General features: G+C 70.1%; 48 protein-coding genes and 2 pseudogenes (1 of these 50 running past the window's edge). 33 read left to right on the top strand and 17 right to left on the bottom strand.

The genetic code is table 11. From position 1 onward, the window contains the following. Positions 1-436, bottom strand: partial view of a hypothetical protein gene (locus BM109_RS39025; protein WP_093355470.1) — the beginning only. Its footprint begins 695 nt before the window's first position; 436 of the gene's 1,131 nt are visible here — the first part of the coding sequence; its start codon is at positions 434-436; its stop codon lies beyond the left edge, outside the window. A 70-nt stretch (positions 437-506) separates the two neighbouring features. Between BM109_RS39025 and ilvA the strand changes: the two genes are divergently transcribed. Continuing rightward, the gene (gene ilvA / locus BM109_RS39020; protein WP_093355467.1) at positions 507-2,099 is read left to right on the top strand and encodes a threonine ammonia-lyase, biosynthetic; all 1,593 of its coding nucleotides are present in this window, start codon (positions 507-509) and stop codon (positions 2,097-2,099) included. 101 nt (positions 2,100-2,200) lie between these two features. Here the strand turns inward: ilvA and BM109_RS39015 are convergent, their stop codons facing one another. Continuing rightward, positions 2,201-2,824, bottom strand: a complete 624-nt coding sequence (locus tag BM109_RS39015; RefSeq protein WP_093355464.1) for a type II secretion system protein N — start codon at positions 2,822-2,824, stop codon at positions 2,201-2,203. Between the two features lie 50 nt (positions 2,825-2,874). Here BM109_RS39015 and gspG point away from each other — a divergent pair, with 50 nt between their 5' ends. The 22 genes and pseudogenes from gspG to BM109_RS38905 all read left to right on the top strand — a co-directional run bounded on the left by gspG (position 2,875) and on the right by BM109_RS38905 (position 29,429). Continuing rightward, positions 2,875-3,315, top strand: a complete 441-nt coding sequence (gene gspG / locus BM109_RS39010; protein ID WP_093355462.1) for a type II secretion system major pseudopilin GspG — start codon at positions 2,875-2,877, stop codon at positions 3,313-3,315. Beyond that, the gene (locus BM109_RS39005) at positions 3,290-3,766 is read left to right on the top strand and encodes a prepilin-type N-terminal cleavage/methylation domain-containing protein (protein ID WP_093355460.1); all 477 of its coding nucleotides are present in this window, start codon (positions 3,290-3,292) and stop codon (positions 3,764-3,766) included. Before gspG ends, BM109_RS39005 begins: the two co-directional genes overlap by 26 nt. Next, positions 3,763-4,155 carry a type II secretion system minor pseudopilin GspI gene (gene gspI / locus BM109_RS39000; RefSeq protein ID WP_093355458.1) on the top strand — a complete coding sequence of 131 codons (393 nt, stop codon included), beginning with the start codon at positions 3,763-3,765 and terminating at the stop codon, positions 4,153-4,155. Before BM109_RS39005 ends, gspI begins: the two co-directional genes overlap by 4 nt. Continuing rightward, entirely contained in the window at positions 4,155-4,865 is a 711-nt protein-coding gene (locus BM109_RS38995) for a PulJ/GspJ family protein (protein ID WP_093355455.1), read from the top strand. The genes gspI and BM109_RS38995 overlap by 1 nt, the downstream gene beginning before the upstream one ends. Then, entirely contained in the window at positions 4,862-5,857 is a 996-nt protein-coding gene (gene gspK / locus BM109_RS38990) for a type II secretion system minor pseudopilin GspK (protein WP_093355453.1), read from the top strand. The genes BM109_RS38995 and gspK overlap by 4 nt, the downstream gene beginning before the upstream one ends. A gap of 128 nt (positions 5,858-5,985) precedes the next feature. Next, entirely contained in the window at positions 5,986-7,197 is a 1,212-nt protein-coding gene (gene gspL / locus BM109_RS38985) for a type II secretion system protein GspL (protein WP_093355451.1), read from the top strand. Next, positions 7,194-7,766 (top strand): type II secretion system protein GspM, encoded by a 573-nt coding sequence (gspM, locus tag BM109_RS38980; protein WP_093355449.1) that lies wholly within the window; start codon positions 7,194-7,196, stop codon positions 7,764-7,766. Before gspL ends, gspM begins: the two co-directional genes overlap by 4 nt. Before the next feature lie 28 nt (positions 7,767-7,794). Next, entirely contained in the window at positions 7,795-8,595 is an 801-nt protein-coding gene (gene gspN, locus BM109_RS38975; protein ID WP_093355447.1) for a type II secretion system protein N, read from the top strand. Between the two features lie 7 nt (positions 8,596-8,602). Next, entirely contained in the window at positions 8,603-10,936 is a 2,334-nt protein-coding gene (gene gspD, locus BM109_RS38970) for a type II secretion system secretin GspD (protein WP_093355445.1), read from the top strand. 65 nt (positions 10,937-11,001) lie between these two features. After that, positions 11,002-12,393 carry a GspE/PulE family protein gene (locus BM109_RS38965; RefSeq protein WP_093355442.1) on the top strand — a complete coding sequence of 464 codons (1,392 nt, stop codon included), beginning with the start codon at positions 11,002-11,004 and terminating at the stop codon, positions 12,391-12,393. 18 nt (positions 12,394-12,411) lie between these two features. Beyond that, the gene (gene gspF, locus BM109_RS38960) at positions 12,412-13,650 is read left to right on the top strand and encodes a type II secretion system inner membrane protein GspF (RefSeq protein WP_093355440.1); all 1,239 of its coding nucleotides are present in this window, start codon (positions 12,412-12,414) and stop codon (positions 13,648-13,650) included. Between the two features lie 35 nt (positions 13,651-13,685). Further along, the gene (locus BM109_RS38955; RefSeq protein ID WP_093355437.1) at positions 13,686-14,270 is read left to right on the top strand and encodes a DUF7822 domain-containing protein; all 585 of its coding nucleotides are present in this window, start codon (positions 13,686-13,688) and stop codon (positions 14,268-14,270) included. A 17-nt stretch (positions 14,271-14,287) separates the two neighbouring features. After that, positions 14,288-15,286, top strand: coding sequence for a 5'-nucleotidase (locus BM109_RS38950; RefSeq protein ID WP_256223081.1), 999 nt, complete (start codon positions 14,288-14,290; stop codon positions 15,284-15,286). A gap of 374 nt (positions 15,287-15,660) precedes the next feature. Continuing rightward, the gene (locus BM109_RS38945) at positions 15,661-15,843 is read left to right on the top strand and encodes a hypothetical protein (protein ID WP_093355435.1); all 183 of its coding nucleotides are present in this window, start codon (positions 15,661-15,663) and stop codon (positions 15,841-15,843) included. 37 nt (positions 15,844-15,880) lie between these two features. Beyond that, positions 15,881-18,115, top strand: a complete 2,235-nt coding sequence (locus BM109_RS38940; protein WP_093355433.1) for a phosphocholine-specific phospholipase C — start codon at positions 15,881-15,883, stop codon at positions 18,113-18,115. A gap of 14 nt (positions 18,116-18,129) precedes the next feature. After that, positions 18,130-20,196 (top strand): annotated as a pseudogene (locus tag BM109_RS38935) (phosphocholine-specific phospholipase C); the annotation flags it as partial. Positions 20,197-20,813: 617 nt separating this feature from the next. Next, complete coding sequence (locus BM109_RS38930) at positions 20,814-20,996, top strand: hypothetical protein (protein ID WP_093355428.1); 183 nt, start codon at positions 20,814-20,816, stop codon at positions 20,994-20,996. 32 nt (positions 20,997-21,028) lie between these two features. Further along, complete coding sequence (locus BM109_RS38925) at positions 21,029-23,290, top strand: phosphocholine-specific phospholipase C (RefSeq protein WP_093355425.1); 2,262 nt, start codon at positions 21,029-21,031, stop codon at positions 23,288-23,290. A 47-nt stretch (positions 23,291-23,337) separates the two neighbouring features. Then, entirely contained in the window at positions 23,338-24,240 is a 903-nt protein-coding gene (locus tag BM109_RS38920) for a LysR substrate-binding domain-containing protein (RefSeq protein ID WP_057593776.1), read from the top strand. A 119-nt stretch (positions 24,241-24,359) separates the two neighbouring features. Then, positions 24,360-25,775, top strand: a complete 1,416-nt coding sequence (locus BM109_RS38915; RefSeq protein WP_093355423.1) for a nucleobase:cation symporter-2 family protein — start codon at positions 24,360-24,362, stop codon at positions 25,773-25,775. Position 25,776: 1 nt separating this feature from the next. Further along, positions 25,777-27,201: an 8-oxoguanine deaminase gene (locus BM109_RS38910; protein ID WP_093355420.1), complete on the top strand. Its 1,425-nt coding sequence runs from the start codon at positions 25,777-25,779 to the stop codon at positions 27,199-27,201. A 203-nt stretch (positions 27,202-27,404) separates the two neighbouring features. Further along, a complete protein-coding gene (locus tag BM109_RS38905) occupies positions 27,405-29,429 on the top strand; it encodes a lipoxygenase family protein (protein WP_093355418.1) in 2,025 nt (674 codons plus the stop codon). 12 nt (positions 29,430-29,441) lie between these two features. Here BM109_RS38905 and BM109_RS38900 read toward each other — a convergent pair whose 3' ends face one another. The 12 genes from BM109_RS38900 to BM109_RS38850 form a co-directional block, all read right to left on the bottom strand. Beyond that, positions 29,442-30,683 carry a pyridoxal phosphate-dependent decarboxylase family protein gene (locus tag BM109_RS38900; protein WP_218159455.1) on the bottom strand — a complete coding sequence of 414 codons (1,242 nt, stop codon included), beginning with the start codon at positions 30,681-30,683 and terminating at the stop codon, positions 29,442-29,444. Between the two features lie 7 nt (positions 30,684-30,690). Further along, the gene (locus tag BM109_RS38895) at positions 30,691-31,506 is read right to left on the bottom strand and encodes an ABC transporter permease (protein ID WP_093355413.1); all 816 of its coding nucleotides are present in this window, start codon (positions 31,504-31,506) and stop codon (positions 30,691-30,693) included. Continuing rightward, the gene (locus BM109_RS38890; RefSeq protein WP_093355411.1) at positions 31,503-32,318 is read right to left on the bottom strand and encodes an ABC transporter ATP-binding protein; all 816 of its coding nucleotides are present in this window, start codon (positions 32,316-32,318) and stop codon (positions 31,503-31,505) included. The genes BM109_RS38895 and BM109_RS38890 overlap by 4 nt, the downstream gene beginning before the upstream one ends. A 4-nt stretch (positions 32,319-32,322) precedes the next feature. Beyond that, complete coding sequence (locus BM109_RS38885; RefSeq protein WP_093355408.1) at positions 32,323-33,366, bottom strand: taurine ABC transporter substrate-binding protein; 1,044 nt, start codon at positions 33,364-33,366, stop codon at positions 32,323-32,325. A 117-nt stretch (positions 33,367-33,483) separates the two neighbouring features. Further along, entirely contained in the window at positions 33,484-34,224 is a 741-nt protein-coding gene (locus BM109_RS38880) for a GntR family transcriptional regulator (protein ID WP_093355406.1), read from the bottom strand. A 67-nt stretch (positions 34,225-34,291) separates the two neighbouring features. After that, on the bottom strand, positions 34,292-35,554 hold the full coding sequence (locus BM109_RS38875; RefSeq protein WP_093355403.1) for an MFS transporter: 1,263 nt from the start codon (positions 35,552-35,554) through the stop codon (positions 34,292-34,294). Between the two features lie 126 nt (positions 35,555-35,680). After that, positions 35,681-35,815: a hypothetical protein gene (locus BM109_RS41740; protein ID WP_256223075.1), complete on the bottom strand. Its 135-nt coding sequence runs from the start codon at positions 35,813-35,815 to the stop codon at positions 35,681-35,683. A gap of 75 nt (positions 35,816-35,890) precedes the next feature. Next, on the bottom strand, positions 35,891-36,715 hold the full coding sequence (gene phnX / locus BM109_RS38870) for a phosphonoacetaldehyde hydrolase (protein ID WP_093355401.1): 825 nt from the start codon (positions 36,713-36,715) through the stop codon (positions 35,891-35,893). A 29-nt stretch (positions 36,716-36,744) separates the two neighbouring features. Further along, on the bottom strand, positions 36,745-37,878 hold the full coding sequence (locus BM109_RS38865; RefSeq protein WP_093355398.1) for a TIGR03364 family FAD-dependent oxidoreductase: 1,134 nt from the start codon (positions 37,876-37,878) through the stop codon (positions 36,745-36,747). Beyond that, positions 37,875-39,590, bottom strand: coding sequence for a putative 2-aminoethylphosphonate ABC transporter permease subunit (locus BM109_RS38860; protein ID WP_093355396.1), 1,716 nt, complete (start codon positions 39,588-39,590; stop codon positions 37,875-37,877). The genes BM109_RS38865 and BM109_RS38860 overlap by 4 nt, the downstream gene beginning before the upstream one ends. A gap of 296 nt (positions 39,591-39,886) precedes the next feature. After that, complete coding sequence (locus BM109_RS38855; protein WP_093355393.1) at positions 39,887-40,963, bottom strand: ABC transporter ATP-binding protein; 1,077 nt, start codon at positions 40,961-40,963, stop codon at positions 39,887-39,889. 65 nt (positions 40,964-41,028) lie between these two features. Beyond that, on the bottom strand, positions 41,029-42,060 hold the full coding sequence (locus BM109_RS38850; protein WP_093355391.1) for a putative 2-aminoethylphosphonate ABC transporter substrate-binding protein: 1,032 nt from the start codon (positions 42,058-42,060) through the stop codon (positions 41,029-41,031). Between the two features lie 243 nt (positions 42,061-42,303). Between BM109_RS38850 and BM109_RS38845 the strand changes: the two genes are divergently transcribed. Both BM109_RS38845 and BM109_RS38840 read left to right on the top strand, forming a co-directional pair. Continuing rightward, complete coding sequence (locus tag BM109_RS38845; RefSeq protein WP_093355388.1) at positions 42,304-42,870, top strand: phosphonate degradation HD-domain oxygenase; 567 nt, start codon at positions 42,304-42,306, stop codon at positions 42,868-42,870. 118 nt (positions 42,871-42,988) lie between these two features. Further along, positions 42,989-44,773, top strand: a complete 1,785-nt coding sequence (locus BM109_RS38840) for an ABC transporter ATP-binding protein/permease (RefSeq protein ID WP_093355386.1) — start codon at positions 42,989-42,991, stop codon at positions 44,771-44,773. Here the strand turns inward: BM109_RS38840 and queC are convergent. Continuing rightward, on the bottom strand, positions 44,731-45,459 hold the full coding sequence (queC, locus tag BM109_RS38835) for a 7-cyano-7-deazaguanine synthase QueC (protein WP_093355383.1): 729 nt from the start codon (positions 45,457-45,459) through the stop codon (positions 44,731-44,733). The two genes, BM109_RS38840 and queC, sit on opposite strands and share 43 nt — an antisense overlap. Positions 45,460-45,618: 159 nt before the next feature. Between queC and BM109_RS38830 the strand changes: the two genes are divergently transcribed. Beyond that, positions 45,619-46,029 carry a DUF2177 family protein gene (locus tag BM109_RS38830; protein WP_093355380.1) on the top strand — a complete coding sequence of 137 codons (411 nt, stop codon included), beginning with the start codon at positions 45,619-45,621 and terminating at the stop codon, positions 46,027-46,029. A gap of 1 nt (position 46,030) precedes the next feature. On the opposite strand, the gene BM109_RS38825 is transcribed toward BM109_RS38830, so the two are convergent. Further along, a complete protein-coding gene (locus tag BM109_RS38825; RefSeq protein ID WP_093355377.1) occupies positions 46,031-46,516 on the bottom strand; it encodes a cyanophycin metabolism-associated DUF1854 family protein in 486 nt (161 codons plus the stop codon). Further along, entirely contained in the window at positions 46,516-48,798 is a 2,283-nt protein-coding gene (locus tag BM109_RS38820) for a cyanophycin metabolism-associated ABC transporter (protein WP_093355374.1), read from the bottom strand. Before BM109_RS38820 ends, BM109_RS38825 begins: the two co-directional genes overlap by 1 nt. A gap of 139 nt (positions 48,799-48,937) precedes the next feature. Here BM109_RS38820 and cphA (BM109_RS38815) point away from each other — a divergent pair, with 139 nt between their 5' ends. The 7 genes and pseudogenes from cphA (BM109_RS38815) to BM109_RS38785 all read left to right on the top strand — a co-directional run. Further along, positions 48,938-51,175: a cyanophycin synthetase gene (cphA, locus tag BM109_RS38815; RefSeq protein WP_256223074.1), complete on the top strand. Its 2,238-nt coding sequence runs from the start codon at positions 48,938-48,940 to the stop codon at positions 51,173-51,175. A gap of 64 nt (positions 51,176-51,239) precedes the next feature. Then, positions 51,240-53,807, top strand: a complete 2,568-nt coding sequence (cphA, locus tag BM109_RS38810) for a cyanophycin synthetase (protein ID WP_093355368.1) — start codon at positions 51,240-51,242, stop codon at positions 53,805-53,807. Positions 53,808-54,025: 218 nt separating this feature from the next. After that, positions 54,026-54,424: a hypothetical protein gene (locus BM109_RS38805; RefSeq protein ID WP_093355364.1), complete on the top strand. Its 399-nt coding sequence runs from the start codon at positions 54,026-54,028 to the stop codon at positions 54,422-54,424. A gap of 40 nt (positions 54,425-54,464) precedes the next feature. Further along, positions 54,465-54,974, top strand: a complete 510-nt coding sequence (locus BM109_RS38800) for a hypothetical protein (protein WP_093355361.1) — start codon at positions 54,465-54,467, stop codon at positions 54,972-54,974. Between the two features lie 211 nt (positions 54,975-55,185). Then, positions 55,186-55,455, top strand: a complete 270-nt coding sequence (locus BM109_RS38795; protein ID WP_093355358.1) for a hypothetical protein — start codon at positions 55,186-55,188, stop codon at positions 55,453-55,455. A gap of 476 nt (positions 55,456-55,931) precedes the next feature. Beyond that, a complete protein-coding gene (locus BM109_RS38790; RefSeq protein ID WP_093355354.1) occupies positions 55,932-57,014 on the top strand; it encodes a tartrate dehydrogenase in 1,083 nt (360 codons plus the stop codon). Positions 57,015-57,360: 346 nt separating this feature from the next. After that, positions 57,361-57,671 (top strand): annotated as a pseudogene (locus BM109_RS38785) (ABC transporter permease); the annotation flags it as partial.

Below are 57,671 nucleotides of genomic sequence, written 5' to 3'. Positions count from 1 at the left end.
TCACCTTCGGAAACAGCGGCGCTTCGCGCAGCACGCCGATGTGCACGCCATGCATCACGACCTTGCGCAGCAGCACGAGGTACTGCGCGATGGTCGTGCTCGTGAAGCCCTCGTCGCCGAGCCGATCGATGAGCCGCTGCGCATCGCGCGTGGTGAAGGCCTGCGCGGGCAAATCCCCCAGCAATGGAAGGACATGCGCGCGCAATCTGTTGCCCATCACCTGCCAGGTGGGCCGTCCTATCTCCCCACGTTGAACGCGCGCCGCCTCGGCGCGCATCAACTTTTTGGAAAGATCACTGACAGAAATTGATAACAGATTCTGTCCGTCTTTGAACTTTTCGGCGGCCGGTTGGACTGCGGGATAGGTGCGTCCAAAAAAAACGGAATCATTGGCGGCAGGCGCGTTGGGAAAGAGAGTTATGACATTTGTGTCCATGTCGTCTCCCGTATGCAATCCCGATGCCTCTTATCATTCGTTGTTAACAAAATTCTCCCCAGGAACAATCGTGCGCCATGCACCCCCGTCGGCACTGACACCTGCTGACTATCTCCGAAAAATTCTCAACGCCCGCGTGTACGACGTGGCGGTCGAATCGGCCCTCGAAAAAGCGCGCGCACTCAGCGAGCGTCTGGGCAACACCGTGCTGCTCAAGCGCGAGGATCAGCAGCCCGTCTTCAGCTTCAAATTGCGCGGGGCGTACAACAAGATGGCGCACCTGAGCGCCGAGCAACTCGCGAACGGCGTGATCTGCGCATCGGCGGGCAACCATGCGCAAGGCGTGGCGCTCGGCGCGCGCAAGCTCGGCGCGCGTGCGGTGGTGGTGATGCCCGTGACCACGCCCAAGCTCAAGATCGATGCGGTGCGCGGCTTCGGCGGCGAGGTCGTGCTGCATGGCGACAGCTATTCCGATGCCTACACGCGTGCGCTCGAACTGCAGGCCGAACAGAAGCTGACCTTCGTCCATCCCTTCGACGATCCCGAAGTGATCGCGGGCCAGGGCACGATCGCGATGGAGATCCTGCGGCAGCACCAGGGCCGGCTCGATGCGGTCTTCGTCGCGATCGGCGGCGGCGGCCTCATCTCGGGCGTGGCCAACTACATCAAGGCCGTGCGTCCCGAGATCAAGGTGATCGGCGTGCAGATGAACGACTCCGACGCGATGATGCGATCGGTCGCGGCGCGCGAGCGCGTGACGCTCACCGACGTGGGCCTGTTCGCCGACGGCACCGCGGTCAAGCTGGTGGGCGAGGAAACCTTCCGCGTCGCGAGCGACCTCGTCGACGACTACGTCCTGGTCGACACCGACGCGGTCTGCGCCGCGATCAAGGACGTGTTCGTCGACACGCGCAGCATCGTCGAGCCCTCGGGCGCGCTGGCGGTGGCGGCGATCAAGCAGTACGTCGCGCAACATGGCCGCCACGGCGAAACCTACGCGGCCATTCTCAGCGGCGCGAACATGAACTTCGACCGCCTGCGCTTCGTGGCCGAACGCGCGGAAGTCGGCGAGGAACGCGAAGCGCTGTTCGCGGTCACGATCCCCGAGGAGCGCGGCAGCTTCCGCCGGCTGTGCGAGCTGGTCGGCCAGATGCCGATCGGCGACGCCGACACGAACGCGGCCTCACCGGGCGGCGGATTGCGCAACGTGACCGAGTTCAACTACCGCATCAGCGACGCGGCGCAGGCCCATGTCTTCGTCGGCCTCACGACCTCGACGCGCGGCGAATCGGCGGTCATCGCCAAGGCCTTCGGCGAGCACGGCTTCGACGCGCTCGACCTCACGCACGACGAGCTCGCCAAGGAGCATCTGCGCCACCTGGTGGGCGGGCGCACCGGCCTCGCGCACGACGAGCGACTGCTGCGCTTCATCTTCCCCGAGCGCCCCGGCGCGCTGCTCAAGTTCCTGAGCCTGATGCGGCCGAACTGGAACATCAGCCTGTTCCACTACCGCAACCAGGGTGCGGATTACGGCCGCATCCTGGTCGGCCTGCAGGTGCCCGCCGGCGACGGCGAGGCCTTCGATGCCTTCCTCGAGACGCTGGGCTATCCCTACGTGGAAGAAACCGCGAACCCCGCGTACCGCCTGTTCCTCCAGGCCTGATCCGAAGGCCCGAAGGCGCCACGGCGGCGCCTCACCCAAAAAAAGAAAACCGGCGCGATGCCGGTTTTTTTCTTCCTGCCGAACGCGCGACGGCGCGAAGGCTACTGCGCGGTCGCCCCGCCCTGCCCGGGCTGCGGCATCGGCGCCCCGCCATCCGGCTGCAGCGCGCTGGCGGCGGGCGCCATCGCAGGCATGGTCGCGGGCAGGCCCCCGACATTCGTCGGCGCCTGCATCACGGGCGCCGTGCCGATCGGCGGCGGCACGCTCACGTTGATCGGCGCCTTCACCGGCAGTTGCAAGGTGAAGGCGGCCGGCGCGTCCATCCGCGTGCCCAGCGTCGCCGAGCGCAGCCCGACCGACTGCAGCACATAGCCTTCGCCGACGCGCGCCCCCACGCGGAAGGGCCGGGGCGGCTTGCCGTCGACGGCGATCAGCGCCGCGCCCTGGCTCGAGGGGTCGGCCACCACGCCCGCGAGCGCGAAGCGGCTGGCCGCCTCGGGCGCCACCGGCGCATTGCTCGAGGCCGGCAGCACGCCGAAGATCCGCGCCACCGCGTCGGTGTCGGCGGCCGCGGCGGGCCGGCCGGCGGCGGCCGCGGCCGCCACGGTCTGCACCGGCGAAGCCAGCCGCAGCCCCCAGAACACGGCCGCGCCGGCCGCGAGCGCCCACAGGCCTGTGGTTGCGAGGGGCGCATGCCAGCGCGCGGCGGTATAGGGACTTGTCATGGCCGCGGATTATCATGCAGCGCGCTTTCCGAACCATGTCACCGAAATCCATGACCAAACTCCTTCGCGCCGCCACCCGTTCCGCCCAGCGCGGCTTCACGCTGATCGAGCTGATGGTGGTGCTCGTCATCATCGGCGTGCTGGCCGCGCTGATCGTGCCGAACGTGATCGAACGGGCCGATGACGCCCGTGTGACGGCGGCCAAGACCGACATCAACAACCTGATGCAGGCCCTCAAGCTCTACCGCCTCGACAACCAGCGCTATCCCACGGGCGAGCAGGGCCTGCAGGCGCTGCTGGTGCGCCCGACCACCGGCCCGGCCGCGCCCAACTGGAAGCCCTACGTCGAAAAGCTCCCGAACGACCCCTGGGGTCATCCCTACCAGTACATGAACCCGGGCATCAAGGGCGAAATCGACGTGCTCTCGCTCGGCGCCGATGGCCAGGCCGGCGGCGAGGGCAAGAATGCCGACATCGGCAGCTGGCAATAGCCGGGGCGGCCGCCAGGCTGCCGGCTTCACGCTGATCGAACTGATCGTGGTGATCGCGATCATCGCGATCGCGACGGCCGGCGTGAGCTTCGCGATGCGCGACAGCGGCCAGGCCCGGCTCGACCGCGAAGCCGACCGCCTCGCCGCGCTGCTCGAATCGGCCCGCGCCCAGTCGCGCGCCAGCGGCATCGCGGTGCGCTGGCGCCTGGTCGAGGGCGGCAGCTTCGTGTTCGACGGCCTGCCGCCCGGCACGCTGCCCAATGGCTGGGCCTCGCAGGGCATGACGGCGCAGGCCTTCTTCGCCAACGGCATTCCGGTCGCGACGCTGCTGCTCGGCCCCGATCCGATCATCGCGCCCCAGCAGGTGCTGCTGTCCTCCGACGGCCCGCCCGCGCGCACCCTGCGCATCGCGACCGACGGCCTGCGTCCCTTCTCGGTCAGCAATCCATGAGGCAGCGCGCCCCCCGCGCCGCGGCCGCCGCGCGGCGCCGTCGCGGCTTCACGCTGATCGAGGTGCTGATCGCACTCGGCATCGTCGCGCTCGCGCTGGCCGCGGGCTCCGAGGCGACGATGGCGCTCACGCGCAACGCGCAGCGCCAGTCCGACCTGCTGCTGGCCGACCTGTGCGCCGAGAACGAACTGGCCAAGGCCCGGCTCGCGCGCCAGATGCCGGGCGTGGGCATTTCGGGCTCCATCTGTGCCCAGGCCGGCACGAGCTTCAACGTGACGACCACTGTCTCCCCCACGCTGAACCCCAACTTCAACCGCATCGACGTGCAGGTGCGCGACACGGTCGATGCGCCGATCCTGCGCCTGTCGACGGTGGTGGGGCGCTACTGATGGACCGCACGCCTTTCCGCGCCCGGCCCGCGCGCGGCTTCACGCTGATCGAGCTGCTGGTCGCGCTCGCCGTGATGGCGCTGCTCGCGCTGGTCAGCTGGCGCGGGCTCGACGGCATGTCGCGCGCCACCACGCAGAACCAGCTGCGCGCCGACGCGGTGCTCACGCTGCAGACCACGCTGGCGCAATGGAGCGCCGACCTCGACGCGGTGGTCGCGCTCGCGCAGACCCGCCCGATCGACTGGGACGGCCGCGTGCTGCGCCTCACGCGCAGCGGCGGCGACGCCGCCAACCCCAGCGTGCTGGTGGTGGCCTGGACGCTGCGCGCCGGCCCCGACGGCGTGCGCTGGCGCCGCTGGCAATCGCCGCCCTTCAGCACGCGCGGCGCCTGGCAGCAGGCCTGGACCCAGGCCGCCTCGTGGGCGCAGGAGAACGGCGGTGCGCAGGGCAGCTACGGCGGCCCCAACGGCTTCAGCGACACGGTGCTGATCCCGGTGCAGAACTGGCAGCTCTACTACTTCCGCAACGACGTCTGGGTGCCCGCGGGCGAGCTGCAGGCCACGCCGGCCAATCCGCAGGCCCCGATCGGCTCGATCGTCAGCATGCCCGACGGCGTGCGGCTGGTGCTCACCCTGCCGCCGGGCGACGGCCTCTCGGGCACGCTCACGCGCGACTGGGTGCGGCCCACCGTGGGATCGCAACGCTCATGACGCCACGCCACCGCTATCGCCATCGACAGGCCGGCGCCGCGCTGCTGGCCGCGATGCTCACCGTGACGCTGGTCGCCACCTTCGCCGCCGCCGCGCTGTGGCAGCAGTGGCGCGCGTCCGAGGTCGAATCGGCCGAGCGCGCGCGCGTGCAGGCGGCCTGGGTGCTGGTCGGCGCGCTCGACTGGTCGCGCCTGATCCTGCGCGAGGACGGCCGCGCCGGCGGCTCCGACAACCTGGCCGAGCCCTGGGCCGTGCCGCTCGAGGAAGCGCGGCTCACCAGCTTCTTGGCGGCCGACAAGAACGTCTCGAGCGACCAGCTCGAGGGCCTGCCCGATGCCTTCCTCTCGGGCCGAATCGTCGATGCGCAGTCCAAGCTCAACGTGCTGACGCTGGTGAATGCGAACAAGCCGGTGCCGGCGGCGGTCGCCGCCTTCACCAAGCTGTTCGGGCTGCTGAACCTGCCGGGCGCGGAGCTCAATGCGATGACCGCCTCGCTGGCGCGCACGCTGGGCACCACCACCGATGCCTCCGCCGGCGCGCCGGCCGACGATGGCGCCAGCGCGCCGCTGATGCCGCAGGAGGTGTCGCAGCTCGTGTGGCTCGGCCTCTCGCCCTCGACCGCGGCGGCGCTCGAGCCCTACGTCACGGTGCTGCCGATCCGCACGCCGATCAACGTCAACACCGCCAGTGCCGAAGTCCTCGCCGCCAGCCTGCCCCGGCTCACCATCGCCGATGCGCGCCAGCTCGTGGAGCGGCGCACGCGCTCGTACTTCAAGGACATCGCGGCCGCCAATGCCGGCCTGCCCGACGGCATCCTGTTCAACGCCGAGCAGCACAGCGTCGGCACGCAATTCTTCGAGGTCTATGGCCGCCTGCGCATCGACCGCACCTGGGTCGACGAGCGTTCGCTGCTGCAGCGCGACGGCGTCACCGTCAAGACCATCTGGCGCACGCGTGGCACCGGCGCCACCTACACCTCGGTCAAACCCTGAGGTCCGTTACATTTTTCCGAGCATAAAAGCCTTCCAACGCCCGTCATATCTGTCAGGTACGCTATGAAAAACGTAGTGCGCCTTTGTAAGACGCCCACCTACAATCACCGGCTTTTCCCCACACCCCCATGACCCCGCTGCTGCTCATCGCTCCCCTGCCTCCGGCCGACGCCGCGGGCGAGTACGACTGGGCCCAGGCCGGCGACGACGGCATCGTGCTGCGCGACCATGGCCGCGCACTGCTCGCGCTGCTGCCCTCGGGCAGCGAGGTCACGCTCGGCGTGCCGTCGACCGCGCTCTCGTGGCACCGCGTCACGCTGCCCAAGGGCAGCATGGGCAGCGCCTCCAAGCTGCGCGCCGTGCTCGACGGCCTGCTCGAGGAACACCTGCTCGACGACCCCGAGGCGCTGCACTTCGCGCTCGAACCCGAGGCGCGCGCCGGCGATCCGGTGTGGGTCGCGGCCTGCAACCGCATCTGGCTGCGCTCGGTGGTGCAGGCGCTCGAGGCCAGCGGCCGGCGCGTCACCCGCATCGTTCCCGAGTTCGCGCCGCAGCCGGCCGACGGCCCGCCGCAGTTGCTGATCACCGGCGAGCCCGAGGCCCCGCAACTCACGGTCTGCGACGCCGACGGCGTGGTCTCGCTGCCGCTCGCGGGCGCCGGCCTGGCGCTCTCGGCCGGCCTGCCGGCCGACACCGCCGTGATCTCGGCCGAACCGGCCGTGGCCGCGGCGGCCGAGCGGCTGCTCGAGCAGCGCGTGCCGATCGTGCAGGCGCCGCAGCGCTGGCTGCAGGCCGCGCGCTCGCGCTGGGAGCTCGCGCAGTTCGACCTCGCGGTCACGGGCCGCGCGCGCGCCGGCAAGAAATTCGCCTCCGTGGTTCAGACCCTGCGCTACGCGCCCGAATGGCGCGCCGCGCGCTGGGGCGCGGTGGTGCTGGTGCTCACGCAGCTGATCGGCCTCAACGCCTGGGCCTGGAAGGAGCGCAGCGCGCTCGAGGCCAAGCGCGAAGCCGTCAAGGGCGTGCTCACGCAGACCTTCCCCACCGTCAAGCTGGTGGTCGACGCGCCGCTGCAGATGCAGCGCGAAGTCGCCGCGCTGCAGCTCGCCGTGGGCGACGTGGCCAGCGGCGACTTCGAACCCATGCTCGGCGCGCTCGCCGGCAACCTGCCGCTCGGCCGCGTGCCGAGCGCCATCGACTACGTGGCCGGCCAGTTGCGGCTGCGCGGCCTCGGGCTGCAGCCCTCCGAGGTCTCGCAGCTCACGTCCGCGATGGCGCCGCGCGGCTACGGCGTGCGCACCGAAGGCGATCTGCTGCTGGTACAGGCCGAGGCCACCCGATGAAATTCACCGAAGAACTCAAGGCCCGCTGGGCCGTCCTCGCGATGCGCGAGCGCCGCATGGTGATCGCCGCCGTCTCGCTGGTGGCGCTGGCCCTGCTGTGGTGGATCGCGCTCGCACCTGCACTGCGCACGCTCTGGGCCGCGCCGGCCGAGCACGCGAAGCTCGATGCGCAGCTGCAGCAGATGGCCACCCTGCAGAACCGCGCCAAGGCGCTGCAGTCGCAACCGCGGCTGGCGCGCGACGACGCGCTGCGCGCGCTCGAGACCTCGGTGCGCCAGGGCATCGGCGCCAGCGGCCAGCTGATGACCGGTGGCGGCGGCTCCGGCGACGTCGCCACCGTCACGCTGCGCCCCACCGCCGCCGATGCGCTCGCGCAATGGCTCGCGCAGGCGCGCGGCAATGCCCACGCGGTGCCGCGCGAAGCGCACCTCACGCGCGCGGTCGCCGCCACCCCGCCACCGACCCTGGGCACCGGCGCGGCGCAGGCCGCCGCGCGCGACAAGGCCTCCGAGCCGCCGCAGATCCGCTGGGAGGGCACCCTGGTCATGACGCTGCCGGCCGCGCGATGAGCCGCCCCCTCCACCGGTGCACCCGGCCATGGTGACGCGCGCCCCGCTGTCTTCCCCCAAGCCGCGCCGCGGCTGGCGCTGGGCGGTGCTCGGCATCGTCGTCGGCGCGCTGGTCGCGCTGGTGCTGTTCGCGCCCGCGCGCTGGCTCGCGGCCGGCCTCTCGAGCTGGAGCGAGGGCCGCCTGCTGCTGGTCAATCCGCGCGGCACGGTCTGGAACGGCGCCGCGGCCGTGGTGTTCGCGAGCGGCGCGGGCGGCGGCGAAGCCGTCTCGCTGCCCGGCACGCTCAACTGGCGCCTGCGCCCGGGCTGGGGCGGCGTGTCGGCCTCGCTCGACCTGCCCTGCTGCGCCGCCCAGCCGCTCGAGCTGCGCGCCGGCCCGCGCGCCGGCGGCGTGCAGATCGACTGGGGCGACGGCCGCTCGCGCTGGCCCGCCACCATGCTCAGCGGCCTCGGCGCGCCCTGGAACACGCTCAAGCTCGAAGGCACGCTCGACCTCTCGACGCGCGCCTTCTCGCTGCGCACCGACGGCCCGGTGCTGCGCATCGCGGGCCAGGCCACGCTCGACGCCACCGACGTTTCCTCCAGCCTCTCGACCCTGCGGCCGATGGGCAGCTACCGCCTCGCGCTCGAGGGCGGCAACCGCCCCTCGCTGCTGCTGAGCACGCGCCAGGGCAGCCTCGAGCTCAACGGCAGCGGCAGCTGGAACGGCACCGCATTCCGCTTCAACGGCGAGGCCAGTGCCGCGCCGGGCAGCGAAGACGCTCTCTCCAACTTGTTGAACATCATCGGGCGGCGCGACAACGCGCGCTCGATCATCACCCTGGGTTGACCTGACCATGACGACGCCCCTGTCCTCCTTCCCCCGCGCCTCCCGTGGCCTGGTCGCGCATGCGGTCCGGCTGCTGATCGCCGCCACCTTCCTGCAGGCCGCGCCGCTCGCGCTCGTGCCCGCCTTCGCGCAGGGCGAAGCGCCGCGCCGCGGCGAGCCGATCACGCTGAACTTCGCCAACGCCGACATCGAGGCCGTGGCGCGCACCATGGCGGTGGTCACGGGACGCGACGTGGTGGTCGATCCGCGCGTGAAGGGCACGATGAACCTCGTGACCGACCGCGCGATCCCGCCCTCGGCCGCCTTCAACCAGTTCGCCTCCGCGCTGCGGCTGCAGGGCTTCGCGGTGGTCGAGGCCGACGGCCTCTACAAGATCGTGCCCGAGGCCGACGCCAAGCTGCAGACCAGCACCGTCACCACCACCACGGGCGGCACCGCCTCGGTCGCGGGCAACCAGATCATCACGCAGATCTTCCGCCTCAACTACGAGTCGCCGAACAACCTGCTGCCGGTGCTGCGCCCGCTGATCCCGCCGAACAACACCATCAACGTGAACCCGGGCAACAACTCGCTCGTGATCACCGACTACGCCGAGAACATGCGCCGCCTCGCGCGCATCATCGCGGCGCTCGACGTGCCCAACGCCTCCGACATCGACGTGATCCCGCTCAAGCACTCGATCGCCACCGACATGGTGCCGCTGATCCAGCGCCTGGTCGACGGCGGCGGCGCCACCGGCCAGCCCGGCGCGGCCGCGGCCGGCGGCGGCACCGATGCCTCGTTCCGCACCACGCTGATGGCCGATCCGCGCAGCAACGCGCTGATCCTGCGCGCGGCCAATCCGGCGCGCGCGGCGCTGGTGCGCACGCTGGTCGACAAGCTCGACCGCCCCGCCATCGACAGCAGCAATGGCGCGGCCGGCAACATCTACGTGGTCTACCTGAAGAACGCCGACGCGGTGCGGCTCGCGGCCACGCTGCGCGCGGCCATGGCGGCGGCGCAGACCAACAACCAGGGCCAGCCCGGCGCGGCCGGCGGTGCCGCCGGCGCGGCCGCCGCGCAGTCGCAGCCCAACCTGTCGGCCGCGATGCCGGTCAACTTCGGCAACAGCAACTCGCAGGGCGGCAGTTCCCCGCAGGCGAGCGCGCCGCTGAACAACGCCAACCAGCCCTCCACCGGCGGCCAGATCCAGGCCGACCCGTCGACCAACTCGCTGATCATCACCGCGCCCGAGCCGCAGTACCGCCAGATGCGCGCCGTGATCGACAAGCTCGACGGCCGCCGTGCCCAGGTCATGATCGAGGCGCTGGTCGTCGAAGTGAACGCGACCAAGGCCGCGCAGTTCGGCGTGCAATGGCAGAGCGCGCTCGGCAACAACGCGGTGCTCGGCACCAACTCGAGCCTGACCGGCACCAACCTGCTGGCGCTCACAACGGCGATCGCCACGCGCAACCCGCAGGGCATCTCGCTGCCGCAGGGCTTCAACATCGGCATCGGCGGCAAGATCGGCGGCCACTACGTGCTGGGCGCCATCGCCAACTTCTTCGCCAGCGACAACGACACCAACGTGCTGTCCACGCCGAACCTGCTGACGCTGGACAACGAGGAAGCCAAGATCGTGATCGGCCAGAACGTGCCCTTCCCGACCGGTTCCTACTCGAACCCCACCACCGGCGGCCTCAACCCCTTCACCACCGTCGAACGCAAGGACGTCGGCCTCACGCTGCGCGTGCGCCCGACCATCAACGAGAACGGCACGGTGAAGATGACGATCTTCCAGGAGATCTCGACCGTGCTGCCCGGCAGCCAGACCGACCCGAACGGCCCCACCACCAACAAGCGCTCGCTCGAATCGAGCGTGCTGGTGGAAGACGGCGGCCTCGTCATGCTGGGCGGCCTGCTGTCCGACAACTACGGCAACAAGATCGAGAAGGTGCCGCTGGCCGGCGACATCCCGGTCGTGGGCAACCTGTTCAAGAACGAGACCCGCTCGCGCGAGAAGAACAACCTGATGATGTTCCTGCGCCCGGTCGTGATGCGCGACGCCGCCTCCACCGAGGCCTTCGCCTTCGATCGTTACGACCAGATCCGCGCGCTGCAGGTCCAGGCCCAGCCCGATACCGGCAACCCGATGCTCAACAAGGTCGATGCCGCGCCGATCCTGCCCGACACGCCGCTGACGCGCGCGCCGCGCGCTCCCTCGGGCAGCCTGCGCGAGGAAGGCACGCAGCTGATCCCGCCGCCGATCCCCGCGCCCGACAACCGCAAGCTGCCGGCCAGCCCGTTGCGCGGCGCCCTGCCCCCCACCGCCGACCCGGCCACGCAGCGCGAAATGCCCTGAGGCCCGAAGGCCGCACGCCCGCCCCGCTCGAAACCCGCACCGATCACGCCCCGCCGACCTGCCCCATGCGCTATCCCCTGCCCTACGCCTTCGCCCGCAGCCAGCAACTGCTGCTCGAGGAAGCCGACGACGGCCGCTACACGCTGTGGATGTCGAGCCACCCCGCGCGCAGCGCCGTCGGCGAGGTCGCGCGCAAGTACGGCGTGCGTTCCTTCGAGGTGCTGGCCGACGGCCCGCTCGCGCAGCGCATCAGCGCCGCCTACGCGCAGGGCGAATCGAGCGCCGCCGCGGTGGTCAGCGAGGTGCAGAGCGACGCCGACCTCTCGCGCATGATGCAGGAGCTGCCGGCGGTCGAGGACTTGCTGGAGAGCGCGGGCGACGCGCCCATCATCCGCATGCTCAACGCGCTGCTCACGCAGGCCGCGCGCGACGGCGCCAGCGACATCCACATCGAGCCCTACGAGCGCACGTCGTCGGTGCGCTTTCGCATCGACGGCACGCTGCGCGAGGTGGTGCAGCCCAACCGCGCGCTGCATGCCGCGCTGATCTCGCGCCTGAAGATCATGGCCGACCTCGACATCTCCGAGAAGCGGCTGCCGCAGGACGGGCGCATCTCGCTGCGCATCGGCACGCGCGCGGTCGACGTGCGGGTGTCGACGCTGCCGAGCGCGCACGGCGAACGCGCCGTGCTGCGGCTGCTCGACAAGAGCGAGTCGAAGCTCACGCTCGAATCGGTGGGCATGCTGGGCGACACGCTGGAGCGCTTCGAGAAGCTGATCACGCAGCCGCACGGCATCATCCTCGTGACCGGTCCCACCGGCTCGGGCAAAACCACCACGCTGTATGCCGCGCTGGCCCGGCTCGATGCGAGCCGCAGCAACATCATGACGGTGGAAGACCCGATCGAGTACGAGCTGCCGGGCGTGGGCCAGACCCAGATCAACGCCAAGATCGAGCTCACCTTCGCCAAGGCTCTGCGCGCCATCCTGCGGCAGGACCCGGACGTGATCATGATCGGCGAAATCCGCGACTTCGAGACCGCGCAGATCGCGATCCAGGCCTCGCTCACCGGCCACCTGGTGCTGGCCACGCTGCACACCAACGACTCGGTCAGCGCGGTCACGCGTCTCACCGACATGGGCGTCGAGCCCTTCCTGCTGAGTTCCTCGCTGCTGGGCGTGCTCGCGCAGCGGCTGGTGCGCAAGGTCTGCACCAGCTGCGGCGGCGCCGGCTGCGAGGCCTGCGGCCAGACCGGCTACCAGGGCCGCACCGGTATCTTCGAGCTGCTGGTGGCCGACGAGACCATCCAGGGCCTGATCCACAGCAAGGCGGCCGAGAGCGAACTGCTCAAGGCCGGCGCGCGTGGCGGCCTGCGCCTGATGCGCGAGGACGGTGAGCGGCTGGTGCAGGCCGGCATCACCTCGCGCGCCGAGCTCTTGCGCGTCACGCGCGACTAGCGCAGCACCGGTTCCGCCATGCCCGCCTATTCCTTCGAAGCCATCGATGCCGCCGGCCAGTCGCGCGAAGGCGTGCTGGAGGCCGACACCGCGCGCAGCGCGCGCAGCATGCTGCGCGCCCAGGCGCTGATCCCGCTGTCGGTCAAGCCGGTCGGCAGCGACCACGTCAACGGCACCGGCCAGCGCAGCGGCCTGTCGCGCTGGCTCGGCGGCGGCAAGCGGGTCTTCAATTCCACCGGCCTCGCGGTCTGGACGCGCCAGCTCGCGGGCCTGGTCTCCTCGGGCCTGCCGCTCGAGCGCGCGCTCACGGCGCTCACCGACGAAGCCGAATCCGAACAGCAACGCAACCTCGTGGCCTCGCTGCGCGCCGAGGTCAACGCCGGCTCGCCGTTCGCGCGCGCGCTGTCGGCGCACTCGCGCGAGTTCTCGCCGATCTACACCGCCGTGATCGGCGCCGGCGAGCAGAGCGGCAACCTCGGCCTGGTGCTCGACCGCCTGGCCGACGACCTCGAGGAACGCCAGGCGCTGCAGCAGAAGCTGGTCGGCGCGGCGCTCTATCCGGCCATCGTCACCCTGGTGGCGATCGTGATCGTGATCTTCCTCGTGAGCTACGTGGTGCCGCAGGTGGCCCAGGTGTTCGCGGGCACCAAGCGCTCGCTGCCCTTCCTCACCACCGTGATGCTCGGCCTGAGCGCCGCGGTGCGCAACTACGGCTGGTGGATGCTCGGCATCGTGCTGCTGTCCGCCGTCGGCGCACGGCTGGCGCTGGCGCAGGAAGCCTTCCGCCTCAAGTTCGACGCCGCCTGGCTCAAGCTGCCGCTGGTGGGCAAGCTCGCGCGCGGCTACAACGCGGCGCGCTTCGCGAGCACGCTCGCCATGCTGGCCACCGCCGGCGTGCCGATCCTGCGCGCGCTGCAGGCGGCCGCCGAGACCCTGAGCAACCGCGCCATGCGCGCCGACGCGCTCGACGCGCTGGTGCTGGTGCGCGAGGGCGCGCCGCTGGCCTCGGCGCTGGCGCAGAAGAAGCGCTTTCCGGGGCTGGTGTCGATGTTCGCGCGGCTCGGCGAACAGACCGGCACGCTGCCGCTGATGCTGCAGCGCGCCTCCAACCAGCTCGGCGCCGAAGTGCAGCGCCGCGCCATGCACCTGGCCACCATCCTCGAGCCGCTGCTGATTGTGGCGATGGGTGGCGTGGTGATGCTGATCGTGCTGGCCGTGATGCTGCCGATCATCCAGCTCAACCAGTTCGTGAAGTAGCGCCCGCGGTTCGGCCGCGGGCAAGGAACACGCCGATGGCCAATCGAAGCTACCTCTACGCCAGCGCCGCCCTGCCGGACGCGGGCGCCCGCCCGTCCGCGCTGCGCGGCATCTCCGAATACGCGTACGACGTGCCGCTGGTGTTCCGCCTGCTGGTGTCGTGCGAGACCCGGCCCTGCCGCTCGGCGATCTGGGACGAGCCCGAGCCGCTCGCACTGGCCGGCCGCTGCGGCCCGGGCATCGCGCGCGTCGCCGCCTTCCTCGCGCGCATCGACCATCCCGCGATCTCGCCCATGCGCGAGGACGCGCTGCGCTTCCTGGCCGAACACACGCGGCCCGACGAATGGTTCGTGCTCGAGCCGGCCGAGGTGCTGAGCATGGGCGACGCGCCCGTGGCCGGCGAGGTCGAGACACTGCGCCGGGGCCTGGCCGACCTCGATGCCGAGATCGAGCGCATGCTCGCCGCGCTCGCGCCGCGCCCGAAAAGTTTCTGGCAGCGCCTGCTGCCGCCCGCGCAGCAAGTGGTCGAGGCACCGATCCGCGAGCTCGGCCTGGGCCACTGGTCGGATACGCTCTACTTCTCCTTCGATGCGGCCGACGACGGCCGCGCCGACTCCTGACCGCACAACCGCACGCCATGCCCGTCACCCTCGAAGACAAGCTCGTGGTCGCGATCTCCTCGCGCGCCCTGTTCAACCTCGAAGAAGAGAACAAGATCTTCGAGTCGGGCGACGACACCGGCTACATGAAGCTGCAGCTCGACCGGCTCGACGTGCCGGCCGCGCCCGGCATCGCCTATTCGCTGATCCGCAAGCTGCTGCGCTTCAACGACGACGGCGTGCAGCGTGTCGAGGTCGTGATCCTCTCGCGCAACGACCCGGTCTCGGGCATGCGCATCTTCCGCTCCAGCGCCGCGGCCGACATCAAGCTGCAGCGCGGCGTGTTCACCCAGGGCCGCCCGCCCTTCGGCTATTTGCGCGCGCTGCGCGCGCACCTGTTCCTCTCGGTCAATGCGCAGGACGTGCGCGAGGCGCTGGGCGCGGGCTTCCCGGCCGCGCGCGTGCTGGTCGAGTCGGTGAAGGCCGGCGATGCCTGGCCCAACGAGGTGCGCATCGCCTTCGACGGCGACGCCGTGCTGTTCAGCGACGAGGCCGAGCGCGTGTTCCAGGCCGAGGGCCTCGATGCCTTCCAGGCGCACGAGGCGAGCAAGGTCGACCTGCCGCTGCCCGGCGGCCCGTTCAAGCCGCTGCTGGCCGCGCTGCACCGACTGCAGATGGCGGGCAATGCGCAGATGCGCATCCGCACCGCGCTGGTCACGGCGCGCAGCGCACCCGCGCACGAGCGCGCTATCCGCACGCTGATGAACTGGAACATCCGCGTCGACGAGGCCATGTTCCTCGGCGGCCTGCCCAAGGGCGAGTTCCTGCGCGAGTTCGAGCCCGACTTCTTCTTCGACGACCAGACCGGCCATGTCGATGCGGCGGCACGGCATGTGCCGGCGGGGCATGTATCGAGCGGGATCAGCAACGAGGTCTCGGTGCCCGCGGTCGAAGCCGTGAAGAAGGCCGTGAAGGCGCCGGCGAAAAAGCGCGCCGCCAAGGCCGCGGCCAAGCCCCCGAAGCCGCGTTCGCGCTGAGCACCGGCGCCGCCCCGGCGCCCACCTCGCGGTCGAACGCATCGACCGCTTTCCGTCCTTTTCGCAGCCATGGCGAGCGCGATGTCATGCGCATGCCTCGCCGTTGTCACGCCCGATTCACCGCGAAGTCACGGGCTCTCCCTAATCTTCGTCGCTGTCTCCACGCCTGCTTTCAAGGCCCTCGCCACTCGGCACGGGGCCTGTTGCGCCTCGCACGCGGCGTCTGGCTACAACTGAATACGTAAGTTCAAGAACGCCGAACTTCCGCGCCATGTCGGCGCGGCGAGATCGCTTTTTCATCGACATCGCGAGCGCTCCGGACGGGCCGGCTCACGGCGTCGCCACGCACACCACCACCCCAGAGAGGATCGACCATGAACCCCACGCTTTCCCATCACCTGCTGCGTCTCGTGCCAGCCGCCCTGCTGGCCTGCCTGCTTTCCGCCTGCGGTGGCGGAAGCGATGGCGGCGGCTTCTTCGGCGGCCTTCCGGGCGCGGGCAATCCCGGCGGCGGCACGCCGCCCGTCACCGAGCCCGTGAAGCGCTGTGCACCGTGAACGCGGCCTTGTCGAAGCACCCCAGGACGCCCACGCGATGACCACCAACTCCCGCCGCCATTTCCTCACCGGCGCCGCCACCACCGGCGCCGCCGCGCTCGCGCTCTCGGCCTTTCCGCCGAGCATCCGCCGCGCCCTCGCGATCCCCGCCAACAACAAGACCGGCACGATCCAGGATGTCGAGCACGTCGTGATCCTGATGCAGGAGAACCGCTCGTTCGATCACTACTTCGGCACGCTGATGGGCGTGCGCGGCTTCGGCGATCGCTTCACGATTCCGCTGCCGGACGGCAAGAACGTCTGGCAGCAAGCCGACGACAAGGGCAACCTCGTGCTGCCCTACCACCTCGACCAGACCAAGGGCAACGCGCTGCGCTCGGGCCAGACCCCGCACGACTGGTCCGACGGCCAGAACGCCTGGGACGGCGGCCGCAACGACCAGTGGCCGCGCTACAAGGGCTCGCTCTCCATGGGCTACTACAAGGAAGCGGAAGTGCCCTACCAGATGGCGCTGGCCAATGCCTTCACCCTGTGCGACGGCTACCACTGCAGCATGCACGCGGGCACCAATTCGAACCGCATGTTCGTCTGGAGCGGCACCAACGGTCCCACCGGCGCCGGCGTGGCCACGGTCACCAACGAATGGGATGACAGCTACACGCCACCCTCGACCAGCGGCTACCAGTGGAAGACCTACCCCGAGCGCCTGCAGGCGGCGGGCGTGCGCTGGATCGTGTACGAGAACATGCGCGACAACTTCGGCGACAACCCGCTCACCGGCTTCAAGCAGTACCGCCAGGCCAGCGAGGCATCGGGCAAGCCGATCAACAGCAGCGGCACCGTGCCCGCCTACGACCCGGCCAGCGACGACGCCGGCAACCCGCTGTACAAGGGCATCGCCAACACCATGCCCGGCACCGGCGTGAACGAGTACCTGAACACCTTCCGCAACGACGTGAAGAGCGGCAGGCTGCCGCAGGTGTCGTGGATCGTCGCGCCCGCCACCTACTCCGAGCACCCGGGCCCCTCCAGCCCCGTGCAGGGCGCCTGGTACATCCAGGAGGTGCTGGACGCACTCACCGCCGTGCCCGAGGTGTGGAGCAAGACCGTGCTGTTCATCAACTTCGACGAGAACGACGGCTTCTTCGACCACTATCCGTCGCCGGCCGCGCCGTCGATCGACGCGAACAAGAAGCCCGCCGGCAAGACCACGCTGAGCGACGCACAGCTCGCATTCGAATATCACAACTACCCGGCGCCTCCCGGCACCGCCAAACAGGCCAAGTACCCCCCGGATGGCCGGGTCTTCGGACCGGGCAAGCGCGTTCCCATGTACGTGGTCTCGCCCTGGAGCCGCGGCGGCTGGGTCAATTCGCAAGCTTTCGACCACACCTCGGTGCTGCGCTTCATCGAGACGCGCTTCGGCGTGCAGGAGCCCAACATCAGCCCGTTCCGGCGCGCGGTGTGCGGCGACCTCACGAGCGCGTTCAACTTCGCCAACCCGAACGGCGAGACCTTGCCCACGCTCGCGGGACGCAAGAGCCTGGACGAGGCCAACCAGTTGAGCAAGTCGCAGGAGTTCGAGGCCGATGGCAAGACCGAGCGGCCGGCGGTTCCCCTGCCGCTCAATCCCCAACTGCCGCGCCAAGCCACCGGCACCCGGCCCTCGCGTGCCTTGCCCTACGAGCTGCACACCAGCGCACGCGCCAATGCCGTCGGCGGGACGATCCAGCTCGTCTTCGCCAACACCGGCAAGGCCGCCGCCGTCTTCCACGTCTACGACCGGCTGCACCTCGACCGCCTGCCGCGCCGCTTCATGGTGGAGCCGGGCAAGCAGCTCGACGATGCCTGGAACGCGATGAGCGACGACAGCGGCGCCTACGACCTCTGGGTGCTCGGACCGAACGGCTATCACCGCCACTTCAAGGGCGACCTCAACCGGCTGCGCGCGGGCGGCGCCGCCATCCCCGAGGTGCGCGTGTGCTACGACATCGCCAACGGCAACGTCTACCTCGAGATGCTCAACGCCGGACAGGCCGCGGCGAAGTTCACGGTGCGCGCCAAGGCCTACCGCGACGACGGTCCGTGGAGCGCGAGCGTCGCGGGCGGTGCCAAGGCCGAGCTGCACTGGGACCTCGCCGCCAGCGGCGCCTGGTACGACTTCGTCGTGAGCTGCGATGCCGATGCGAGTTGGCAGCGCCGCTTCGCGGGCCGCGTCGAAACCGGCAAGCATGGCGTGAGCGATCCCGCCCTGGGCATGGCCGATCTCTGAGGACAGCGCACGCGATGAACTCCCGCCGCAACTTCCTCACCGGTGCCGCCACCACCGGCGCCGCCGCGCTCGCGCTCTCGGCCTTTCCGCCAAGCATTCGCCGCGCTCTCGCCATTCCCGCCAACAACAAGACTGGCACCATCCAGGACGTCGAGCACATCGTGATCCTGATGCAGGAGAACCGCTCGTTCGACCAGTACTTCGGCACGCTCCAGGGCGTGCGCGGCTTCGGCGATCCGCGGCCGATCGCGCTGCCCAACGGCAAGCCCGTCTGGTACCAGCCCCGGGGCAGCGGCTACGTGCTGCCCTACCACCCGGATGCCGGCAACCTGGGCTCGAAATATGTCTCGGGCCTGCCCCACGGCTGGACCGACGGGCACAACGCCTGGAACAAGGGCCGCAACGACGGCTGGGTGACGGCCAAGGGCAGCCGCACGATGGCCTACATGACGCGCGAGGACATCCCCTTCCATTTCGCGCTGGCCGACGCCTTCACGATCTGCGACGGCTACCACTGCTCGCTGCTGGGTCCCACCGATCCCAATCGCTACTACATGTTCAGCGGCTGCTGCGGCAACGACGGCACCAACGGTGCCACCGGCGGGCCCGACATCTCGAACGGCGAAACCGGCAACTACAGCTGGACGACCTACCCCGAGCGGCTCGAAGCGGCTGGCATCTCCTGGAAGATCTACCAGGACATCGGCAAGGGACTGAACGCGCAGGGCAACTGGGGCTGGGTGGGCGACGACGGCTTCATCGGCAACTACGGCGACAACTCGCTGCTGTACTTCAAGCAGTACCGCGCCGCCAGGCCCGGCGATGCGCTCTATGAGAAAGCCCGGACCGGCACCAACATCGCGGTCAGCGGAACGCTCTTCGACCAGCTCAAGAGCGACGTCGCCAACAACACGCTGCCGAAGGTGTCGTGGATCGCCGCGCCCGAGGCCTATACCGAGCACCCCGACTGGCCGTCGAACGGCGGCGCCTGGTACATCGACCAAGTGCTGCAGACGCTGACCTCGAACGCGGAGGTCTGGAGCAAGACCGTGCTGCTCGTGACCTACGACGAGAACGACGGCTCGTTCGATCACATGCCGCCGCCCTTCGCGCCGTCCTCGGCGGATCAGGGCCAATCCACGGTCAGCACCAAGAACGAGTACCACACCGACGGCCAGCCTTTCGGCCTGGGCGTGCGTGTCCCGATGCTCGTGATCTCGCCCTGGTCCAAGGGCGGCTGGGTCAATTCGCAGGTGTTCGACCACACGTCGATCGTGCGCTTCATCGAAGCCCGGTTCGGCGTGCAGGAGCCGAACATCTCGCCCTGGCGCCGCGCGGTCTGCGGCGACCTGAACACGGCTTTCGATTTCGCCCATCCCGATCCGGTCATTCCCGCGCTGACCTCCACCGCGGGCTACATTCCGCCCACGACGAACCCCGGCAGCTATCAGTCGCAGGTGCCCACCGTGCAGACGGTGCCGAGGCAGGAACCCGGCCAGCGACCCGCCCGCGCCATCCCCTACGAACTGTTCGTGCATGGCAGGACCGACAGCGCGGCCGGCAGGTACTGGCTCGACTTCGGCAACACCGGTGGCGTGGCCGCGGTGTTCCATGTCTATGCCGGCAACCGCAGCGACGGCCCGTGGGTCTACACCGTCGAAGCGGGCAAGAAGCTCTCCGACTACTGGAGCGCCGTGGCGCTCACGCAGGGCAACTACGATTTCAGCGTCCACGGCGCCAACGGCTTCCTGCGCCAGTTCAAGGGCAATGTGTCGACGGCCACCAGCATGGGGCATGCCAATCCGGAAGTTGCCGCCTGCTACGAACTGACCCGTCGCAACATCGTGCTGACGCTCCGGAACACGGGCGATACGCCATGCCGGCTCAGCGTGACCAACGGCTATGGCAGCGCCGCGGCCCGCGACTTCAGCCTGAGCGCCGGTGCCAGCGTCGAGGACACCTGGGACCTGGCCACGAGCGATGGCTGGTACGACCTCTCCATCACGGCCGACACCGGCGATGGCTTCCTGCGGCGCTTCGCGGGGCATGTCGAGACCGGCCAGCCGAGCAAGTCCGATCCGAAGCTCGACCTGCCACCGCCGCCGGTCATTCCCGCCGATCCGCCACCGCCCGTCGTGCCCGCGACACTGGCGGCCTTGAAGCCCAGCATCCCCGCGGGAAGCACGATCGACTTCAGCTACAGCGTGCCGGATGCGAGCCTGAGCGCCACCAACTGGATCGGCCTCTTCCCCTCCTCCAGCACGGTGCCGACCCAGGCCGGCTATCGCACGTACAGCATCTACGAGTACGCACCCCGATCCAGTGGCCAGGTGACGCTGAAGACGGCCGCTCTTGCCGCGGGCACCTACAAGGCATGGCTGCTGGCCAACGATGGGTACGAGGCTCTTGCGGGACCGGTGACGTTCACGGTGACTTGAGGCAACGCACTTCCGGGTAGTCGACACGCGACACGCTCCAGCTTCACTCCCGCAGCCTTCCCACCAGGCCGGACACGGTACGCGCGAGCCCTTCGCGCGCTGCCTGTCCGGCTTTGGTATTCATCGCGCGCGCAGGCGCAACGCGCGCTTACACCTGGGCCTCGTTCTTCACTCGACTGTCATTGCCGCTTCCTACCGTGGCAGTGGCGGCGCGCTCCTCGTCGCCTCTTCACAAGAAAACACACCTGCGAGGATTTCCCATGCATCTCTTCTTCTCGCGCGCACGGCTGCTGCCGGCGCTGATCCTGGCCTGCACCCTCGCCGCCTGCGGTGGCGGCAGCGGCGGCGGCTTCGGCGGACTGCCCGGCACGGGCAACCCGGGCGACGGCGGCACGCAGAACCCGCCCGCCACCACGCAGCCCGTGATGCGCTGCGCGCCCTGATACAACGGCCCGAAAAACAACACGACAAGACCATGACCTCACGCCGCAAATTCCTCACCGGCACCGCCACCACCGGCGCCGCCGCGCTCGCGCTCTCGGCCTTTCCGCCGGCCATCCGCCGCGCGCTCGCGATTCCCGCCAACAACAAGACCGGCACCATCCAGGACGTCGAGCACATCGTGATCCTGATGCAGGAGAACCGTTCGTTCGACCACTACTTCGGCACGCTGCAGGGCGTGCGCGGCTTCGGCGACCGCTTCCCGATCCCGCTGCCCAACGGGCTCAACGTGTGGCAGCAGCTCGACGAGAACGGCAAGGTGGTGCTGCCCTATCACCTCGACGGCAGCAAAGGCAATGCGCAGCGCGTGAGCAGCACGCCGCACACCTGGGTCGACTCGCACAACGCCTGGGATGGCGGCCGCCTCTACCAGTGGCCGCGCTACAAGAAGGTCAGCAGCACCGCGCCCTACGTGCAGTCGATGGGCTACCTCGCCGAGGCCGAGCTGCCGTTCCAGTTCGCGCTGGCCAACGCCTTCACGATCTGCGACGACTACCACTGCGCGATGCACACCGGCACGCACGCCAACCGCTCGTTCCACTGGACCGGCACCAACGGCCCCACGGGCGGCAACGTGGCCTACGTCAACAACGTCAATGCCTGGAGCTCGACCGGTCCCTCGACCGAGGGCTACGAATGGAAGACCTATGCCGAGCGGCTGCAGGACGCGGGCGTGAGCTGGATGGTCTACCAGAACATCCCGAACAACTACGGCTGCAATCCGCTGCTGGGCTTCAAGAACTTCCGCAAGGCCAACGAGGCCTCGGCCAAGCCGGTCAGCACCTCGCTGCCGCAGGGCGCATCGCCGGCCTACGCGCCCGGCGACGACGCCGGCAACCCGCTCTACAAGGGCACGGCCAACACGCTGCCGGTGGCCGACCAGGCGGCCTTCGACGCGGGCGCGATCATGGATGCCTTCCGCGCCGACGTGAAGGCCGGCCGGCTGCCTGCGGTCTCGTGGGTGATCCCGCCCGACGTCTACTCCGAGCACCCCGGCCCCTCGAGCCCGGTGCAGGGCGCGTGGTACATCCAGCAGGTGCTGGAGGCGCTCACCGCCGTGCCCGAGGTCTGGAGCAAGACCGTGCTGTTCGTGAACTTCGACGAGAACGACGGCTACTTCGACCACGTGCCCTCGGCCTCGGCGCCCTCGCCCATCGCATCGGCCGACCCCTCGGTGAAGGCCTTCGCGGGCAAGACCACGATGTCCGACGCGGACCTGAGCTTCGAGTACTTCAACCATCCCAAGCCGCCGGGCATGACGCAGTCGCAACCCACGCCCGACGGCAACGTCTACGGCCCCGGCATGCGCGTGCCGATGTACGTGATCTCGCCCTGGAGCCGCGGCGGCTGGGTCAACTCGCAGACCTTCGACCACACCTCGGTGCTGCGCTTCGTCGAGGCCCGCTTCGGCGTGAAGGAAAGCAACATCGGCCCGTTCCGCCGCGCGGTCAACGGCGACCTCACGAGCGCCTTCAACTTCGCCAATCCCAACGGCGAGGCGCTGCCCACGCTCGCGGGCCGCCGCACCAAGGCCGAGGCCGACCAGCTGCGCGCCGCGCAGCAGGCGCTGCCGCAGGTCACGCCGCCGGCCAACGGCCTGCTGCCGCGCCAGGCCACGGGCACGCGGCCCTCGCGCGCGCTGCCCTACGAGCTGCACACCAGCGCCAGGGCCGACGCGGCCGGCGGCACGCTGCAGCTGCTGTTCGCCAACACCGGCAGCGCGGCCGCCGTGTTCCATGTCTACGACCGGCTCAACCTCGACCGCCTGCCGCGCCGCTACATGGTCGAAGCCGGCAAGTCGCTCGACGACCGCTGGAACGCGACCGCCGACAACGCCGGCCGCTACGACCTCTGGGTGCTCGGCCCCAACGGCTACCACCGCCATTTCCAGGGCGACCTCAACGCGCTGCGCGCCGGCGGCGCGGCCGTGCCCGAGCTGCGCGTGTGCTACGACATCGCCAACGGCAACGTCTACCTCGAGATGATGAACGGCGGCCAGGCCGCGGCGAAGTTCAGCGTGCGCGCCAAGGCCTACCGCGACGACGGCCCGTGGAGCGCGACCGTCGCGGGCGGCGCCAAGGCCGAGCTGCACTGGGAGCTCGCGGCCAGCGGCCAGTGGTACGACTTCGCCGTCACCTGCGATGCCGATCCGGCCTACTACCGCCGCTTCGCCGGCCGCGTCGAGACCGGCAAGCATTCGGTCAGCGATCCCGCGCTGGGCTTGCCCGACCTCTGAGCCCGCATGCATGATCCCCCCGCGCCCACGGTGGCGCGGGAGATGTCATGCACGCCAAGGTGGTCCGGTACTTCGTCGAGGTGGTTCGCGCGGGTTCGATCCGCAAGGCGGCCGCGCAGCTGCACGTGGTGCCGACCGCGATCAACCGGCAGATCCTCAACCTCGAGGAGGAGCTGGGCGCGCCGCTGTTCGAGCGCATCCACAACACGCTCAAGCTCACGCCGGTGGGCGAACTGGTGCTCGCGCACGCGCGCGGCACGCTGCGTGAGTTCGACGGCGTGCGCCAGCGCATCGAGGCCATGCGCGGGCTGCGCCAGGGCGAGGTCACGCTGGCCACCACCGCCGGCCTCGCCGACGCCTTCCTGCCGGGCGTGGTGCGGCGCTTTCGCGCGGCCCATCCCGGCATCCAGCTCAAGCTGCTGGGCCTGCCGATCGCGGCCGTGCTGCACGGCGTGCGCGAAGGCGATGCCGACCTCGCGCTGGCCTACGACGTGCCCGCCACGGCGGGTTTTCGCACGCTGTTCGCCAGTGAGTGGCCGATCGGCGCGGTGGTGCCGCCCGGCCATGCGCTCACGGCCCATGCGAGCACCGTGCTGGCCGAGTGCGTGGGCCATCCGCTGCTGCTGCCCGCGCCCTCGCTGTCGATCCGCCCGATCATCGATGCCGCCTTCGAGCGTTCGGGCCTGCGCGCCTCGCCGGTCATCGAGACCACCTCCACCGCGCTGATGCGCCGCCTGGTGCGCGAGGGCGAGGGCATCACGCTGCTCAACCGGCTCGACGTGGCCGAGGAGATGCACGACGGCTCGCTGGTCTTCGTGCCGCTGCGCGACGCCACCCTGCCGGCCCAGACGCTCACGCTCGAGACCCGCGCCGCGCAGGCGCCGAGCCCCGCGGCCGAGCTGTTCGCCAACCACGTGACGGCCTGCCTCGACGAGCTGCTCGCGCCTTGAGGCCAGCGCCGGGGGCCGTCCACTTTTTGTGCACGGGGCGCGCCATTTATTGACTTTGCGCGTTCGAAGGTCTGGCTCCTAGACTGCCGCGCCGGTCATCGGCCGGAAGGAAAAGTCCCATGCTTTCGAACGACAAAAAGACCCCCGCAGGAGACGGCGAAGGGGTCGACCAGAAGCTTCCCCTGGTGCGCTGCGGCGCGCTGAGCCTGCAGCACGTGCTCGTGATGTACGCGGGCACGGTCGCGGTGCCGCTGATCGTGGGCGGCGCGCTCGGCCTCTCGAAGGCCGACATCGCCTTCCTCATCAATGCCGACCTGTTGGCCGCCGGCATCGCCACGCTGGTGCAGGCCATCGGCTTCTGGCGCTTCGGCATCCGCATGCCGGTGATGATGGGCGTGACCTTCGCGGCCGTGGGCCCGATGATCGCCATCGGCATCGATCCCTCGCTGGGCCTGCCCGCGATCTACGGCGCCACCATCGTGGCGGGGCTGTTCGGCATCGTGCTCGCGCCGCTGATGGGACGCGTGCTCGGCGTGTTCCCGCCGCTGGTGACGGGCACGGTCATCACGCTGATCGGCGTCTCGCTGATGGTGGTGGCGATCCACTGGGCAGCGGGCGGGCAGCCCACCTCGACGCGCAGCATCGAGGGCGTGGCGCATGCGGTGGCCAACCCGGCCTACGGCGAGCCGGTGAACCTCGCCATCGCCGCGGCCGTGCTGGCGGCGATCATCGCGATCACGCGCTTCGGCAAGGGCCTCGTCGCCAACATCGCGGTGCTGCTGGGCATCGTCTTCGGCGTGCTGCTGTCGCTGGCGCTCGGCCGCATGCAGTTCGACGGCCTCGAGGAAGCGAGCTGGATGGCCCTGACCACGCCCTTCCACTTCGGCCTGCCGCGCTTCGAGCTCACGGCCATCGCCTCGATGTGCATCGTGATGCTGATCACCCTGGTCGAATCGACCGGCATGTTCCTCGCGCTCGGCGAGATCACGGGCCGCAAGGTCGACACCGACGCGCTCTCGCGCGGCCTGCGCGCCGACGGCCTGGGCACGGTGATCGGCGGCGTGTTCAACACCTTCCCCTACACCTCGTTCTCGCAGAACGTGGGGCTGGTCACGGTCACGGGCGTGCGCTCGCGCTACGTGGCGGCCGGCGGCGGCGTGCTGCTGATCGCGCTCGCGCTGTTCCCCAAGGTCGCGCACGTGGTGGCCTCGGTGCCCTCCTTCGTGCTCGGCGGCGCGGGCATCGTGATGTTCGGCATGGTCGCGGCCACCGGCATTCGCATCCTCGGCAGCATCGACTACGCGCGCGAGCGCCATGCGCTCTACGTGATCGCGATCTCGGTCGGCCTGGGCCTGATTCCCACGCTGTCGCCGAACTTCTTCCAGCACTTTCCGGCCTGGACCCATCCGCTGACGCACAGCGGCATCGTGCTCGGCACCGTCGCCGCGGTGCTGCTCAATCTCTTCTACAACGGCGTGCAGTCGAGGGAGCGTTCCTTCACACTGGCGGCACGCACCTCGCACGGAACCGAATGACATGACTTCCTCCACCGCTTCCTCGCCCCGGCCGTTGCGCGTGCTGCGCCACGCCGACGTGCTCGTCACCATGGACGCCGCGCGGCGCGAGATCGCCGATGGCGCGCTGGTGATCGACGGGCCGGCCATCGCCTGGGTCGGTGCCACGGCCGAGCTGCCGCCGGTCTACCTCGAGGCGCTGCGCAGCGGCGGTGCCGAGGCCATCGACCTGCACGGCCACGTGCTGATGCCGGGCCTGGTGAACACGCACCACCACATGTACCAGAGCCTCACGCGCGCGGTGCCCGAGGCGCAGGACGCCGAGCTGTTCGGCTGGCTCACCAACCTCTACCTGCTGTGGGCGCGGCTCACGCCCGAGATGATCCGCGTGTCGACCCAGACCGCGATGGCCGAGCTGATGCTCTCGGGCTGCACCACCACCAGCGACCACCTCTACCTGTTCCCCAACGGCGCGCGGCTCGACGATTCGATCGAGGCGGCCGCCACGATGGGCATGCGCTTCCATGCCGCGCGCGGCAGCATGAGCGTGGGCCGCAGCGCCGGCGGCCTGCCGCCCGACGAGGTGGTGGAGAGCGAGGCCGCGATCCTGCGCGACAGCGAGCGGCTGATCGATCGCTGGCACGATGCCTCGCGCCATTCGATGCGGCGCATCGTGCTCGCGCCCTGCTCGCCGTTCTCGGTCTCGCGCGAGCTCATGCGCGACTCGGCCCTGCTCGCGCGCGAGCGCGGCGTGTCGCTGCACACGCACCTGGCCGAGAACGACAACGACGTCGCCTACTCGCGCGAGAAGTTCGGCATGACGCCGGCCGAGTACGCCGAGGACCTGGGCTGGGTCGGCCGCGACGTCTGGCATGCGCACTGCGTGAAGCTCGACGAAGCGGGCATCGCCCTCTTCGGCCGCACCGGCACCGGCGTGGCCCACTGCCCGTGCTCGAACATGCGGCTGGCCTCGGGCATCGCGCCCATCGGCGCCATGCGCCGCGCGGGCGTGCCGGTGGGCCTGGGCGTGGACGGCAGCGCCTCGAACGACGGCGCGCACCTGCTCGGCGAGGCGCGCCAGGCGATGCTGCTGCAGCGCGTGGGCCATGGCCCGGCCGCGATGACGGCGCGCGAGGCGCTCGAGATCGCGACCCTGGGCGGCGCGCGCGTGCTGGGCCGCGACGACATCGGCGCGCTCGCACCGGGCATGTCGGCCGACATGGTGGGCTTCGACCTGCGCGGCGTGTCGCACGCGGGCGCGGGGCACGACCCGGTGGCGGCGCTGGTGTTCTGCACGCCGGCCTCGGCCGCGCTCAGCATCATCGACGGGCAGGTGCGCATCCGCGAGGGCCGCTTCGTCGATCTCGAGCTGCCGCCGCTGCTCGCGCGGCACCGCGAACTCGCGCGCACGCTGTACGAGCGCGCGCGGCATCCGCACACGGCCTGAGACGCTGAACCCCACCTGACCGGCGTGCGCTTTCGCCACGCCGGATGCGAACCTTCGCCCTAGGCAGCTACCCGCATTGCGGGCGTCATGCCTCGTCCGCAGAATCCGCTGGCTCGAATAGAACGAGCGTTCGATTTTGTCGGCCAGGGCAAGAACCATCGGCCGATGTTCCAGATGCACGACAACAACAGGGAACACCAGCGATGAAACGCAGAGAACTTCTCAAGGGCGCGGCCGCGGCCGGCACCGCGGCCGGCACCACTGGCGGACTCGGCAGCCTGCTGGCCGGCGCGCCGTCCACCGCCTCGGCCGCGCTGCCGGTGCTCAAGCCCACCTTGCCGCAGAAGATCGATCCGATCAGCGCCACCTTGCGCCGGCTCGAACTGGTGAGCCGGCAGGCCACCTACCTCTGGACCGAATCGCACCTCAACCTCGCGGGCGTGCCGATGGGCACTGTCGTGCCGCCGGCCGAACTGCCGGCGCTCGAGCACCAGTTGCTGACCTTGTCGCGCGCGCTCGAGGCGGCCGTGAACTTCGCGGCCTCCTTCGCCACCAGCCCGCTCGCCAGCGGCAGCCTGCAGACGCTCGACAACCTGCGCACGCGGCTCGCGGCCCTGCAGGCGAGCTTCGCGCAGCTGCTGTCGCAGAACGCCGGCCTGCTCACGCTGCCGGCCGCGGCGCTTGCGCTGCTGGGCACGCTGACCGGCACCGCGGGCGACATCGCCACCCAGTTGCGACAGGTGCACCACGACCTGATGACGCAGGGCCTGCTCGGCGGGCCGCGCACCGTGGCGCAGTACGACGCGCTGTTCGCGACCATCGAGAAGCCGTCGATCGCGCAGGTCTTCCGCGACAACGCGCTGTTCGCCTGGATGCGCGTGGCCGGCCCGAACCCGATGCTGATCCGCAAGGCCAGCGTGCTGCCCTCGAAGTTCCCGCTGACCGACGCGCAGTACCGGCAGGCCATGGGCAACGCCGACAGCCTCGCCGACGCGGCCGCCGAGGGCCGCCTCTACCTGCTCGACTACGAGGGCCTGGGCGAGATGGCGCCCACGGGCCCGGTGACCAAGCCGCTGACCGGCACCGCCTATGTCTTCATGCCGATCGCGCTGTTCGCGCGGCCCAGGGCGGGCCGTTCGTTGGTACCCGTGGCCATCCAGTGCGGCCAGAACCCGGCGCAGCATCCGATCTTCCTGCGCGTGGACGACGCCTCGAACACCGAAGCCTACTGGGCCTGGCAGTCGGCCAAGACCACGGTGCAGGTGGCCGACTTCAACTACCACGAGATGTTCGTGCACCTGGGCCGCACGCACCTGATGTCGGAGGCCTTCGCGATGGCCACGCAGCGGCAGTTCGCGACCGCGCATCCGCTGAGCCGCCTGCTGTCGCCGCACCTCGAGGGCGCGATGTTCATCAACGAGGCGGCCACGCTGATCATCATGGCGCCGCTGACCACGGGCGACGGCATCCTCGCGGCGCCGATCGAGACCCTGCAGCGCGATTGCGGCCGCGACCGCCTGGCCTACGACTTCCAGGCCAACCTGATGCTGCCCGACGAGCTGCGCGCGCGCGGCGTCGACAACCCGAACGAGTTGCCCGAATACCCGTACCGCGACGACGCGCTGCTGCTGTGGAACGCGATCGCGCAGTGGGTGGGCGACTACGTCGCGACCTACTACCTCAGCGACGCCGACGTGAGCGGCGACCACGAGCTGCAGGCCTGGGCCGTCGACCTCTCGACCCACGGCAAGGTGAAGGGGCTGCCGGCCATTTCCACGCGCGCCAGGCTGGCCGACGTGATCACGGCCATCGTCTTCAACACGAGCGCGCAGCATGCGGCCGTGAACTTCCCGCAGCTCTCGGTGATGACCTATGCGCCCTTCAGCGCGGGCATGGCCGGCACGCCGGCGCCCGTCTCGACGGCCGGCCAGTCGGAGGCCACCTGGTCGCAGATGCTGCCCGCGCGGCTCGCGGCGCAGGAGCAGATCCTGCTGTTCCACATCCTCGGCGGCGTCTACTACCGGCCGCTCGGCGAGTACAAGGACAACGCCTTTCCGCACCTGCCGGTGCTGATCGATCCCGCGATCGCGGGCCAGGGCGGGCCGCTCGAGCGCTTCCGCGCGGCACTGGCGAACATCGAAACGACGATCAAGCAGCGCAACACCACGCGCTCGCGGCCCTACGAGCACCTGCTGCCGAGCCGGATTCCCTCGAGCACGAACATCTGAACCGGGGGCGGCTCAGTACTCCGCCTTCACCGCGCTCGCCGCGCCGCTCGCCAAGGTCGCCGGATCCTCCAACACCGCCGCCACGTCGCCCAGGTACTGCCCCACCACCGGCTCGTGCGTGAGGTTCAGCATGTGGTGGATGCCGTCGGGGTTCTTCACGTAGCCCACGGTCCAGCCGCGCGCGCCGAGGCCGCGGCCGATGGCGCCCATGTCGCGCGCGGGCGAGCCGAAGGCGAAGATCGACAGCTCGGGCCGGCCCAGCGTGGGCAGGCCCAGCGCATCGAGGCCCTGCTGCATCGCGCGCCGCGTCGCGAGCACGCGCTCGGTCACGCGCAGATAGCCCGCATGGCCCAGGTAGTTCATCACCGCCCAGGCCGCGGCGATGGCGCCGCCCGCGCGCGTGCCCACCAGCGTGTGGGTGAAGTACTGGCCGCGCGGCCAGTCGTCGAAGTAGTAGCCCATCAGCGCGAAGGCCTCGGGGTCGGCGAAGAACAGGGTCGAGGCGCCCTTGGCGGTGTAGCCGTACTTGTGCAGGTCGGCCGAGATCGAGGTCACGCCCTCGACCGCGAAATCGAAGTCGGGGATGTCGGCGCCGAGCTCGCGCGCGAACGGCGCGAAGTAGCCGCCCACGCAGGCATCCACATGCATCCAGCAGCCGTGCTCGCGCGCCAGCGCCGCGATCTCGGGAATGGGATCGACCACGCCGTGCGGAAAGGCCGGCGCCGAGCCCACCACCATCGCGGTGTCGGGCGTGAAGGCGGCGCGCATCGCCGCCGGGTCGGCGCGGAAGTCGGCCGCCAGCGGCGTGCGCACCGGCACCAGGCCGAGGAAGTGCGCGGCCTTGTCGAAGGCCGGGTGCGCGCTCTGCGGCATCAGGATCTCGGGCTTGGCCATGCCGGGGCGCCGCGCCAGCGCGCGGTCGCGCGCGCACTTGACCGCGAGGAAGATGCTCTCGGTACCGCCGGTGGTCATGGCGCCGCGCGACTCGGCACCGCCATGCAGCAGCGAAAGGCCCATCTCCACCACCTCGCGCTCGAAGGTCGCGAGGCTCGCGAAGGCGCGCGGGCCCAGGCCGTTCTCGGAGAAGTACATCAGGTAGGCCTTCTTGGCCACCTCGAGCACGTCCTCGCCCGCGTAGTGGATGAACATCGGCACGCGGCCGTTGCGCCAGTCGGCGTCGCCGCGGCCGGCCTCCTCGAGCCGCCGCTGCAGCTCGGGCCAGGACGCGCCTTGCTCGGGGAGTGTCAATGCCATGGTCGCTTCATCCTTCCTTGCCGCCCCAGTGGACGACCTTGTTTTCGAGCGCCCGCGCCAGCAGGTCGAGCAGGTAGCCGAGGATCGCCATGATCAGCGCGCCGACGATCACGACGTTGGTGAGCAGGAAGTCGGAGGCCGACATCGCCATGTAGGCGATGCCCGCGTTGGTGGCGATCATCTCGGCGCCCACCAGCATGGTCACGCCCAGGCCGATGCTCACGCGGATGCCGGTGAAGATGCCCGGCAGGCTGGCCGGGAAGATCACGCGCCGGAAGATCATGGTGCGCGAGGCGCCCAGCGCCATCGCCGCCTGCACCTTGCGCCGGCCCACCGCGCGCACCGCCTGCATGGCGCTGATCGAGAGGATCGGGAACAGCGCGAGCACGATGATCACGATCTTCGAGACCTCGCCGATGCCGAACCAGATGATCAAGAGCGGCAGCAGTGCGAGCTTGGGCATCGGCCGCGTGATCTCGATCGGCGGATCGAGCACCGCCTTCACGGTCTCGTTCATGCCCATCCACAGCCCCAGCGGCACCGCCACCAGCACCGTGAGCCCGAAGGCCACGCCGAAGCGGAACAGGCTGATGCCCAGGTGGTGCGCGAGCGTCTTGCCCTGGTAGCCGTTCTGCATGAGCTGGAGGAAGGTGTTCCACACCGACATCGGCGAGGGCAGGAACAGCGGCGCGACCAGCGGCTGGTCGCCGACGATCGGCACGGTGATCAGCAGCCACAGCACGAACAGCGCGGCGAAGGAGCCGAGGTTGATCCAGCGCGCGCGGCCGCGGGCGCCGTTCGGCCGGTTCGGTGCGGCGCTCATCGCTGCGCCTCCTGGTGCTGCGCGGCCAGCGCCTCCTCGCGCAGCAGGCCGAAGATCTCGGCCTTCATGCGCGCGAACTCGGCGCTCGCGACCACGGCCGGGTCGTCGCTCTGCGCGAAGCCGGGATGAAACTTCGCCTTGATGCGGCCCGGGCGTGCCGACATCACGACGATCTCGGTCGCGAGGAACAGCGCCTCGTCGATGCTATGGGTGATCCACAGCACGGTCTTGCGCGTCTCGTGCCAGATGCGCTTGATCTCCTCCTGCAGCAGCTCGCGCGTCTGCGCGTCGAGCGCGGCGAAGGGCTCGTCCATCAGCAGGATCTCGGGCGAATTGGCGAGCGCGCGCGCGATGCCCACGCGCTGCTGCATCCCGCCCGAGAGCTCGTAGGGATAGCGCCTGGCAAAGCTCGTGAGGCCGACCATCTCGAGGTACTGCGAGGCGATGCGCGTGGCCTCGGCGGCCGACTTGCCCGTGGCCAGCGGCCCGAAGGCCACGTTGTCGATCACGCGCATCCAGGTGAACAGCGCGCCCTGCTGGAACACCACGCCGCGGCGCGGATCGGGGCCGCGCACCGGCTGGCCGTCCATCAGCACGCGACCGGCCGTGGGCTGCTCGAAGCCCGCGAGGATGTTCAGCAGCGTGCTCTTGCCGCAGCCCGAGGGGCCGAGCAGGCAGGTGAAGGCGCCTTCGGCGATGTCGAGCGTGATCGGCTCCAGCGCCTGCACCGCGTCGGGGCCGTCGCCGAAGCGCTTGGAAACTTCCTCGAAACGGACCTTGGGCGTGCCCGCCTGCTGCGGTGGCAGTCCCATGGCCTCAGGCGGCCATCTTGGCGACGAAGCTCGAATCGACGAGCCCGCTCAGGTCCTTCGGCATGGCCGAGATCTGCGCCGACTCCAGGAGGAACTGCGCCTGCGTCTGCAAGGTCTTGAGCACGCCCGTGTCCTTCTCGCCGGGCTTGCCCATCCAGTGGCTCTGCAGCTGCTCGCGCGCGGGCACCGGGTAGAAGGTGTTGAGCGAGCGCATCACCGCGGCCTCGTCGACGTTGAGGAACTTGGTCATGGTCTCGACCACTTCCTTCGGTTCCTGCTTGAAGGTGCGCGCGATCTGCTCGTAGTCCTTGAGGAAGGCCAGCACCAGGTCGGGCGACTTCTGCTTGAACTCGTCGCGCACCAGCAGGCCGTCGAAGATCAGCAGGTTGTTCTTGTTGAGGTCGCCGGTCTTGAAGATGATCTTGCCGCCATCCTCGGTCAGGCGCGGCAGCACCGGCACCCAGATGTAGCTGGCATCGATCTCGCGGCGCTGCCAGGCCGAGGCGATCTGGTCGGCGCGCATGTTGATGAGCTGCACGTCCGCCAGCCCGATGCCCGCGGTCTTGAGCGCCGCCACCGCGGCGAAGTGCACCGAGGTGTTGAACGGCAGGCCGATCTTCTTGCCCTTGAGCCCCGCCACCGTGGTGATGCCCGAGTTGCCCTGCACCACCAGGCATTCGCTGTCGACGATGTTCTTGTAGACGTAGACCATCGAGGCCTTCAGCCCGTTGGCGTAGCCGACCATCATCGGGCTGGAGCCGATGTTGCACATGTCGAGGCTGCCGCCGGCCATGGCCGCGATCACCTCGGAGCCCGCGCGCACGGTCACGAAGTCGGCGCTGGTGCCGGCGCCGAAGGTCTTGGCCGCCATGTTCTTCGCGCGGATGTAGTTCTGCGCGTCGATGGCGCCGAAGGTGCCGAGCTTGACCGAGCGCGACTGCGCGGCGGCCGGGCCCGAGGCCCCGAGCAGCAGCGAGCCGGCGGAAGAGGCCAGCAGCATGTGGGCGCTGGCCAGGTGGAACTCGCGGCGGGAGAGATTCAACTTCATGCGACGGCCTTTCTTCGAACAGACGAAGGAACTGGAGCCCCGGCAACGAGGCCTTGGCCGCACTTTAGGCGATCAGAATATATTCTGTCTACGCAGAAACCCGCGCCAGCCGCTTTTTCAGGGCTTGAGCAGACGGATCAGGTAGCGCGAGCCGTGCGTCAGGTCGTCGCGCATCGCCTGCCCGAGCGCGTCGCCGTCGCGCCGGCGCAGGGCGTCCATGGCCGTCAGATGCGTCTCGTGCCCTGTGAGGCTGCCGCAGTACTGCGGGAACAGCAGGTTGAGCGTGGGGCCGACGCGCAGCCACAGGCTCTCGATGATGCGGATCAGGATGGCCTGGCCCGAGGCTCGATATATCGAGAGATGGAATTCGGTGTTCTCGAGCAGGGTGCGATGGGCGTCGCCGGCCTGGATGGCCGCCAGGTGCGCCTGCACCACGCCGTCGAGGCGCTCGATCTCGTCGTTCGAGATGCGCGGCGCGGCCTCCTTGGCGGCCAGGCATTCGAGCTCCATGCGGATCTTGAGGATCTCGCGGTAGGTCTCGACGTCGAGGCGCGGCACGCGGATGGTGCGGCCGTTGACCACCTCGAGCCCGTGCTCCACCACCAGCCGCTGCACCGCCTCGCGCACCGGCGTCAGGCTCACGCCCTGGCTCTCGGCCACGCCGCGCACGGTCAGCACCTGCTCGGGCAGCAGCGCGCCGGTCATCAGCGACTGCCGCAGCCGCTGGTAGACCTGGTCGGTCAGCGTGTCGGCGCGCGCGCCCTGCGCCTCGTCGCGCAACGCCGGTTCCGCATGGGCGGCACGGCGCGCGCGCGGACGGACCTCGGGTCGGCGGGCGGTGGGCTTGGAGGCGGGCATCGGGGGTCGGCTCGGTGGGATTGTGGCTTGAATATACTCTGCCGCCTCCAGCCGCCCGGGCGCTGGCTCAGGCCGGCGCGACGCGGCGGCCGCGACCCATGACGCGGTAGAGCAGGAAGGCCGCGATCGAGACGTTGACCAGGTTCCAGCCGATGCCGTTGAGGAAGGCCGCGTGGTAGCTGCCCGTGAGGTCGAACACCTTGCCCGACATCCAGCCGCCGAGCGCCATGCCGAACAGCGTGAACATCAGCACCGTGCCCACGCGCGCGCCCGCCTCGGAGGCCGGGAAGTGCTCGCGCACGATGATCGCGTACGAGGGCACGATGCCGCCCTGGAACAGGCCGAACAGCGCCGACACCACGTACAGCGGCACCAGGCCGTCGAAGGGCAGGAACAGCAGCAGCGCCACGCACTGCAGCGCGCCGCCGAGCAGCAGCGTGCGCAGCCCGCCGATGCGGTCGCAGATGGCGCCCGACACCAGCCGGCTCACCACGCCGAAGGCCAGCATCAGCGAGAGCATCTGCGCGCCGCGCGCGGCGCCGAAGCCGAGGTCGCTGCAGTAGGCCACGATGTGCACCTGCGGCATCGCCATCGCCACGCAGCAGGCCACGCCCGCCACGCACAGCAGGCCCTGCGCCGTGCCGGCGCTGAAGCCGAAGGGGCGCGCGAGGTTGCGCACCGCGGCGCCGCCGGGACCGGCAACGGGCGGTGCCGCGACGGCCGCCGGCGCACGCGCGCGGAAGAAGAAGGCCAGCGCCACCATCGTGACGCTGCAGAACAGGCCCATGCCGATGTAGGTCTGGCGCCAGCCCACGGTCTCGATGAAGTGCTGCACGATCGGCGGCCACACGGCGCCCGCCACGTAGTTGCCGCTGGCGCAGATCGCCACCGCGATGCCGCGCCGCTTGACGAACCACAGCGAGGTGTCGGCCACCAGTGGCGCGAAGGCCACCGAGCTGCCGAGCAGGCCGACCAGCAGGGTCTGGGCGATGGTGAAGGAGACGATGCCGCCCGCGAGGCCCGAGGCGACGTAGCCGAGCCCGAGGCAGACCGCGCCGCCGAGCAGCGGCCACATCATGCCGAAGCGGTCGGCCAGCTTGCCCATGAGCACGCCGCCGATGCCGAAGCCCAGCATCAGCAGCGTGTAGGGCAGCGAGGCCTGCGCGCGGTCGATGCCGAACTCGGCCTGCACCGAGGGCAGCATCACCGACACCACGTACATGCCGCTGCTGCCGACCGTCATGATCAGCAGCGTGAGGCCCAGCCGCACCATGGCATAGCGCGAATCGGGCTGGTGGGAGGGGTGGCGTGCGGCGAGCGTCTCCGTCATCGTTCTCTTTCTTGTCTTGCATGCGTCCGTCGGGAAGACGGCGAGGTCGAGCATACAAGGCAAGCCGCGCTGGCGCACGAGCGCCCCGCGCCGCGCGTCGGCGGCGCCGCCATGCGCCGGTGCGCGTCAGGCCAGCGACGGCGCGACGAGCGGCTGCGCGGCCGAGGCCTTGGGCATCGGACCGCCCGGCCTGGGCTTGTCGTCGCAGCCGGCGGCCATCAGGCCGAGGCAGCAGCAGAGTGCGAGGAAGAGGTGTCGCATGGCGGGCATGCTAGGCCCGCTCCATGGTCGGTCAAGTCGGACGCGGGCCCGATCGCGCCGCCGTGAAAACGGAACTCAGCGCGCGGGCCGCTCGCCGGCCGCGAGGCGGCGCTCGATGTCGTCGAGCACCGGCATGAGCTCGGCCACGCTGTCGATCACGTAGTGGGCACCGGCCGCCTTCAGCTGCTCGGTGGCCTGCTCGCGGCGTGCCTGCTGCTCGTCGGCGCCGAGCGCCTGCCATTCGGCCAGGGTCAGCCCCATCACGTTGCCGCTGACCGCGAGGCCCACGGCCCAGGTGCCGGCGTTCAGGCCTTCCTCGAGGCCCACGCCGGTGTCGTCGACCTTCACCACGGTATGGGCCGGCCACACGCCGAGGTCGGCGAAGCAGCGGTACATCATCAGCGGCGAAGGCCGGCCGGCCGCGAGGTCGCCCGCGCACACGAGGTTGTCGGGCACGTAGCCGCCCTGCGCGGCGATGGCCGTGACCACCTCCATGATCGGGCGGTTGTAGCCGGTGGTCGAGCCGATCTTCAGGCCGCGCGCACGCGCGGCGGCCACGGCGTCGAGCGCGCCCGGGATGAAGTCGGCATGGTCGCGCGCGCTGGCGGCATTCATCGGCGTGAACACCTCGTAGAGCCGGTCGACGTCGGCATCATTGAAGGCATGGCCGTGCTTCGCTTCCCACTGCGCGGCGATGCGCGGCTGCGAGCCCAGCGCCTTGATGTGGTCCCATTTGGCCATGCCCATCGGGCCGCGCGCCTCGGCGATGGTGATCTCGATGCCGAACTGCTCGAACAGCTTCACGAAGGCGCCCATGGGCGCGCAGGAGCCGAAGTCGAGGATGGTGCCGGCCCAGTCGAAGACGACGGCCTGGAGCCTGGAGGAATGCGTGGCGGACATGAAGAAGGACTCGCGTGAATGAAAAGGGATCACCAGCCGGCGAACACGTCGTGCGCGATGCCGAAGCCGGTGCTGGCGCCGGTGCCGCTGGTGACCAGCACCACGCGGGTCGCGTCGTCGGGCGCGTCGATCACGCAGGGCGTGGTCTTCGAGGAGGGATAGACGCCGTTCCAGCGCTCGACGATCTGCGCGCTCTCGAGGTCGAGCGTGCTGCGCAGGTGGCGCAGGATCAGGCGGTCGACCTCCTCCAGCGCGAAGGGCTCGGGCGCGGCGGCGTAGTGGTGCGAATCGCCGACCACCAGCGAACCGTCGGCGCTCTGCACCACGATCAGGTGGATGCCGTGCGCGAGCGAAGCGGCCTCTTCCTGCTGCAGGCGCTCGCGCAGCGCGGCCGCCTCGGGCAGCGTGCTGTAGCCCTCGTAGCGCACCAGGCTCAGGTCCATCATCACCGCGCCCGGCAGCCGGAAGCCGGCCTCGGGCTGCACGCGCAGCATCTGCAGCCGGCACAGGGTGAGGTCGTGGGCGGCGATGCGATCGGCGAACAGGCCGTGCAGTTCGCTGTTGGTGCAGACCACCACGCGCTCGGCATGCAGCTCGCCGCGCGAGGTGCGCACGCGCGGCGTCTGCACCTCGAGCACGGCCTCGCCGAAGCGGAAGGTCACGCCGTGCGCGCGCGCCAGCCAGGTGGCGAGCCGGGCGATCGCGGTGCGCGACTCCACGCGCAGCTCGTGCGGGCTGAACAGCACCGAGCGCGCCTCGGCCAGGTGCAGCGCGGGCGCCTTGGCCTGGGCCTCGGCGGCATCGATCAGTTGGCAGGCCTCGCCCATGGGCGTGCGCATGAAGGCCTCGAGCACCGCATGCGCCTCGGGCCGGTAGGCCGCGAGCCACAGGTGGCGGTGCACGATGTCGATGTCGGCCTGCGGCGCGATCTCCTGCCACACGTCGCGCGAGTGCATGGCGCGGCGCCAGCTGTCGCCCGGCGCCTGGCCGGTCACGGTGATGAAGCCGAAGTTGCGGATCGAGGCGCCGATGCAGGCGGCGTCGCGCTCGACCACGCAGACCCGCAGGCCGCGCTTGGCGGCGGTGTAGGCGTGCGCGAGGCCGACGATGCCGGCACCGACGACGATGACATCGAAGGAGGAAGAATTGGGAGCGGCGGTCAACGGTGTCTCCAGGCTTGGGTGCGCGCGAGCGCCCAGTGGCCGGCCAGCGCGAACAGGCCGCGGCCGGCGGCGGCCGTGAGCATGATCAGCGAGGCCATGGCCGCGGCGGGCGCCACGTCGCCGGCATCGTCCATGTTGAGCACGGCGATGGCGGCCAGCGTGGTCTGCGGCGAATAGAGGAACACGACGGCCGAGACGGTGGTCATCGCGTTGACGAAGAAGTAGCCGCCGACGTTGAGCACCGTGGGCAGCGCGACCGGCAGGTGCACGCGCCACAGGGTGCGCCAGAACGGGATGCCCATCGATTCGGAGACCAGCTCGTACTCGCGGTCGAGCTGGCGCAGCGCGGTCAGCGAAGTGAGGTGCGCGACCGAGAAGAAATGCGCCACGGTGCAGACCACGAGGATGGTCATGCTGCCGTAGATGGCGCGCAGCGGGTTCGAGGGCGAGATGAAGAAGAAGATGTAGCCCACGCCGAGCACCAGGCCCGGCACGGCGAGCGGCAGGTTGGCCAGCAGGTTCAGCAGCTCGCGCAGCAGGCCGAAGTGGCGCGGCTTCTCGACCAGATAGGCCGAGACGAAGGTGAGCAGCGCGCCCGCCACGGCGGCGCAGACCGCGAGCCGCAGCGAGTTGAAGTAGCTGCCCCAGCCGCCGCCGTCCATGTTGCTGAAGTCGTAGTTCTTGAACGAGGGCGCGAGCTGGTACGGCCAGTAGGTGGCGAGCGAAGCGAACACGGCCATGCCGATCATCACGAGGATGGCGCAGGCCGTGAGCGCGCAGAACACGAGCAGCGCGCGGTCGCGCGTGCGCACGGGCTCGGGCTGGTAGGGCGTGGCGCGCGCCGACAGCGCGGCGGCCTGCTTGCGACGCACATGGCGTTCGACCAGGAAGGACAGCACGGCCGGGATCAGCAGCACGAAGCCCACCACCGCGCCCATCTGGAAGTTCTGTTGCCCCACCACCTGCTTGTAGATGTCGGTCGCGAGCACGCCGGTCTGGCCGCCCACCACCTTGGGCACGCCGAAGTCGGTGATCACCAGCACGAACACCACCATCGCGGCCACGATCAGCCCGTAGCGCGTGGACGGCAAGGTGACGGTGCGGAACATGCGCCAGCGCGAGGCACCGAGGGTCTGCGCGGCCTCGTAGAGGCGGCCGTCGGAGGTCGCCATCGCGGTGGTGAGGATCAGCAGCGCATGCGGCAGGGTCCAGAACACCGAGCCCAGCACGATGCCCAGCGGGCCGTAGATGGACGCACCACCGAGCAGGCCCTTGAACAGGCCCTGGTTGCCGAACAGGTAGACCAGGCTGATGGCGGGCAGCAGCGAGGGCGCGAGCAGCGGTATCAGCGCGACCGCGCGCAGCAAGCCCTTGGCCGGCATGCACGACAGCGTGAGGCCGTAGGCATAGACATAGGCGATGGCGGTGCAGATCACGGCGCTGATCGCGGCCAGCCAGAGGCTGTTGAAGGCCGACTGGACCAGGGCGGGGTTGTCGAGGTAGCGCGCGAAGTTGGCCAGGCCCACGAAGCCGCCTTCGCGGTCGAAGAAGCTCTGGCCGACGAGTGCGCCTACGGGCAGTGCGACGATGACCAGCAGCAGTGCGACGACGAGCAGTACGGCGGCGCCGGTGAGCCAGCGTTCGCGGTCTACGGCGCTGGCGCGTATCGGCGTGACAGGGATGATGGCGATGGCTTCGGGGGTGCTGCTCATTTTGTGTGTCCGGGGCGCGTGCACAGGACAGCGGGTACTTCCCTCCGCGAATGTCCCCCGCCTTCGGCTCCTCCTTGATTTCGCTGCGGGAAGCACCCACTGCCCTGTGCACGTGGGCGCAGCGGTGGTGCCAGCCGATTCAACCGACCTGCTCCAGACTCACGTCGATGGGGTACTCCCCGCAGCGAAATAAAGGAGGAGGCCGCAGGCCGGGGGACATTCGCGGAGGGGAGTACCCCGTCGGCGTGAGTCCGCCCCGAGCGGACCCTATCGAGAGCCAGAGCGCAAGGCGTCATTCAATGCGCCAGCACCGACAACGCATGCAAGGGCAGCTGGATATGCACCATGCTGCTGGGCACCAGCGGCTCGCCGCCATGGCCCTGCGCATCGGCCGGCAGCTCGGCTTCGATCTCGATGCCCAGCGGCTCGCAGGCCAGGCGCGCGGCGGTGCGGTTGCCGAAGAACTCGGTGTCGAGCAGACGGGCCGCGAAGCTGTTGGCGCCGAGCTCGGCACCGAAGCGCTTCACCACCACATGCTCCGGACGGATGCCCACGGTGGCCTGCGAACCCACGCTGAGGTTGCCGGGGGCGCAGAACAGCTCGGCGTCGCGCACGCGCACCTTGCCGTCGGCCAGCACCGTGGCCGGCAGCATGTTCATGCGGCCCACGAAGCCCGCCACGAAACGCGTGCGCGGCTGGCGGTAGAGCTCGTCGGGCGTGCCGGCCTGCTCGATGCGCCCGTCGTGCATCAGCACCACGCGGTCGGCCATCGAGAGCGCCTCTTCCTGGTCGTGCGTGACCATGATGGTGACGATGCCCAGGCGCTTCTGCAGCGCGCGGATCTCGGTGCGCAGGCTGGCGCGCACCTGCGCGTCGAGCGCCGACAGCGGCTCGTCGAGCAGCAGCAGGCGCGGATTGGGCGCGAGCGCGCGGGCCAGTGCCACGCGCTGCTGCTGGCCGCCCGAGAGTTGTACCGGGTACTTGTCGGCATGCGCCGCCAGGCCCACCAGGTCGAGCATCTCGCGCGAACGCTTGGCCATCTCGCGCGCCAGCGCGCCCGTCGGATGCAGGCCGTAGGCGATGTTCTGCGCCGCCGTCAGGTTGGGGAACAGCGCATACGACTGGAACACCACCCCGAAGCCACGCGCCGCCGGCGGCAGGCCCGCGATGTCCTGGCCGCCGAGCAGGATCTGCCCGTGGTCCGCGCGCTCGATGCCGCAGACGATGCGCAGCAAGGTCGTCTTGCCGCAGCCCGAGGGGCCGAGCAGGCAGACGAACTCGCCCGGTTCGATGTCGAGGTCGATGCCGTCGAGCACGCGCGTCGCGCCGAAGGACTTGCCGATGCCGCGGAGGGAAAGAAAGCTCGTCGTCATGCGCGGCTGCCTGCTGGAAGAGAAGAAGAAAAAAGGAAAGAGGAATGCGAAGAGCCGTCAGCCCCTCACATCGGCTTCTTCTCGGACTTCGATTCGTAGCGCTTGGACCACTCGGCCAGGATGCGGTCGCGGTTCGCGGCGGCCCAGGTGAAGTCGTTCTTGGCCAGCAGCTTCTCCACGTCGCCCGGCACGAATTCCAGCTTTTCCTGGATGCCCGGCAGCGCGAGCACCGCGAAGTTCTTCGCGTAGAGCTCGTTGGCCTGCTTCGTCACGGCCCAGTCGGCCAGTGCCTTGGCGGCGTCCTGCTTCTTGCTGGTCTTGATGATGCCGGTGGCTTCCATGTCCCAGCCCAGGCCTTCCTTGGGCAGCACGATGTCGATCGGCGCGCCGTCGCGCTTGGTCTTGTTGGCGCGGTATTCGAAGGACATGCCGAGCGCGAACTCGCCGGCGCCGGCCTGGCGGCAGGGCTTGCTGCCCGACTGGCTGTAGATGCCGATGTTCTGGTGCAGCGCGTCCATGTACTTCCAGGCCTTGTCCTCGCCCATCATCTGGATCCAGCCCGAGACCATCAGGTAGCCGGTGCCCGAGGCGGCCGGGTTGGGCATCGTGATCTGGCCCTTGTAGACCGGGTTCGTCAGATCGGCCCAGCTCGTGGGCTTGGGCAGGTTCTTCTTGGTCGCTTCGGCGGTGTTGAAGCAGATGGCCGAGGACCACACGTCCATGCCGACCCACTTGGGCGGGTTGGCCGGATCGCGCATGGTGGGCTTCACCGCGTCGAGGCCCTTGGGCGCGTAGGGCTGCAGCATGCCTTCCTTGTCGAGCAGCATCAGCGAGGTGGCGGCCAGGCCCCACACCACGTCGGCCTGCGGGTTGGCCTTCTCGGCCAGCAGCTTGGCGGTGACGATGCCGGTGGAGTCGCGCACGAACTTCAGCTCGATGGTCGGGTTCTCCTTCTCGAACGCGGCCTTGTAGGCCTGCACCTGGTCGGCCTCGAGCGCGGTATAGACCAGCAGCTCGGTGCGGCCCTGGGCGGTGGCGGCGAAGGCCAGCGAAAGCAGGGCGGGCACGGCGGCCCAGCGAAGACAACGACGCAGCATGGTGAGATCCCTCGGGAAAGAATTGGAGCGAAAAACGGGAGAAAAACGAAAACGCAACACGGTGGCGCAGGCCTGCCGTGGACGCGGCGATGCTGGCAGCGGCGTGTGACAGGGATTTGTCAAACGCATGCGTTGGGGCATGCCAAAACCCTTCCCGCGACCGGGCTCGCACGGGCGGTCACGGCCTTGTCATCGAGATACGCGAACTTCGGTGTGCTGTCGCCCGCGCTTCGTTTCAGAACAATGACACTCGACCTCGCCGAGATCGCCCGCCTTTTTGCCGAACGCGGCGGCGTCGCCTATGCGGGCGAGCCGGTGTCGCAGACCGAGCACGCGCTGCAATGCGCCTGGCTGGCCGAGCAGGCCGGGGCCGGCGACGCACTGGTCACGGCCGCGCTGCTGCACGACCTGGGCCACATGCTGATCACCGAGCACCAGACGCTCGAGCGCTCGCCGACCGAGCTCGGCATCGACGACCGCCACCAGTACATCGCGCTGCCGCTGCTGCGCGGCGCCTTCGGCCTCGAGGTGCGCGAACCGATCCGGCTGCACGTGGATGCCAAGCGCTACCTCTGCGCGACCCGGCCCGACTACTTCGCGCGGCTCTCGCCCGATTCGGTGCGCAGCCTGCAACTGCAGGGCGGGCCGATGAACGACGCGGCCGCGCGGCGCTTCGCCGACCATCCGTGGTCGGGCGATGCGATCCGGCTGCGGCTGTGGGACGAGGAGGCGAAGGTCGAGGGCCTGAAGACGCCGCCGCTGGCCCACTTCCTGGCGACCGCGGCGCGCGTGATGCTGGACACCTACTGAGGGCGACGCAGGCCGGTCGCATGCCGTGCCGGCATGTTTCAGCCCGGTTTAAGAAACATTTGTCTACTATGGCCTCCTCACGATGACCGGCGCGCCTGCGCCAGCGAGGAAAGCCAGCATGTCCCCCACCGTCAACGAACGCGCCCAGACCTTCCTGCAGGTGCTGCGCCGCGTCTTCAAGCTCGCGGCGCCCTACTTCCGGTCCGACGAGAAATGGAAGGCGCGGCTCATGTTCGCGACCATCGTCGCGCTCAACCTGGGCTACGTGTACGTGGCGGTGCTCGGCAACCAGTGGTATGGGCGCTTCTACGATGCGCTGCAGAACAAGGATGCGGCGAGCTTCTGGCGCGAGGTCGGCGTGTTCGGCTGGATCGCCTTCTTCAACATCGCGGTGCAGGTGCTCAAGTTCTACGTGACGCAGCTGCTGCAGCTGCGCTGGCGCACCTGGATGACGCGCGAGTACATGTCGCGCTGGATGGCCGACCGGACCTTCTACCACCTCGAGCTGGCGCGCTACGCCGGCAAGGAAGGCCAGGCGCCCGACAACCCCGACCAGCGGATCCAGGAGGACGTGCAGATGTTCACCAGCGCCACCATGTCGCTGTCGATGGGCCTGCTGAACGCGGTCGTCACGCTGATGAGCTTCATCGGCCTGCTCTGGGGCCTGTCGGGCAACTTCTCGTTCACCTTCAGCGGCACCACCTACCAGGTGGTGGGCGCGATGGTCTGGATCGCGCTCGCCTATTCCATCGTGGGCACCGCGATCACGCACTTCATCGGCCGCCCGCTGATCGGGATCAACTTCCGCCAGCAACGCTACGAGGCCGACTTCCGGCACCACCTGATGCGCGTGCGCGAATACAGCGAAGCGGTGGCGCTGGACCATGGCGAGAAGGTCGAGCGCGCCCAGCTCGACACGCGCTTCGGCAACGTGCTGCGCAACTACCTGCTGCTGATCAAGCAGCAGAAGAACCTCCTCACCTTCACCTCCTTCTTCGGCCAGGCGGCCGTGATCTTTCCGTTCCTCGTCGCGGGGCAGCAGTACTTCGGCGGCGCCTTCCAGCTCGGCCACCTGATGCAGATCGGCTCGGCCTTCGGCAAGGTGCAGGAGTCGCTGAGCTGGTTCGTCGACAACTACGACAGCCTGGCCGTCTGGCGCGCCACGGCGGACCGTCTCTCGAGCTTCGACGAGGGCATGACCGCGCATGCCGCGCGCCCCGAAACGCTGGAGCGCGCGCCGGCCGCGGCGCTGAGCACGCGGGACCTGTCGGTCGCGCTGCCCAACGGCACGCCGCTGCTCAGCGGCGCCGCCCTGTCGGTGCAGCCCGGCGACAGCGTGCTGGTGCAAGGCCCCTCGGGCAGCGGCAAGTCGACGCTGTTCCGCGCCTTCGCGGGCATCTGGCCGTTCTCGAAGGGCCGGCTCGAGGTGCCCGAGGACGTGGCCTTCATGCCCCAGCGTCCCTACGTGCCCGACGGCAAGCTGCGCGATGCCCTGACCTATCCCAACCCGTCGACGGATTTCAGCGACGACCAGTTGCGCCAGGCCCTGGCCGATGCGCTGCTGCCCGACCTCGTGGCACGCCTCGACGACAGCGACGCCTGGGGCCAGAAGCTCTCGGGCGGCGAGCAGCAGCGGCTCGCGATCGCGCGCGTGCTGCTCAAGAAGCCGCGCTGGATCTTCGCCGACGAGATCAGCAGCGCGCTCGACGCGCCGGCCGAGCGCACGCTCTACCAGCGGCTGGCCGGGATGGTGCGCGAGAAAGGCGGCGCGATGGTCTCGATCGCGCACCGCGCCGCGGTCGGCGAGTTCCACACCCAGCGCTGGACGCTGGTGCCCGAAGCCGAGGGCGCGCCCGCGCGCTACCGCGTGGAGGTGGTGCCGGGCACGGCCGGCTCGGCATAGCGCGCCCAGCCCCGGGCGCGCAGCTCGCACGCCGGGCACTCGCCGCACCCATAGCCCCAGGCCTGCCGGTGCGTGCGGTCGCCCAGGTAGCAGGTGTGGGTCTCCTCCACGATCAGGTCCACCAGCGGCTGGCCGCCGAGGCGGTGCGCGAGCTGCCAGGTCTCGGCCTTGTCGATCCACATCAGCGGCGTGTCGATCACCAGCCGGCGCTCCAGCCCCAGCGACAGCGCGAGCTGCATCGCCTTCATGGTGTCGTCGCGGCAGTCGGGGTAGCCCGAGAAGTCGGTCTCGCAGACGCCGGTGACGATCACCTGCAGCCCGCGCCGGTAGGCCAGCGCGCCGGCCAGCGTGAGGAACAGCAGGTTGCGTCCCGGCACGAAGGTGTTGGGCAGGCCGTCGGCCTGCATCTCGAACGCGACCTCCTCGGTCAGCGAGGAGCCGCCGAGCTGGGCCAGTGCCGCCAGCGTGAGCACGTGGTCCTGGCCCAGGCGCGGCGCCCAGTCGGGAAAGCGCTCGCGCAGTGAGGCCAGGATGCCGGCGCGCACGTCGAGCTCGACGCGGTGGCGCTGGCCGTAGTCGAAGCCCAGGGTCTCGACGCGCTGGTACTTCGAGAGGGCATCGGCCAGGCAGGTGGTGGAGTCCTGCCCGCCGGAGAACAGGACGAGGGCGGTGGTGTGCAGGGGCATGATGGGCTCGAGGAATGGATGGCAAGGCGCATCGGTGCGCGGGAACGACGGAGCTGTAGTCCGAACGCGCGATTTTCGCAGTCCGCGCCGCCGGCGCTACCCGCGGCCCCCGGGCCTCGCTACGATGGCCGCGACACCCCACCCATCCGCACCGCCGCCATGACCACCAAACACCTCGCCGCCTGGGCCGCCTCCTTCCTGGTGATGGCACTGATCGATTCGCTCTGGCTCGGCGTGATCGCCAAGAACCTCTACCAGCAGGGGCTGGGCCACCTGATGGCCTCCGAGCCGAAGCTGGGCTTCGCGGCGCTGTTCTACCTGCTGTACCCGGTGGGCCTGGTGTTCTTCGCGGTGCTGCCCGGCGCCGAGGCCGCGAGCCTCGCGCGCACCGCGCTGCTGGGCGCCCTGCTCGGCCTGTTCGCCTACGCCACCTACGACCTCACCAACCTCTCGATCATGAAGGGCTGGCCGCTGGGCCTGTCGCTGCTCGACATGGCCTGGGGCACCTTCGCGAGCGGCGTGGCGGCGACGGCGGGCGGGGCAGCGCTGCGTTGGATAGGCTCTCGCTGACCTAGAGAAAGCGCTCGAGCAACTTGCGCGACGCGCGGTCGAGCGCCTTCAGGTCGGCGATGCGGAACTGCACCCCGTGCGCGCTCGCGATCAGCAGCGCGCCGTGCTCGAGCCGGCGGATGTCCTCCTCGGCCTTGAGCACGAAGCGGGTGTCGCCGCGGTCGGTGCTCACGGTCCAGGTGCTGGGCACGCCGAAGCTCGACACGGCATGCAGCTTGAGCAGCGTGGGCGCGAAGTCGCGCACCGCGAGTTCTTCCTCGAGCAGCGCGCGCGCCGCGGGCGGCAGCTGATCGACGCGGTCGATCCAGACCAGCTCGCGGCCCTCGCCACCGACCAGCGAGATGCCCTCGCCCGGCGCGCTGAGCGGGAAGGCCCGCACCGGCGCGACGCCCACGTGCCGCTGGCCCTGGGCATCGGTCAGCACCAGCCGGCCGAAGGCATCGCGCTCGAGCCCGAAGCCGGGCGGGGTGATCGTCGTCGTTTCCATCATGCGTCTCCCGCCGGATGCGCCGCATGGCTCACCGGGATGCCCTGCGCGCCCACGCGCTCGTTGGCCGCGCCTTCGCTCGCGTCGTCGTCGCCCTGGCGCAGCTGCGCCTGGTAGAGGCGCCAGTAGGCGCCCTGCTTGGCCATGAGCGCGTCGTGCGGGCCGACCTCGACGATCTCGCCGCGGTCCATCACCACCAGGCGGTCGGCCTTGCGCAGGGTCGAGAGCCGGTGCGCGATCGCGATCGTGGTGCGGCCCTGCACGAGGTTGTCGAGCGCCTTCTGGATCTCCTTCTCGGTCTCGGTGTCGACCGCCGAGGTGGCCTCGTCGAGGATCAGGATGCGCGGGTCGATCAGCAGCGCGCGCGCGATGCTGATGCGCTGGCGCTCGCCGCCCGACAGGCCCTGGCCGCGCTCGCCCACCAGCGAGTCGTAGCCGTGCGGCAGGCGCAGGATGAAGTCGTGCGCATGGGCGGCGCGCGCCGCGGCCACGATCTCCTCGCGCGTGGCGTCGGGCTTGCCGTAGGCGATGTTCTGCGCGATGGTGCCGAAGAACAGGAAGGGCTCCTGCAGCACCAGCCCGACGTGGCGCCGGTAGTCGGCCACGGCGAAGCGGCGGATGTCGGTGCCGTCGACCTCGATCGCGCCCTCGGTGGCGTCGTAGAAGCGGCAGATCAGGTTGACCAGCGTGCTCTTGCCCGAGCCGCTGTGGCCCACCAGGCCGATCATCTCGCCGGGCTCGATGCGCAGGTCGAGGTCGTGGATGACGGCGCGCGAGCCGTAGCGGAAGCCCAGCCCGCGCATCGCGATCGCGCCCTGCACCCGCTCCACCTTCACCGGGTTCGCGGGTTCGGGCACGTTGCTCACGTGGTCGAGGATGTCGAAGATGCGCTTGGCGCCGGCCGCGGCCTTCTGCGTCACCGAGACGATGCGGCTCATCGAGTCCATGCGCGTGTAGAAGCGGCCGATGTAGGCGATGAAGGCGGTCAGCACGCCCACCGTGATGCTGCCGCGCGCCACCTGCCAGATGCCGAAGCCCCAGACCACCAGCAGGCCGATCTCGGTCAGCAGCGACACGGTGGGCGTGAACACCGACCAGGTGCGGTTGAGCTTGTCGTTGACCTGCAGGTTGTAGGCGTTGGCGGCGCGGAAGCGCTCGGCCTCGCGGCGCTCCTGGGCGAAGGCCTTGACCACGCGGATGCCGGGGATGGTGTCGGCCAGCACGTTGGTGACCTCGGACCAGACGCGGTCGATCTTCTCGAAGCCGGTGCGCAGCCGATCGCGCACCACGTGGATCATCCAGGCGATGAAGGGCAGCGGCACCAGCGTGACCACGGCCAGCAGCGGATTGATCGAGATCAGGATCGCCGCCGTCATGACGATCATCAGCACGTCGTTGGCGAAATCGAGCGCATGCAGCGACAGGAAGACGTTGATGCGGTCGGTTTCGGAGCCGATGCGCGCCATCAGGTCACCGGTGCGCTTGCCGCCGAAGTAGTCGAGCGGCAGGGTCAGCAGGTGTTCGTAGGTGGTGGTGCGCAGGTCGGCGCCGATGCGCTCGGACACCAGCGCCAGCAGGTAGGTGCGCGCCCAGCCCAGGCCCCAGCCGACCAGCGCCGCGCCGAGCAGGCCGCTCAGGTAGAGGCCCACGCGCATCGGATCGATCTTCTGCCCGTTCTGGAACGGGATCAGGATGTCGTCCATCAGCGGGATCGTGAGGTACGGCGGCACCAGGGTGGCGGCCGTGGACAGCACGGTGAGGAAGAAGCCGGCGATCAGCTGCTTGCGATAGGGCCGGGCGAAGCGGCCCAGCCGCAGCAGCACCCAGGTCGAGGGCGGGGTCTGGAGCTCGGTGTCGACCTCGTCGGCCTCGGCCTCGGGTGTCGCGCGCGCGACACCGCCGGCATGGCTGGCACGCTGGCCGAACAGCCGCAGCAGGCGCAGCGCGGCGACCTGGCTGGCCAGGGTATAGCGCCAGCGCGCCAGCCGGCCCTCGCCGCCGACCAGGTCGAGCAGGCCGACCCCCGACTGGTCGCTCAGCTGCAGCGCCAGCGCCGGGTCGGCGAGCGACCACTCACGCCAGACGCCTTTGCCGCCGGGCTCCAGCGCCAGCAGCCGCTGGTCGGTGAGCGCCACCAGGCCAAAACTGAAACGAAGTTCTTCATCGAGGTCAACCGACAGTGTTGCCAGAACGTTTTCCGCGACTGCGAGCCGGCTTTTCAGAGCCTCTGAAACCGCTTCGTTTTCGCCCTCCTGGGTGCCGACTGGATCGTGATGTTGCATTGTGTTTCTTTGACTCTTGCCCGTCGCGGCCCGCTGGGACCGCGCCATGACGCCCTTCGCGGGGCGCCGATTCTGACCGATCGCCATGGGCGCGCTTGAAGGCGCCGCGGTGCTCGGCCAAAGCACATCGAACGTTTGCATGACCCGTTTCGACGACATTCGCCTGCTGCGCATCAACTATTTGCGCGGCCCGAGCATCTGGACCTACCGCCCGGTGCTCGAAGTCTGGCTGGACCTCGGCCGGCTCGAGGAATTCCCCTCCAACAAGATCGAAGGCTTCGGCGACCGGCTGACGACCCTGCTGCCGGCGCTGATCGAGCACCACTGCGGCGTCGGCGAGCGCGGCGGCTTCATCCAGCGGCTGCGCGAAGGCACCTGGTCGGGCCACGTGCTCGAGCACGTGGTGATCGAGCTTCTGAACCTGGCCGGCATGGCCACCGGTTTCGGCCAGACCCGCGAGACTTCGGTCTCGGGCACCTACCGCATGGTGTTCCGCTCGCGTGACGAGCAGGTGGCGCGGGTGGCGCTGGCCGAAGGCCACCGCATCATGATGGCCGCGATCAACGACGACCCGATCGGCCCGGCCGACGTGCAGGCCGCGATCGAGGCGATCAAGTCGAAGGTCGACGACTGCTACCTCGGCCCGAGCACCGAGGCGATCGTGAATGCCGCGATCGACCGCGACATCCCCTACATGCGCCTGAACAGCGGCAACCTGGTCCAGATGGGCTACGGCGCCAACCAGCAGCGCATCTGGACCGCCGAGACCGACTACACCAGCGCCATCGGCGAATCGATCGCCAGCGACAAGGTGCTGACCAAGTCGCTGCTCGCGGGCTGCGGCATCCCGGTGCCCGGCGGCCAGGCGGTCGCCAGCCCGGCCGAGGCCTGGGAAGTGGCCGAGGAGATGGGCGTGCCGGTGGTGGTCAAGCCCTCCGACGGCAACCATGGCCGCGGCGTGATCCTGGACCTGACCAAGCGCGAGGACATCGAGGCCGCCTTCTCGGTGGCCGAGCGCCACGGCAGCGAAGTGCTGGTCGAGCGCTACATCCGCGGCGAGGAGCACCGCGTGCTGGTGGTCGGCGGCCGCATGGTGGCGGCCGCGCGCGGCGAGACCGTCTGGGTCACGGGCGACGGCAAGTCCGACTGCAGCGAACTCATCGACCTGCAGATCAACAGCGACCCGCGCCGCGGCGACACCGAGGACTTCCCGCTGTCGTTCCTCGGCGCGCGCGACGGCGCGATCCTGTCGGACCTGCGCCGCCAGGGCCTGGTGCCCGAATCGGTGCCCGAAGCCGGCCGCCGCGTGCTGATCCAGCGCAACGGCAACGTCGCGATCGACTGCACCGACAGCGTCCATCCCGAGGTCGCGCACATGGTCGAGCTGGCCGCGCGCGTGGTCGGCCTGGACATCGCCGGCATCGACCTGGTCTGCGAGGACATCTCCAAGCCGCTCGGCCCGCAGGGCGGCGCCATCGTCGAGGTGAACGCCGGCCCCGGCCTGCTGATGCACCTGAAGCCGGCCGTCGGCTCGCCGCGCCCGGTGGGCCGCGCGATCTGCGACCACCTGTTCCCCGACGACTCGCAAGGCCGCATCCCCGTGGTGGGCGTGGCCGGTTCGCGCGACAACGCGGTGATCGCCCGCCTGGTGGCCTGGCTGGTCGGCCTCGGCGGCCGCCACACCGGCCTGGCCTGCCGCGACGGCCTGTTCCTCGAGCGCCGCCGCGTCGATGCGCGCGACAGCGCCAACTGGGAAGCCGGCCACCGCCTGCTGATGAACCGCCAGGTGCAGGCCGTGGTGATCGAGAACGGCGCGCGCACCATCCTGCAGGACGGCCTGCCCTACGACCGCTGCGAGGTCGGCATCGTGACCGACCTCGGCGGCTTCGAGCAGCTCGGCGACTTCGACATCCGCGAGAGCGACCACATGGTCAAGGTGCTGCGCACCCAGGTCGACGTGGTGCTGCCCGAGGGCACCGCGGTGCTCAATGCCGACGACGAACGCGTGGCCGGCCTGGCCCCGCTGTGCGACGGCGCCGTGATCCTCTACAGCGTGGACGCGCAGGCCGCGTCGCTGACGGCCCACCAGGCCGCCGGCGGCAAGGCGGTGCTGATCCGCCAGGACCGCGTGGTGCTGGCCAACGGCACCAGCGAATCGTTCCTGCCGGGCCTGGGCCGCCTCACCGTGTGGCGCGCCACCCATGCCGGCGTCAGCCTCGAGAGCCTGCTGGCCGCCGTGGCCGCGGCCTGGGCGCTGGGCATTCCGCTCAACCTCATCGGCGCGGGCATCGAAGCCTTCGAGGCCGACCTGCAGGCGGCACTGGCCTCGCTGCAGCTCTCGCAGAGCCAGCCCTCGCCCCAACTCCAGCTCGCCTGATCCATCCGGTCCCCCGCGTTCTCGCGGGGCACCCGCCGATACCCCAGAAGAACCGCGCCGCCCCATGAAAGTCACCCGCACCCGCGCCCTTCGCGGCCCCAACCTCTGGAGCCGCCACACCGCCATCGAGGCGGTCGTTGCCTGCGAAGGCGACGAGAACGCCATCGGCCGGCTGGCCGGCTTCGAGGACCGCCTGCGCGCGGCCTTCCCGACCATCGGCGAGCTGCACCCGATGGTGCTGGGCCAGCCGCTGGCGCTGGCCCACGTGCTGGAGAACGCGGCCGTGGCGCTGCAGGCCCAGGCCGGCTGCGCGGTCAACTTCGGCCACACCTCGCCCACGCTGGAAGAAGGCGTCTACCAGGTGGTCGTGCAATACACCGAGGAGGCCGTCGGCCGCCGCGCGCTCGAGCTGGCCGAGGCGCTGATCGCCGCGGCGCAGAACGGCACCGCCTTCGACGCCACCGCCGCCATCACCGAGCTGCGCGACCTCGACGAATCGGAACGCCTGGGCCCGAGCACCGGCTCCATCGTCGACGCCGCCGTGGCGCGCGGCATCCCCTACCGCCGCCTCACCAGCGGCAGCCTGGTGCAGTTCGGCTGGGGCTCGAAGCAGCGCCGCATCCAGGCCGCCGAGGTCGACAGCACCAGCGGCGTGGCCGAATCGATCGCGCAGGACAAGGAACTCACCAAGCAGCTGCTCAACGCCGCCGGCGTGCCGGTGCCGCTGGGCCGCCCGGTGACCGACATGGACGATGCCTGGGCCGCCGCGCAGGAGATCGGCCTGCCCGTGGTGGTGAAGCCGCAGGACGGCAACCAGGGCAAGGGCGTGACCGTCAACATCACGACGCGCGAACAGCTCGATGCGGCCTACACGGCCGCCGATGCCCACGGCGAGGTGATGGTCGAGAAATTCCTGCCGGGCTTCGACTTCCGCCTGCTGGTGGTGGGCGACCGCCTGGTGGCCGCCTCGCGGCGCGATCCGCCGCACGTGATCGGCGACGGCAGCGCCACCGTGCGCCAGCTGGTCGACACGGTCAACCTCGATCCGCGCCGCGGCGAGGGCCATGCCACCTCGCTGACCAAGATCCGCCTCGACGACATCGCCGTCGGCCGGCTCGAGGCGCAAGGCCTCACGCCCGACAGCGTGCCCGCGCTGGGCCAGCGCGTGGTGCTGCGCAACAACGCCAACCTCTCGACCGGCGGCACCGCCACCGACGTGACCGACACCGTGCATCCCGAGGTGGCGGCGCGCGCGGTCGACGCGGCGCAGATGGTCGGCCTGCACATCTGCGGCGTCGACGTGGTCTGCGAGAGCGTGCTGCGCCCGCTCGAGGAGCAGCACGGCGGCATCGTCGAGGTCAATGCCGCGCCGGGTCTACGCATGCACATCTCGCCCTCGTTCGGCCGCGGCCGCGCGGTCGGCGAGGCGGTGGTCGACGCGCTGTTCGCCCATGGCGACGACGGCCGCATCCCGGTGATCGCGGTCACCGGCACCAACGGCAAGACCACCACCACGCGGCTGATCAACCACATCGTCGCCTCCAGCGGCCTGCGCACCGGCATGACCAACACCGACGGCGTGTACGTCGACGGCCGCCAGACCGACAGCGGCGACTGCAGCGGCCCGAAGAGCGCGCGCAACGTGCTGCTGCATCCCGACGTGGACGCGGCCGTGTTCGAGGTCGCGCGCGGCGGCGTGCTGCGCGAGGGCCTGGGCTTCGACCGCTGCTCGGTGGCCGTGGTCACCAACATCGGCAGCGGCGACCACCTCGGCCTGAACTACATCACCACCGTCGAGGACCTCGCGGTGCTCAAGCGCGTGGTGGTGCGCAACGTGGCGCCGGGCGGCTACGCCGTGCTCAACGCGGCCGACCCCAACGTCGCCGCGATGGCCACCAACTGCCCGGGCGAGGTGATCTTCTTCGCCGCCGACCGCCAGCATCCGGTGATGGCCACGCACCGCGCGCAGGGCAAGCGCACCGTCTACGTCGACCAGGACACCGTGGTGGCCGCCGAGGGCTCGTGGCGCGAACGCATCTCGCTGCGCGACGTGCCGATCACGCGCGGCGGCAGCATCGGCTTCCAGGTCGACAACGTGATGGCCGCCGTGGCCGCGGCCTGGGCCGTGGGCCTGGACTGGGACACCATCCGCAGCGGCCTCGCGAGCTTCCTCAACGACGCCGCCGGCGTGCCCGGCCGCTTCAACGTGATGGACTACCGCGGTGCCACGGTGATCGCCGACTACGGCCACAACACCGACGCCATGCGCGCGCTGGTCTCGGCCGTGGACACCATGCCCGCGAAGAAGCGCTCGGTGGTCATCAGCGGCGCGGGCGACCGGCGCGATTCCGACATCCGCGACCAGACCGCGATCCTGGGCCAGGCCTTCGACGACGTGATCCTCTACCAGGACGCGGCCCAGCGCGGCCGCGCCGACGGCGAGGTGATGGGCCTGCTGCGCCAGGGCCTGCAGGGCGCGACCCGCACGCGCCAGATCGACGAGATCCGCGGCGAGTTCATCGCCATCGACGCCGCGCTGGCCCGGCTGCAGCCCGGCGACCTCTCGCTGATCCTGGTCGACCAGGTCGACGAAGCGCTCGCTCACCTCGCGAAGCGCATCGCGGAAGGCTGAGCACACGGGCCGGGTCCCGCGGCTGCGGGATTCGTCCCACACGCAGGGGCGCGTCCCGCCGGGTCCGCAATCTGTGCCGTCCCACAGGCCGCGCGCGCCGCGCGGCCGGACACTGGGCCTCCAGTCGCGCACTGCCTCGCTCTCGAGGAAGTCGCGTCCTTTCAGGAGGCACGATGACCCCAACAGTCCACCCGGGAACGATCCCGACCCGCCGCCCGATGCGGCCGCTGCGTTCCCTTCGCATCCTCGCGCTCGCGGCCGGCCTGGTCGCGCTCGGTGCGCAGGCCCAGGCCCCCGGTTCCGAGGCGCGCATGCAGAAGGAGCGCGCCACCTGCGACGGCGTGCAGCAGGACCGCGCGGCCTGCCTGCGCGAAGCCGGCGCGGCACGGCAGGAAGCCGGCCGCAACGGCCTCACGAGCGCCGGTCCCGGCGGCTACGACGCCAATGCGCTCGCGCGCTGCCGCGAACAACCGGCCGCCGATCGCGCCGACTGCGAAGCGCGCATCCGCGGCAGCGCGGGCGCCGGCCGCACCACCACCGAAGGCAGCGTGATGGGCGGCGGCGTGATCCGCGAGACCGTGACGCCGCTGCCCGCGCAGCCGGCACCGGCGCGCTGACCCCTCGTCCTCTTCATCGGCTGATCTCAAGGAGCCCACCATGAACCAGCGTCTTCTCCTCACCCGCGGCGCCGTCGCCGCCCTCGTGGCACTCGGCGCCCTGGCCAGCGCCGGCAGCGCCAGCGCGCAATCGCGTCGCGGCGAAGCCACCTACGAACGCGAGCTGGCCGTCTGCGGCCACAACCAGCAGGACCGCGCGGCCTGTATCCGCGAAGCCGGCGCGGCGCGCCAGGAAGCGGCACGCGGCGGCCTCACCGCCGCGCCCGACTACCGCCGCAATGCGCTGCAGCGCTGTGCCTTGCAACCGCCGGGCGACCGTGCCGACTGCGAAGCCCGCGTGCTCGGCGGCGAAGGCAACACCCGCGCCGCGGTCGACGGCAGCGTGATGGGCGGCGGCGTGATCCGCGAGTCGGTCACCACGGTCGTGATGCCGGCCCCCGCGCCCTATCCGGTGGCCCCGGCGATGCGCGCGCCCGAGCCCGTGATGGTGCCGCCGGCCGCCTATCCGGCCGCGCCGATGCCCTACCCGGCACCGCAGCCGATCCGCTGATCGCCATCGGCATCCGCCACGAGGCGCCCTTCGGGGCGCCTTTTCATGCGAAAAACCGCCCCGAAGCTCCGAAATCCGGGTGTTTTCCCTCTTGGCGAGGTTCTGCAGGCCTGCAATTCGATGCCCCGCAATGTCACAGAATTGTCATAAAAGCCTTGGGGGCTGCTAGCTATAGTTCTCGGCTCCTGCCTTACCGAGAAACTTTTCACCCATGAATGCCATCAAGGTCGCTCGCCGATTCATCGAAACGGACCCGGCCAACGAATCGGCCAAGATCCTCGCCCAGCTCGTGCTGGCCCTCGAATCCGAACACAGCTTCGAACTCGTCACGCTCTACAGCCTCGACTACAAGAGCTTCCAGCTGGCGATGGACATCCTCAAGGAATGGCGCCTCGACCGCTACTACGCCAGCAAGTCCAAGCTGTTCGATCTGTCGCTGCAAGTCACCGAGCTCGACAAGAGCAGCAGCAGCAGCAACTGAGATTCGACGGTTCCGCGCCTTTTCGTTTTCCGTTTCCCTCCCTCCCGCTCCCCGCCTCTCTCTTTCTCCCAGTTCCCCTCGCGTTCGACGCGACCGCTGCACCGTCGCAGCCGGCTGATCCGCTTCCCTCTCGCCTCCCGAACCCGCGCCGCGCGACGCGCCTGCTTTTGCGTGGGCGCGCGGCGGGAGCGCGCTCGCGTGGCGCTGGCACGCGAGCGTGTCGCGACCGTGTCGCAGGGCCGCCGACGCGACCTCCAGCCTTCTAATTTTTGGAAGGCCAAGCGCTGCAACGCGCGCGATCCGTTGCCGATCTCCCTGGAAAGACCCGCCGCCGCCCCTTCCAATATTGGCAAGCCGGCGTACGTGCCATTCCCGATCCCGCCCCACCGATCCAGTCCTAGACTCCGACGCGGCAGGCGCACGCCCCGCACGACGGGCGCCCCGCGCCGTCCCTCATCAACCGGGTACTGGATCAAATGCAAGCAAAACACAGGATCGCCGTCATTCCCGGCGACGGCATCGGCGTCGAGGTGATGCCCGAGGGCCTTCGCGTGCTGGACGCCGTGGGCCGCCGCTTCGGCATCGATTTCTCGTTCGACCACTTCGACTGGGGCTCGGACCACTACGTGCGCACCGGCCTGATGATGCCGGCCGACTGGGACGACAAGATCCAGGGCCACGACGCGATCTACTTCGGCGCGGTGGGCGCGCCCGACAAGGTGCCCGACCACATCGCGGTGTGGGGCCTGCTGATCAAGATCCGCCGCGAGTTCGACCAGTACGTGAACCTGCGCCCGGTGCGCCTGATGCCGGGCGTGCCCGGCCCGCTGGCGCACCGCCAGCCCGGCGACATCGACTTCCTGGTGGTGCGCGAGAACACCGAGGGCGAATACACCTCGGTCGGCGGCCGCCTGTTCGAGGGCACGCCGCGCGAGATGGCGATCCAAGAAGCGGTGTTCACGCGCACGGGCGTGGACCGGATCATCGACTACGCGTTCCAGCTGGCGAGCCGCCGCAAGCGCAAGAACCTGGTGGCCGCGACCAAGTCGAACGGGATCTCGATCACGATGCCCTACTGGGACGAGCGCCTGGCCGAGATCGCGAAGCGCTACCCCGACGTGGCGACGAGCAAGTACCACATCGACATCCTGTGCGCGCACTTCGTGCAGCACCCGGACTGGTTCGACGTGGTGGTGGCCTCCAACCTGTTCGGCGACATCCTGTCGGACCTGGGCCCGGCCTGCACCGGCACCATCGGCATCGCACCCTCGGGCAACCTCAACCCCGAACGCAAGTTCCCCTCGCTGTTCGAACCCGTGCACGGCTCGGCCCCCGACATCGCGGGCAAGGGCATCGCCAACCCCATCGGCCAGATCTGGTCGGCCGCGCTGATGCTCGACCACCTCGGCGGCGACAACCCGGTCTACGCCGAAGCCTCGGCCGCCGTGCTCTCGGCGATCGAGACCGTGCTCAGCGAAGGTCCGCGCACCCGCGACATGGGGGGCACCGCCAACACCGTCGACGTGGGGCGTGCGATCGCCGAGTGCATCTCGGCATGAGTTCTCGCGCCTGCCGTACGGTCCGTCGCGCCTTGGATGAGGTGCGTGGGTCGGGGCGGGCGCGCGCCGACGGGGTACTCCCCTCCGCGAATGTCCCCCGCCTTCGGCTCCTCCTTTATTTCGCTGCAGGGAGTACCCCATCGACGCGCGCCTGGACGCCACCGTTGTTGAACCGCCGGCACCACCGCAGCGCCTCCCGTGCACAGGGCAGTGGGTGCTTCCCGCAGCGAAATCAAGGAGGAGGCCGAAGGCCGGGGGACATTCGCGGAGGGAAGTACCCGCTGTCCTGTGCACGCGCCCCGGACAGAACCGCCACGAACAACAGCAAAGCGATGAACACCCAGAGATGAGCCTCTTCCTAATCAAGCGCCTTGCCACGCTGATCGGCACGCTGATCGGCGCCTCCATCATCGTCTTCCTGGTCCTGGAGATCCTGCCCGGCAATGCCGCGCAGATGCTCATGGGCCCGGACGCCGCACCCGAAGCCGTCGCCGCCCTGGCCACCAAGCTCGGCCTCGACCAGCCCGCCTGGACCCGCTACTGGCACTGGATCGCAGGTCTGCTCACCGGCGACCTCGGCGACTCCTACGCCTACAGCTCCCCCGTGCTCGACCTCATCCTCGAGCGCCTCGCACTCACCGTCCCCCTGGCCCTCTT

It is taken from the genome of Variovorax sp. PDC80, from assembly GCF_900115375.1.
Lineage (GTDB): Bacteria > Pseudomonadota > Gammaproteobacteria > Burkholderiales > Burkholderiaceae_C > Variovorax.
This window is presented reverse-complemented; position numbering and strand designations above follow the sequence as displayed.

Coding starts and splice junctions, on each gene's coding strand:
- BM109_RS38955 (WP_093355437.1), top strand. CDS start 13,686: ATGGCCAATCGAAGCTACCTCTACGCCAGCGCCGCCCTGCCGGACGCG.
- BM109_RS38880 (WP_093355406.1), bottom strand. CDS start 34,224: ATGCCCGCCTCCAAGCCCACCGCCCGCCGACCCGAGGTCCGTCCGCGC.
- BM109_RS39015 (WP_093355464.1), bottom strand. CDS start 2,824: ATGACAAGTCCCTATACCGCCGCGCGCTGGCATGCGCCCCTCGCAACC.
- gspM (WP_093355449.1), top strand. CDS start 7,194: ATGAAATTCACCGAAGAACTCAAGGCCCGCTGGGCCGTCCTCGCGATG.
- BM109_RS38900 (WP_218159455.1), bottom strand. CDS start 30,683: ATGGCATTGACACTCCCCGAGCAAGGCGCGTCCTGGCCCGAGCTGCAG.
- BM109_RS38925 (WP_093355425.1), top strand. CDS start 21,029: ATGACCTCACGCCGCAAATTCCTCACCGGCACCGCCACCACCGGCGCC.
- BM109_RS38940 (WP_093355433.1), top strand. CDS start 15,881: ATGACCACCAACTCCCGCCGCCATTTCCTCACCGGCGCCGCCACCACC.
- gspG (WP_093355462.1), top strand. CDS start 2,875: ATGACCAAACTCCTTCGCGCCGCCACCCGTTCCGCCCAGCGCGGCTTC.
- BM109_RS38855 (WP_093355393.1), bottom strand. CDS start 40,963: ATGACGACGAGCTTTCTTTCCCTCCGCGGCATCGGCAAGTCCTTCGGC.
- BM109_RS38820 (WP_093355374.1), bottom strand. CDS start 48,798: ATGCAACATCACGATCCAGTCGGCACCCAGGAGGGCGAAAACGAAGCG.
- BM109_RS38800 (WP_093355361.1), top strand. CDS start 54,465: ATGAACCAGCGTCTTCTCCTCACCCGCGGCGCCGTCGCCGCCCTCGTG.
- gspN (WP_093355447.1), top strand. CDS start 7,795: ATGGTGACGCGCGCCCCGCTGTCTTCCCCCAAGCCGCGCCGCGGCTGG.
- BM109_RS38965 (WP_093355442.1), top strand. CDS start 11,002: ATGCGCTATCCCCTGCCCTACGCCTTCGCCCGCAGCCAGCAACTGCTG.
- gspD (WP_093355445.1), top strand. CDS start 8,603: ATGACGACGCCCCTGTCCTCCTTCCCCCGCGCCTCCCGTGGCCTGGTC.
- BM109_RS38905 (WP_093355418.1), top strand. CDS start 27,405: ATGAAACGCAGAGAACTTCTCAAGGGCGCGGCCGCGGCCGGCACCGCG.
- phnX (WP_093355401.1), bottom strand. CDS start 36,715: ATGTCCGCCACGCATTCCTCCAGGCTCCAGGCCGTCGTCTTCGACTGG.
- cphA (WP_256223074.1), top strand. CDS start 48,938: ATGACCCGTTTCGACGACATTCGCCTGCTGCGCATCAACTATTTGCGC.
- BM109_RS38830 (WP_093355380.1), top strand. CDS start 45,619: ATGACCACCAAACACCTCGCCGCCTGGGCCGCCTCCTTCCTGGTGATG.
- BM109_RS38845 (WP_093355388.1), top strand. CDS start 42,304: ATGACACTCGACCTCGCCGAGATCGCCCGCCTTTTTGCCGAACGCGGC.
- BM109_RS38910 (WP_093355420.1), top strand. CDS start 25,777: ATGACTTCCTCCACCGCTTCCTCGCCCCGGCCGTTGCGCGTGCTGCGC.
- BM109_RS38945 (WP_093355435.1), top strand. CDS start 15,661: ATGAACCCCACGCTTTCCCATCACCTGCTGCGTCTCGTGCCAGCCGCC.
- BM109_RS38920 (WP_057593776.1), top strand. CDS start 23,338: ATGCACGCCAAGGTGGTCCGGTACTTCGTCGAGGTGGTTCGCGCGGGT.
- queC (WP_093355383.1), bottom strand. CDS start 45,459: ATGCCCCTGCACACCACCGCCCTCGTCCTGTTCTCCGGCGGGCAGGAC.
- cphA (WP_093355368.1), top strand. CDS start 51,240: ATGAAAGTCACCCGCACCCGCGCCCTTCGCGGCCCCAACCTCTGGAGC.
- BM109_RS38890 (WP_093355411.1), bottom strand. CDS start 32,318: ATGGGACTGCCACCGCAGCAGGCGGGCACGCCCAAGGTCCGTTTCGAG.
- BM109_RS41740 (WP_256223075.1), bottom strand. CDS start 35,815: ATGCGACACCTCTTCCTCGCACTCTGCTGCTGCCTCGGCCTGATGGCC.
- gspI (WP_093355458.1), top strand. CDS start 3,763: ATGAGGCAGCGCGCCCCCCGCGCCGCGGCCGCCGCGCGGCGCCGTCGC.
- BM109_RS38850 (WP_093355391.1), bottom strand. CDS start 42,060: ATGCTGCGTCGTTGTCTTCGCTGGGCCGCCGTGCCCGCCCTGCTTTCG.
- BM109_RS38790 (WP_093355354.1), top strand. CDS start 55,932: ATGCAAGCAAAACACAGGATCGCCGTCATTCCCGGCGACGGCATCGGC.
- BM109_RS38950 (WP_256223081.1), top strand. CDS start 14,288: ATGCCCGTCACCCTCGAAGACAAGCTCGTGGTCGCGATCTCCTCGCGC.
- BM109_RS38805 (WP_093355364.1), top strand. CDS start 54,026: ATGCGGCCGCTGCGTTCCCTTCGCATCCTCGCGCTCGCGGCCGGCCTG.
- BM109_RS38995 (WP_093355455.1), top strand. CDS start 4,155: ATGGACCGCACGCCTTTCCGCGCCCGGCCCGCGCGCGGCTTCACGCTG.
- BM109_RS38895 (WP_093355413.1), bottom strand. CDS start 31,506: ATGAGCGCCGCACCGAACCGGCCGAACGGCGCCCGCGGCCGCGCGCGC.
- BM109_RS38885 (WP_093355408.1), bottom strand. CDS start 33,366: ATGAAGTTGAATCTCTCCCGCCGCGAGTTCCACCTGGCCAGCGCCCAC.
- gspL (WP_093355451.1), top strand. CDS start 5,986: ATGACCCCGCTGCTGCTCATCGCTCCCCTGCCTCCGGCCGACGCCGCG.
- BM109_RS38795 (WP_093355358.1), top strand. CDS start 55,186: ATGAATGCCATCAAGGTCGCTCGCCGATTCATCGAAACGGACCCGGCC.
- BM109_RS38840 (WP_093355386.1), top strand. CDS start 42,989: ATGTCCCCCACCGTCAACGAACGCGCCCAGACCTTCCTGCAGGTGCTG.
- BM109_RS38875 (WP_093355403.1), bottom strand. CDS start 35,554: ATGACGGAGACGCTCGCCGCACGCCACCCCTCCCACCAGCCCGATTCG.
- BM109_RS38825 (WP_093355377.1), bottom strand. CDS start 46,516: ATGGAAACGACGACGATCACCCCGCCCGGCTTCGGGCTCGAGCGCGAT.
- BM109_RS38915 (WP_093355423.1), top strand. CDS start 24,360: ATGCTTTCGAACGACAAAAAGACCCCCGCAGGAGACGGCGAAGGGGTC.
- BM109_RS38930 (WP_093355428.1), top strand. CDS start 20,814: ATGCATCTCTTCTTCTCGCGCGCACGGCTGCTGCCGGCGCTGATCCTG.
- BM109_RS38860 (WP_093355396.1), bottom strand. CDS start 39,590: ATGAGCAGCACCCCCGAAGCCATCGCCATCATCCCTGTCACGCCGATA.
- gspK (WP_093355453.1), top strand. CDS start 4,862: ATGACGCCACGCCACCGCTATCGCCATCGACAGGCCGGCGCCGCGCTG.
- BM109_RS39005 (WP_093355460.1), top strand. CDS start 3,290: ATGCCGACATCGGCAGCTGGCAATAGCCGGGGCGGCCGCCAGGCTGCC.
- gspF (WP_093355440.1), top strand. CDS start 12,412: ATGCCCGCCTATTCCTTCGAAGCCATCGATGCCGCCGGCCAGTCGCGC.